Genomic DNA, 57,671 nt, shown 5'->3' on the forward strand with positions numbered 1-57,671 from the left:
CTTATTTCTCTCTAAGTCTTTTTCAGTAATTAATGGTAGTCTTGTTAAATCTGAATTATGCCGTAAATCCGCCAACTTTACAACTCTAGCGAGTTCATTTTTCTTTACTAGATTGAGATAAGATTGATAATCTTGTCCTTTTTTCTTTGTGAGTATATCGACGGCTTCTATAATATTTTTTGAAAAACCTTCCTTTTTTAGGTCTAGTAGGGTTAGTGAAGTATCTTCAATTACATCATGTAGATAGGCGACAGCTTTCTCTTCATCAGTTGCGACAAAACTAGCTACTGTTTCAGGGTGTTTAATGTAGTCAATTCCTGCTCTATCAATTTGTCCAAAGTGTGCTTTTTTAGCTACTTCATGTGCTTTTATTGCTTGTGATGTATCCATGATTTAATTATAAACTTTCCATTTATAAAACTCAATTACTTTATAGTAATTCATCTAGTTTATCAGCTAAATCCTTTTGCTTACTTGGGTACAAGTGAGAGTAGGTATCAATCGTGGTTGTTATAGAAGCATGTCCTAGTCGCTCTTTTACAACTAGATAATCTTCCCCTTGGTTAATCAGCAGGGAAGCGTGTGAGTGCCTAAAATCGTGTATGCGTATCTTTTTTAGTGTGCTGTCACGTTCAAGTATTTTCTTATATTGTTTTTCAACTGCATTTTTTGTAATTGTGATAGGACTATTTTGAAACACTTGTAATGTTAGGCTATTATTGGTAAATTGCTCTAATAGATGTTTTTGTTGCTTTTCCCAATCTTGTAATTCTTGGCTTAATTTTTTATTGATGACAATTCTTCTTGTTCCTGCTTTAGTTTTTGTTGTGCTGATATGAGTTACTCCTTTATTAACATAGACAGATTTCGTGATATGAATTGTATTACTTGAAAAGTCGATGTCTTGCCATGTTAGGGCAAGAGCTTCCCCAAGTCTTAATCCTGTAAAGAATAGAACAGTAAAGAGTAGTTTGATATTATATTCTTCGGGTTCAAATAGTGTCAAAAACTTCTGAAATTCTTTGACTGTCCAAAATTGCATTTTTGTTTTTTCAATTGGCAACTTTTTTATCAATTTTGCTGGATTGGAGGAGTAATAGCCTTTTCGCAAACCAACATCAAAAATTTTTTTGAGTAAAATCATGATTTTGTTGATAGTATTTGTGCTTAACGGTTTATCAGAATTTTTAGCTACTTTTTGCCTAAGATGTTCTCTAAATTGGTAGATGTCTTCATAGGTTAGTTTTCCGACATTATCTACCATAGAAAAATAATCTTTGATGTGTTTGTTGTAATTATTATCTTGTGTATTGATATAGCTTGCTTTTCGATGATTTATACTATCTTCTTCCTTTAGTAGTTCATATAGTATGGGGATAGTTATTTTAGCCCCATAGAAGCGTTCTTTTAACTCTACACTTCGTAAGTAGTGTTCTGCCTCAATAGCTTTTTTTTTCGTCTTATAGCCCTTTCTGACAATTCTACGTTGCTTTAGTGTTATTGGGTCAAAACCGTTGCTAATATCAACTATCCAATTACCGTCTTTACCTTTTCTAATTGCCATATTTTACTCCTTGAGGGTACTGTTTTGAACATCAAAACCGAGTAATTCGCTTACAATAGTAGCAGGTATAGTACCAATTCGTTTATTCTGATAGACTGTAAAGCCTCGTGTTATCAGTAGCTCTTTCCCTTGGCGGATAATACGTTTAGATGTTCCCTCAGAGAAACCAAGGGCAACTAGGTCATTCTTAGTAACAGTTGCTATCATGTAACTTACTCCTTTATTCATCTAGTTTTATTTTCTTATACTTTACATGATTATCGAAATACTGACCGTCTTTATAGACTTTACTAATGTATTCCGTTTCATATAGTACGACTGAACTATCATAATTAAAATCTTCATAAGTATAAAATCTATCTTCATCAGGCTTTTTTAAGTTGCGTGATGAAAAATAGGCTTGCTTTCCGAAGTTTTCCAACAATTCTTGTCCAATCCCTTTTTCAAAATACTTTGTGACATATCGACCGCGATTTTCTTTGCTGTCTACATCAACTTTATTTATCCGTACTGCTCCATGTCCCCAAAGTTCCAAGAGTTGACGGTGTGGTACATAAGGAACGCTGAAAAGCAGAATATGAGCATGCCATGCTCCACGTTTTTGCTTTTCTAATACTGTTAAATATTTTAATTTACTTTTCTTGGTATTAAAGATGTGGTAGTTAAAGCGTTTTATAAAAGTTTTTAGTAAGTCTTTGAAGTGGTTTCTGTCGCTAATATTTTCTTTAGTGGTCAGGGTTAGAAATGAAGTATTGTCATTATAATTACAATCAACTAATCTTAATAAGTTCCACTTTGCTTCTAAGCGAGTTTTTTTCATACGCTCCAGACGTTGTTCTTGTTCTTCAGGTGTAAGTTCATCAAATGTTCTACGTTGTGATTTTTCCTTGCTTTTAGTATCAGTATCTAAAATGGATTTTCCTTTTGAAAATATTGGCTTTTCATATTCCCAAATTTCAATATAGGAAGCGGTGCGAATAATTTTTTTATTATAATTACTCATAAAAAAAAGCACCTTTGTTATAGCTTTCGCCAAAAGATTGTCTATATAATAAATAAACTAGGAGGAGCAAAGCTCCTCCCTACTTCTATCATGTGACTAAGCACCGCTCCGCTAAAGACGCTTCCAGCTTGCCGACTTAGTCGGCAGTTTTGCTTAGTCACATGATTAGAAGTAGATTTATTTTGTAACAGGCAGTATATTTGTAGCACTAAAATATAAATTCTCTTTATATTGGCCACAAGAAAAATTTTCTAATAGAACTTCTCTAGTTTTGTTAGAAAGCATTTCTTGATAAGAAATTGTTGGATTTAAATTAGATATTTTAACTGAGATTAATTCCAAATAAAAGGGAGAATCAGGGTCTTGTAAACTGATATTTACTCTATACCCAGTTAGTTTTTGCTCTTTGTCTTTAACTTCTGTCATTGACTTTACTGCAATAAAGTGTGAGCCAAATAGGTCTACAGATTGTGAAAGAACATCATTTAATTTCATAGTATTTTCCTTTCTATTGACCTCCTGCAAAAGCAGTCGGTTTGCTCTTTTTCTCTGTTGGAAAGAATACCTATTCCAACAGAGAGAAAGACCGCTATTAGTGGACTGGTAGTATGTTTCTAACTACCTGCAAAAATTCTCGTTTTGTTTTAACATCAACGAATGGAACTATTGTCAGTACAGGTTCCACAGAATTCAGCCCGTCAGCATAAAATAATGCTTCCCCTTTTCTATCTGAAACTGTAGGAACGTTTTCTAATTCGCACATGCTAAAGGCCATCTTCAATCTATCAGCACCTGGACCTCCAAGGTATAAAACTGCCGATATTTGATTTCTCAATTCTACTGGAATATTCTCAGCATTAGGGTCTTGTGTGGATAATACTAAGTGACAACCAGCCTGCCTTCCTTTACGGGCAATCAATCCTAAATTTTGTAGAATCTCATTCCAAAGTTCTTTCCCCTGTTTGCTAGAACCACAGCTATCGCGGATGGAAGCAAGTTCATCTACAAATAGAAAATTTGGTGTCATCCCTAAATCATAAGCATCAGCATTTAATGAACTATTCTGTTTGATAATTTCAAAACGTTCATTCATAATCTCAACAAATTCTCTTGATAATTTTGCTAACATTTGAGGTGAAGAGCCGACTGCTATTTGCTCCCCTAAGTCTTCTTGGAGAAGTTTTCCAATTGCAAATAAATCCGCTGCCTTACCGTCCGCTATTCCTAGGTAAGTATTATCATTAGTGCCACAACCTTTAGCTAGTGCATTAAATAAGTACCATTGTAAGGCTATTGTTTTGCCTGTTCCAGTTCGTCCATATATACCTATGTTGGTGTTTGATTTCAAGCTGAATTGCTGGGTGTTAGATAATTTAATTATCGGATTAGGAATATCTTCAAAAAATTCTCTGTTTAATGTATTACTATTGAAGACGTATTGCTCAATTTGAACTACGTGACCTAACACATATATTGTTTTGTCTATTTCTTCTTTTTTAGACAGCAATTCCAAGCCCAACGTAGGGCATAGATATTCCTCTAAATTTTTCAAGGTTTTCAGATAACGATTCCCAAATAGTGGGACACAGACAATAACTTTATTATCCTCAACGTCAAAATATAGAACTGCTGTATCTACTACTTCATTATCTATTTCATCATACAAATTTAAACTAATTAGCATATAAAACAATGCTTCTCTGATATTGAGTTTATCTCTTAAATTTGCCATAAAATTAGAACGAAAGAACCTCTCTACTAAAAAAAGAAGACTTATAAAAAACATGGAAAAGACTAGACGTGCAATAAATGGGATTGCAGCAAGCCATGAAGATACCAATAGTAAAAAAAGAAAAACTTGGATAGACAGTCTAGCAATAGTAATATTTCGAGGACGAATAAAGTAAGGGTATTTACTCTTCACACGGATTGTTTGATTTAACATTCTCATTTTTTATATTCTCCTCAGCAGAACCAGTAGGGGAAGCAATCAGGTCTATACAGATTATTAAAAAAATAACAACTATAATCTCCATCAATATTGTAGCAGCTTCAAAGATAGGTGAAAAGGCATTTGTTAAAAGCAACACATAACAGAGTGTGCCAGCAAATCCAATAAAGAACAAATAAAAAAGATATTTATAGAGACTCTTCATGATGTCACTCCTTTCTATTTCAATCAAAAGATAAAGGGGAGAGGTTAGCTCCCCGATTTAGATTACTTATAACTGTTAAAGCGATAAGGTAATTTACCATTGTACTTCTTGAAATCATCTAGCATAGAAGACCCCATATAGTATCTTTTTTGCGCTTCAAAATAAAATACAACGAGCTTTTGTGTATACTCATCTTGAATACGTGTGTTTATACCCAATTCATTTAATAAACAAGCATAAGCTTCACTGTATAAATCAGATTTTGTTTTATCTGATAGATGAAGTCGGGCTTTATCTGCAACATACTTACGTTTTTCTGGTGTGTCAAAAACTTGATTCATGTTTTCAACTGCAACTAGAATTTGACTTGGATAGTTTCCAAACATATTTTATTTCCTTTTCTTTCTGTACTCAGGTGGTATTTATCCACGGTTAGGGACGACTTGTTATTTCATAGGCGATGCTCTTGCTTCCATATCTTCTCCTTTTTGAGTGGTTTTTTTATCCCGTAACTAATTAAATTTTAAACAGAGTTTCTACGCTCTGTTTAATAATCACTATTCTACTTGTTCATAAGGAATAAGTAGTGAAATTTTATGCATAATCTAACACAAAAAGCTCGATGGATTCGTTTGGCTTGAAAGACCTCTAAAAAGTAATTTTGCAATTCAGAAATCAAATCAAGCACATCTTTTTCTAACATAAAGGATGTTTGATAATTCCAGTCGTTACTCTCTTTAGGAGATGATAAAACTAAATTTCTTTTCTTTAAAGCTTGCCAGTCAATTTCATGCATTTTTGGAACAGTTTTCCTAATTGCCTGACTAACAATACTAGAATAACTGGCTTCAAGACCAATTTCTTCAAAAATTTGTTGCTGTAATTCATCTAGTATTAATTTTGATTCAGTTGCTAAACGCATACGAATATTTTCCTTGTCCATAACTTATCCTTTGAAAATAAAGTGGTTTTTTTATCCCGTAAATATATAATAACAAACTTTCTTGAACCTGTCAATACTTTTCTAAAAATAATTTAATTTGAACTGTTAAACTCTTATCATGTATGCTATAATTAGCTTCTTGGTAAAACTTTACTTGAAGAGGGAAATAAAATGGGATATTGGGATGATATAATTCAATACGCTAAAGAATGGCAACCTGTCAATTATTCAGTTACTGAAGATGAAGACTTTGAAACAGTAAAACAAAGAGTAATTAAAGTTTTTCAACATTATCTAGAATTACTTGATGATGGTACTGAGGAAAGTCATGATAAAGTTTATAAGTCTTTTACTTTTAGTAAGTTGTTTGGGGAAGAACTCGGTACTGACGAGGATATCGATAAGTTAAGTAAAGAAATAATGGATAAATTGAGGAAAAGTAAATCCTAAAAAGTTACTAAAAATAAAAAACTATCGTTTTTGCGATAGAAGTAACTTCTTAAAAAAGCTATTTGAAAGTCTTCACATACTTATAAAACGGTAAGAGCCGAACTCAAAATCCAGTGTCCGCAAGGACGTGCCGGTTCGACCCCGGCCGCCGGTATAGTATAGAGTTAGGAACGTTGTTATTCTTCGTTCCTTTTTTATATTAGTTTTGGTATAATTATAGTTATTCAAATTTTATTTAGATTAAGAAAGTGTAGGATAGTATGTCTCGTTCTATCGATTTATTAAAACATCGGTATTTGAAAAATATTAAAGAAAATTCTGAATTGTTTGTCGGAATTGAGTTGGAGTATCCTGTTGCAAGTTTAGAAGGGGATGCTACAGATGTTGAAGTTATCAAGTACTTATTCCGATATTTAGTTTCTTCTTTTGATTTTACTGTCGAAAAGGTAGATGATTTTGGCAATCCGATTCAGTTAGTAGATCCGATAAGTCAGGATGCTATTTTGTTTGAAGTTTCCTATACTACAATTGAGTTTGCATTTGGTAAGGCAGAAACAATTCAAGAGGTCGAAAATCGTTTCAATAATTATATGAATGTAATTCAGAGAAAGTTAGCTGAATCAAATCATGCTATTGTTGGCTGTGGAATTCATCCCAACTGGGATAAAAATGAGAATTGTCCAGTGGCTTATCCACGCTATCAGATGTTGATGGATTATTTGAATTTGAGTAGGAATGTGATTGAATCAGACTTACATCATTTCCCTGAATATGGTGCTTTTATCTGTGGGAGCCAGGTTCAGCTGGATATTTCAAAATACAACTACTTACGTGTGATGAATGCTTTTACTCAAATTGAAGCGGCTAAGGCGTATTTATTTGCAAATTCTGAGTTTTCGGGTGCGGATTGGGATACGAAAATTTCAAGGGATATTTTTTGGGAAGAATCCATGCATGGTATCTATCCAGAGAATGTTGGGGTCAATGCTAGACTTTTTAAAGATGAGGATGATTTTTTTGACTATCTAGATCATTCTGCGATTTTTACTGCGGAACGTGATGGACAAACCTATTATTTTTATCCGATTCAGACTAGGGACTATTTGGCTACATCTGAAATCCAAGCATATTCTCTTAATGGGGATGAGATTCTTATTTACCCTCAAGAGAAGGATTTTGAAACTCATCGTAGTTACCAGTACCAAGACTTAACGACTCGAGGAACAGTTGAGTTTCGTAGTGTGTGTACACAGCCACTTGATAGAACTTTCGCTTCTGCTGCCTTTCACTTGGGATTGTTGGTTAATTTAGATAAGTTAGCAGCTTACTTAGAAACAGCACTTTTCTTTAAAGAATTTGGGAGAAATTACAAATTTTTAAGACGACAATTTTCTAAGAAAAAGCTTACAGATCAGGAAGAAACTGCGATTATTGAATTTTCCAAAGACTTACTCCTGCTAGCTGAGGAAGGGCTAGTGATGAGAAATAAGCAAGAAATGATCTATTTAGAGCCTTTGAAGAAAGAATTGGGACTATAATTTCTTTTATAAAGGGAGAATTTTCTGAAAAATCATGATATAATGGAAAAGACTATAGATAAAGGATAGAGAGTAATGACATTAGTTTATCAATCAACGCGTGATGCGAAAAATACAGTAACTGCTAGCCAAGCAATTTTGCAAGGTTTGGCGACGGATGGTGGTTTGTTTACACCGCTTACTTATCCAAAGGTAGATTTGGACTTTGACAAATTGAAAGATGCTTCTTATCAGGAAGTTGCTAAGTTAGTTTTGTCAGCATTTTTAGATGACTTTACAGCTGAAGAGTTGGACTACTGTATCAACAATGCCTACGATAGCAAGTTTGATACTCTAGCTATTGCGCCTTTAGTGAAATTAGACGGGCAATATAACTTGGAACTTTTCCATGGTTCAACAATTGCCTTCAAGGATATGGCCTTGTCTATTTTGCCATACTTTATGACGACTGCTGCTAAGAAACATGGTTTGGAGAACAAAATCGTCATTTTAACAGCGACATCTGGTGATACTGGGAAAGCTGCTATGGCAGGGTTTGCGGATGTTCCTGGCACTGAGATTATCGTCTTTTATCCAAAGGATGGTGTCAGCAAGGTGCAAGAGTTGCAAATGACCACTCAGACTGGCGACAATACTCATGTTATCGCTATTGATGGTAACTTTGATGATGCCCAAACTAATGTGAAGCATATGTTTAACGATGTGGCTCTTCGTGAGAAGTTGGCAGCCAACAAGTTGCAATTTTCATCGGCTAACTCTATGAATATTGGCCGTTTGGTGCCACAAATTGTCTACTATGTTTATGCCTACGCTCAGCTTGTTAAAACTGGTGAGATTGTGGCTGGTGATAAGATCAACTTTACCGTACCAACAGGAAACTTCGGAAATATCTTGGCTGCCTTTTATGCCAAACAAATCGGCTTACCAGTTGGTAAATTGATCTGTGCTTCAAATGATAACAATGTTTTGACAGACTTCTTCAAGACACGTGTTTACGACAAGAAACGTGAGTTTAAGGTAACAACTAGTCCATCTATGGATATTTTGGTATCTTCAAACTTGGAGCGTTTGATTTTCCATCTTTTGGGTAATGATGCGGTTAAGACAGCTGAACTCATGAATGCTTTGAATACACAAGGTCAATATGAGTTGACTAATTTTGATGCAGAGATTCTTGATCTCTTTGCGGCTGAATATGCAACTGAGGAAGAAACAGCGGCAGAAATCAAGCGTGTTTATGAGTCAGATTCTTATATCGAGGATCCACATACGGCGGTTGCCTCGGCAGTTTATAAGAGATACCAAGCGGCTACTGGCGATGTGACTAAGACAGTGATTGCTTCAACAGCGAGTCCATACAAGTTCCCAGTGGTTGCAGTAGAAGCTGTAACTGGAAAATCAGGGCTTGGCGACTTTGAAGCCTTGGCTCAATTACATGATATTTCAGGAGTGGCAGTGCCGCCAGCAGTTGATGGCCTTGAAACAGCTCCAGTTCGTCATAAGACAACTGTGGCGGCTGCTAACATGCAAGCAGCGGTTGAGGCTTATCTAGGACTTTAAGACAGAGGGAGTAAACTCGGTTGGGAAACCAACTGAGTTTCTTTTCATCAGGAGGAAGGATTGTTTAAGAAAAATAAAGACATTCTTAATATTGCCTTGCCAGCTATGGGCGAAAACTTTTTGCAGATGCTCATGGGGATGGTAGATAGTTACTTGGTAGCCCACTTGGGCTTGATAGCTATTTCGGGTGTATCAGTAGCTGGCAATATTATCACGATTTACCAGGCGATTTTCATCGCTCTGGGAGCTGCTATTTCCAGTGTTATTTCAAAAAGTTTGGGGCAGAAGGATCAGTCTAAGCTAGCCTATCATGTGACTGAGGCCTTGAAGATTACCTTACTATTAAGTTTTCTGTTGGGAGCTTTGTCCATCTTCACTGGGAAAGAGATGATAGGACTTTTGGGGACGGAGAGAGATGTAGCTGAGAGTGGTGGACTCTACCTATCCTTGGTAGGCGGATCGATTGTTCTTTTGGGCTTGATGACCAGTATGGGTGCCTTGATTCGTGCAATGCATAATCCACGTTTGCCCCTCTATGTGAGTCTTTTATCCAATGCCTTGAATATTCTTTTTTCAAGTCTAGCTATTTTTGTTCTGGGTATGGGGATAGCGGGTGTTGCTTGGGGGACTATTCTGTCTCGTTTGGTAGGTCTTGTGATTTTATGGTCACAATTAAAGTTGCCTTTTGAGAAACCGACTTTTGGTTTAGATAAGGAACTATTGACCTTAGCTTTGCCAGCAGCTGGAGAGCGACTGATGATGCGGGCTGGTGATGTCGTTATCATTGCCTTGGTCGTTTCTTTTGGAACAGAGGCAGTGGCTGGAAATGCAATCGGAGAAGTTTTGACCCAGTTTAACTACATGCCTGCCTTTGGCGTCGCTACGGCAACCGTCATGCTGGTGGCTCGAGCAGTTGGAGAGGATAATTGGGAAAGAGTAGCTAGTTTGAGCAAGCAAACTTTTTGGCTTTCTCTGCTTCTCATGTTGCCCTTGACGCTTAGTGTCTATGCCTTGGGTATACCACTGACTCATCTCTATACGAATGATTCTCTAGCGGTGGAGGCTAGTGTTCTAGTGACACTTTTTTCACTACTTGGTACTCCTATGACGATAGGAACAGTCATCTATACAGCAGTCTGGCAGGGTTTGGGCAATGCTCGGCTTCCCTTTTATGCGACAAGTATAGGAATGTGGTGTATCCGCATTGGAACAGGATATCTGATGGGGATTGTGCTTGGTTGGGGCTTGCCCGGTATTTGGGCCGGAACCCTTTTGGATAATGGTTTTCGTTGGTTATTTCTACGTTACCGTTACCAGCGTTATATGAGCTTGAAAGGATAGGAAATGCAAAAACCAGCTTTTATTTGGGATTTAGACGGGACTTTATTGGACTCTTACGAAGCAATTTTGTCAGGGATTGAGGAGACTTTTGGTCAGTTTGCTATTCCTTATGATAAGGAGAAGGTGAGAGAGTTTATTCTCAAGTATTCTGTTCAGGATTTGCTTGTGCAGGTGGCAGAAGAGAGAAAACTGGATTTGAAAGTGCTAAATCAGGTGCGTGCACAGAGTCTGGCTGAGAAGAATGCTCAGGTAGTTTTGATGCCAGGTGCGCGTGAGGTGTTGAATTGGGCAGATCAAGTAGGAATTCAACAGTTTGTCTACACTCATAAGGGAGACAATGCTCTTACCATTCTCAGAGACTTGGGTTTGGAATCTTATTTTACAGAGATTTTAACCAGTCAGAGTGGCTTTGCGCGGAAGCCAAGTTCAGAAGCGGCTACCTATCTGATAGGCAAGTATCAGTTGGATTCTGAGAAGACCTATTATATAGGTGATCGGACTCTAGATGTGGAATTTGCCCAGAATAGTAGGATTCAAAGTATCAACTTTTTAGAGTCGACCTATGAAGGCAATCACAGGATTCAAGCGTTAGCAGATATTTCCCGTATTTTTGAGGCTGAGCAATAAAAAGATTGTGTCAGTTTTGTGACAGAGACCTAACAAACTGTTTCAAGTAACAGAGTTTGTTACAAGGAATAGACAGTTCTGTTAAATAGGCCCGAGAGGGCTTTTTTTCTGCATTTTTTGTGTTATGATAGATAGGTACTTATTTGAAAGGAATTTGAAAGAATGAAGAAAAGAATATTATTAGCCTCAACGGTAGCCTTGTCATTTGCCCCAGTATTGGCAACTCAAGCAGAAGAAGTTCTTTGGACTGCCCGTAGTGTTGAGCAAATCCAAAACGATTTGACTAGACCGGACAACAAAACAAGTTATACAGTTCAGTATGGTGATACTTTGAGCACCATTGCAGAAGCCTTGGGTGTGGATGTCACAGTTCTTGCGAATTTGAATAAAATCACGAATATGGACTTGATTTTCCCAGAAACTGTTTTGACAACGACTGTCAATGAAGCAGAAGAAGTAACAGAAGTTGAAATCCAAACTCCTCAAGCAGACTCTAGTGAAGAAGTGACAACTGCGACAGCAGATTTGACAACTAATCAAGTGACCGTTGATGATCAAACTATTCAGGTTGCAGACCTTTCTCAACCGATTGCAGAAGCGCCAAAAGCGGTAGAAACTACAAGTACAAAAGAAGTAGCAACAAATTCAGAAGTTGCAGAGACAGTTGCTATTGTAGAAGAAGTAGCACCAACTACAAATACTTCAACGTCAGAGGAGCAAACAGCCGAGACAAGCAATGCAGTTGCAGAGGCAGCTCCTCAGGCAACAATTCCAGCTGAGAAAGAGGAAACACAAGCCAGCCCTCAAGCTGTTTCAACAGTGGAAGAAACTACAACTCCAGCAGAAGAAACAGCAATCGAAACAACTGCAACAAGTGCAGAAGAAGCAAAAGAAGTAGCCTCATCAAATGAAGCTACAACAGCAGTTTCTACTTATCGACCAGAAGAGAAGAAAACAGTTTCAACAACTTACGCAGCTCCAGCAGCGCCCGATTATGCTGGACTTGCGGTAGCAAAATCTGAAAATACAGCTCTTCAACCACAAACAGCTGCCTTTAAAGAAGAAATTGCCAACTTGTTTGGTATCACATCTTTTAGTGGTTACCGTCCAGGAGACAGTGGAGATCACGGAAAAGGTTTGGCTATCGACTTTATGGTACAAGAAAGCTCAGAACTAGGGGATAAGATTGCGGAGTACGCTATTCAAAACATGGCCAGCCGTGGAATTAGTTACATTATTTGGAAACAACGTTTCTATGCTCCATTCGATAGCAAATATGGACCAGCTAACACTTGGAACCCAATGCCAGACCGTGGTAGCGTGACAGAAAACCACTATGACCACGTTCACGTTTCAATGAATGGATAAATCAGACTTTGTAATATCATTTTGACGAATGAGATTTAGCTTTCATGATAGGAAGCGAGTCTCGTTCGTTTTTTCTTTGTCATACTCTTCGAAAATCTCTTCAAACTACGTCAGTTTTATCTGCAACCTCAAAGCTGTGCTTTGAGCAACCTACGGCTAGCTTCCTAGTTTGCTCTTTGATTTTTATTGAGTATCAATATGGATGGAAAATGGAAGTTACCATTTTGTAATGATTGAAGCAACATTCTTGCAATCTATTTTACTTTGTATTATACTTGATTAATCAACTATTGATGAATCAATAGAAAAGAGAAAGAAATGATAGAGATTCAAGATTTACTGTATCAACTCCGCTTGTCTGAGCAAGCGAGTACGCAATTATTTGAAAAAAGACTTGGGATTAGTTTGACACGGTATCAGATTTTACTGTTTTTACTGGAGCATTCCCCTTGTAACCAAATGGCAGTTCAGGAGCGTTTGAAGATTGATCAGGCTGCCTTGACACGACATTTCAAGATTTTGGAAACGGAAGGTTTAGTGGAGCGTCATCGCAATCCTGAAAATCAGCGAGAAGTGTTGGTAGAGGCTACGAAGTATGCCAAGGAGCAGTTAGTGGTGAATCCCCCTTTGAAACATATCAAGGTTAAGGAAGAGATGGAAAGTATCTTAACAGAGTCTGAGAGAACAGAGCTCAACCGTTTATTAAATAAATTGGTTTTGGGTATTGAGAATATAGAAATTTAAGGAGAAATAGATGTCAATTATGACAATCATTTTAGCAACAATCGTTGCTTTGGAGCATTTTTACATTTTTTATTTGGAAAGTATTGCAACGCAATCAGATGCGACTAGTCGTGTCTTTAACATGGACAAGGAAGAACTAGCTCGTCCGTCTGTAAGTTCATTGTTTAAAAATCAAGGTATTTATAATGCTTTGCTAGGAGTCTTTCTCTTGTATGGAATTTATTTCTCACAGAATTTAGAAATTGTGACTATTTTTGTCTTATTTGTGATTGGGGCTGCGGCTTATGGCTCTCTTACAGCAGATAAGAAAATTATTTTGAAGCAAGGTGGACCAGCTATTTTGGCCTTGATTAGTATTTTTCTCTTTAAATAAGTTCAAAGGTCAATCTTAGTCTCTCTAGTCCTTTTCGCTCCAGAATAAGGGAAATATGTTATACTTGTTTTTAAGAAAAAAGTCTCATTGAATTGGTTTTGAGGAGTTAGAAATGAAAGTATTAGTGACAGGTTTTGAGCCCTTTGGAGGGGAAAAGGTCAATCCAGCTTTGGAGGCCATTAAAGGTTTACCAGCTGAAATCCATGGTGCTGAGATCCGTTGGTTAGAAGTGCCAACAGTCTTTCACAAATCGGCCCAAGTATTGGAGGAAGAGATGAGTCGTTATCAACCTGATTTTGTCCTTTGTATCGGCCAAGCAGGTGGAAGGTCTAGCTTGACACCTGAGCGAGTAGCTATTAATCAAGATGATGCACGCATTCCTGATAATGAGGGTAATCAACCGATTGACCTTCCCATTCGCCCAGACGGTTCTCCGGCCTACTTTAGTAGTCTGCCGATTAAAGCAATGGTTCAAGCTATAAAAAAAGAGGGATTGCCGGCCTCTGTTTCCAATACGGCAGGGACTTTTGTCTGCAATCATTTGATGTATCAGGTCCTCTATTTGGTAGAAAAGAAATTTCCATATGTTAAGGCAGGTTTTATGCATATTCCTTATATGATGGAACAGGTGGTGAATAGACCGACTACTCCAGCTATGAGTTTAGTGGATATTAGGCGAGGGATAGAAGCGGCCATCTGCGCCATTATAGAACATGGAGATCAAGACCTCAAGTTAGTAGGTGGAGAAACTCATTGATAGAAAAAAGCTTGATGGAAAACCTTCAAGCTTTTGGACGTTTGCGAGCCAGTACTGCTCGGTAAAAAATCATTTTATTGATTTGAATGTAGGGTAGGAGTGAGAAACTAGCAATCCCAAAGGTAATCCAATTGAGGAAGTACCAAGGAAGGAGTTGTAAGTCTAGGACGAAACGATGGAACTTGTAACCTTTCATCAGGAAACGGCTGGTTTTAAGGATTTGCCCTGGTTTAGCTTGTCCTAAGTCTAGGGTGTCACAGAGGAGAAATTCTACCTGAGAATAGGCATAATATTGTGGGATATAGAGACTATTTCCGACAATCATCAAGAGGATACTTGCTAGAAAATAAAGACCAAAGGTCATGAGGAAACGCTCGGTTTCAATTGACGTGAGATCCAGATTGGGAAATTCAGGATGAAGGACAATGAATTTCTTTGCTAGAAAGCTACTGTAAAAAAGAAAGTAAATTCCAAGCAAGCTAGGAATGCTCCATAAAAAGAGAGAGAAACGTTTGAGAAGGAGGGTCAAAAAGGTTTGTGAAAAGTGCTCTTCGTCAAATAGAGCCAGACTATTTTTGACGGATAGTTCTGTATCTGGATTCTTGATGAGTTTCAGAGTTGTATAAACTGAACTGGTTAGAAGTATTGTTCCGATAAAGGAGACTAATAGAGGAAAAAGGTAGGCTTGGAATACATGATCAAGAACGCTTAAAAAGGAATGCTCTAAAATAGACTCGTTGATACGTTCTAAGGGATTGAGGAAGCCAGACAAGATGACTAGCATGCTAGGCAAGAGATAGACGAGAAAGAGGCGGGGATTTTCAGCCTGAAATTGTCTGGCTTGCAGACGAACGGTTTTTAAATCAATTTTTGGGTATTTCATTCTCTCATTATACCATAGTTCGTGACAGTTCCTACTTTTTTTGATAAAATCATACAGTATGCCCTTGGGCACAAAGTATGAACTGGGACTGTCTTTCCCAGCTTCGGAGGTAAAAAATGTCAGATTCACCAATCAAATATCGTTTGATTAAGAAAGAAAAACACACGGGAGCTCGTCTGGGAGAAATCATCACACCCCATGGTACCTTCCCAACACCTATGTTTATGCCAGTTGGGACACAAGCCACTGTCAAAACTCAGTCGCCTGAAGAATTGAAGGAGATGGGGTCGGGAATTATCCTATCAAACACTTATCATCTCTGGCTTCGTCCTGGAGATGAACTCATTGCACGCGCTGGTGGTCTCCACAAGTTCATGAATTGGGACCAGCCTATCTTGACAGATAGTGGTGGTTTTCAGGTTTATTCCTTAGCAGATAGCCGTAATATCACAGAAGAAGGAGTAACCTTTAAAAACCATCTCAATGGTTCTAAGATGTTCCTATCGCCAGAAAAAGCCATCTCTATTCAGAACAATCTGGGCTCAGACATCATGATGTCTTTTGATGAATGCCCTCAGTTTTACCAACCTTACGACTACGTTAAGAAATCAATCGAGCGTACCAGCCGTTGGGCTGAGCGTGGTTTGAAGGCTCATCGTCGTCCGCATGACCAAGGATTATTTGGGATTGTGCAGGGGGCAGGATTTGAAGACTTGCGTCGCCAATCGGCTCATGACCTTGTCAGCATGGACTTCCCAGGCTATTCTATCGGTGGTTTGGCAGTGGGAGAAACCCACGAGGAGATGAATGCCGTCTTGGACTTCACAACCCAACTGCTTCCTGAAAATAAACCTCGCTATTTGATGGGTGTGGGAGCACCAGATAGTTTGATTGATGGGGTGATTCGTGGTGTAGATATGTTTGACTGTGTCTTGCCAACTCGTATCGCTCGTAACGGGACTTGTATGACTAGTCAAGGTCGTTTGGTTGTCAAAAATGCTCAGTTTGCTGAGGACTTTACGCCACTGGATCCTGAGTGTGATTGCTACACATGTAAGAACTATACACGCGCTTATCTTCGTCACCTGCTCAAGGCTGATGAAACCTTCGGTATCCGCTTGACTAGCTACCATAACCTTTACTTCTTGCTCAACCTGATGAAGCAAGTGCGACAAGCCATCATGGATGACAATCTCTTGGAATTCCGTGAGTATTTTGTTGAAAAATATGGCTATAATAAGTCAGGGCGTAATTTCTAAAACGGAATAGATATAAGCTAAAAATCCTAAGTTTTCTCTTGGGATTTTTCTTCTTTTTTTGATAGAATAAAGTGTACAATGAAAGGGAGAATAAACTCGTATGCGCATTAAATGGTTTTCCTTGATTAGGATTACAGGTTTACTTTTGGTACTCTTGTATCACTTCTTTCAGACCATCTTTCCTGGAGGATTTTTCGGGGTAGATGTCTTTTTCACATTTTCAGGTTTCCTGATTACGGCTTTACTTATCGAAGAATTTTCTAAAAACCATGAGATTGACTTGATTGGATTTTTTAGGAGACGTTTTTATCGGATTGTGCCACCTGTGGTTTTGATGGTCTTGGTGACCATGCCCTTTACTTTCTTGGTTCGCCAAGACTATGTGGCTGGAATTGGTGGTCAGATTGCGGGTGTCTTAGGCTTCATGACCAACTTCTATGAACTCCTAACAGGTGGGAGTTATGAATCTCAGTTCATTCCTCATTTGTTTGTTCATAATTGGAGCTTGGCTGTTGAGGTTCACTACTATATTCTTTGGGGATTGGCAGTTTGGTTTTTATCCAAACAGGCTAAATCAAATGGTCAGTTGAAGGGAATGGTCTTTCTCTTATCTGCTGTTGCCTTCTTGATCAGCTTCTTCTCCATGTTTATTGGTAGTTTTCTAGTGACCTCTTATTCCTCTGTTTACTTCTCCAGTTTAACTCATGTCTATCCATTCTTTTTGGGAAGTGTGCTAGCAACTATTGTAGGCGTTCGTCAGACGACTTCCCTAGTCAAGCAGTTGGATAAAATCTGGGATTTACGAAAGACCCTTTTAGTTTTTGGAGGAGGTTTGGGCTTCTTACTCATTTTGACCTTCTTTGTCAAATTTACCTATCTCTTTGCCTATCTTATTGGCTTCTTGCTTGCCAGCCTTGCAGCCCTTGCTATGATTCTGGCGGCGCGTGTCTTACATGAAAAGACCCCTAACATGCAGGAGCCAAAGTTTATCAGCTTTTTAGCAGATACTAGTTATGCGGTTTATCTTTTCCATTGGCCTTTCTATATTATTTTCTCACAGTTGACCTCAAATCTTTTTGCTGTGTTGCTGACTTTGATTTTTTCTTATGGCTTTGCTAGCCTATCATTCTATGTATTGGAACCTTGGATTGCAGGAAAGAACACACCTGTTTTACAAACTCTTCGTCCCCTGCCTTATATTCACGCAATTCTTGCAACAAGTACAGGAATCTTGGCCTTCATTGTCTTCTTAGTAACTCTGTTGGCACCACAAGTGGGAGCGTTTGAGACAGACTTAACTGTCAATGGTTTGAAGCAGGCTGCAACAAATATTAGCCAAACAAAAGTGATGGCAGAACGAGCAGAAGCTGATAGTTTGGGGATTGCTGATGGTACTATGTTAATTGGTGACTCGGTGGCTTTAAGGGCAAATACAGCCCTGCAGACAGCCCTTCCTGGAGCACAGATTAACGCGCAAGTCAGCAGAACAACCAAGAATGCCAATGAAATCATGCTAAATAATAGCCAGAATAAATTTTTACCTAAGATGGTGGTCATTGCGACTGGGGTAAATAATCCTGAAAATTACAAGGAAGACTGGGATAGTATCGTAAAAAATCTTCCTAAGGGCCACCATATGATTTTAGTGACTCCTTATGAGGGAGATAAGACAAAAGAGACCTATGCCATCGTTGAGAAGGCTGCTGCCTATATGAGAGAATTGGCAGAGAAGACTCCTTACATCACGATAGCAGATTGGAATCAAGTTGCGAAAGAACATCCAGAAATTTGGGCAGGAACAGACCAAGTCCATTTCGGAAGTGACACTAGCACTATTGAAGCAGGAGCTAAATTGTATGCAGATACCATTGCTACAGCCTTGCAAACAGCTCAAGACAAGCCAGTCAAATCTAAATAACTTGTATTTAAAAAGAGAAGAGTTGGAGACATCCAGCTCTTTTAAAATATCTCTAGAAAATAGGTCTATACCATTTACAAATGAATCAGAAAAGTTTATAATGTAATTGACATAATAAATATCAAAAGTAATCTTTTAAGGAGGTCATTATTATGCCTAATTACGTTAAAGCAGATCAGTTTTTCTATCCATTTGGCATTCGTCGCGGTGGGTACTTAGAACTTGTTGATGGCAAATTTGGGAAACATGTGGATCAAATTCCTGAAGGAGCAGAGGTTCTTGACTATACTGGTTATAGCATTGCACCAGGTCTTGTGGATACTCATATTCATGGATATGCAGGTGTAGATGTGATGGACAACAACATTGAAGGTACATTGCATACTATGAGTGAAGGACTTCTTAGTACCGGTGTTACCAGTTTCTTGCCCACAACTTTAACAGCCACTTATGAGCAATTGCTTGCAGTCACTGAAAATCTTGGAAACCATTATAAAGAAGCAACAGGTGCTAAGATTCGTGGGATTTATTATGAAGGTCCATATTTCACAGAAACTTTTAAGGGGGCACAAAATCCAACTTATATGAGAGACCCGGGTGTTGAGGAGTTTCATTCTTGGCAGGATGCTGCAAAAGGGATGCTAAATAAAATCGCTATTGCACCAGAACGTGATGGGGTGGAAGATTTTGTACGTACTATTACAGGTGAAGGTGTGACAGTTGCACTTGGACACTCAGATGCGACATTTGAACAAGCTAAGAAGGCAGTTGATGCTGGAGCTAGTGTATGGGTACATGCCTATAATGGGATGCGTGGTTTAACACACCGCGAACTAGGTATGGTAGGAGCTATGTATGAGCTCCCACATACTTACGCAGAATTGATTTGTGATGGTTATCACGTAGATCCAAAAGCTTGTGAGATTTTACTTAAGCAAAAGGGGACAGAAAACATCGCTCTTATTACGGACTGTATGACAGCTGGTGGGCTTGAAGACGGTGACTATATGTTGGGAGAATTCCCTGTTGTAGTAGCAAATGGAACTGCACGTCTCAAATCTACTGGTAATTTGGCAGGTTCTATCCTCAAACTTAAAGATGGTATGAGAAATGTAGTCGAGTGGGGTATTGCGAATCCGCATGAAGCAGTCATGATGGCCAGCCTCAACCCAGCTAAATCCGTTCACATTGATGATGTCTGTGGTCAAATCCGTGAAGGTTATGACGCGGACTTTATCGTATTAGATAAAGATTTGGAATTGGTAGCAACCTATCTAGATGGTGTGAAACGTTATCAAGCATAAGATAGAAAGCAGAAGTTAGAGACTAGCTTCTGCTTTTTTATCTATATTGCTTTACCGGTAAATAAAAAAGTTAAAAAAATCACAAAAAAGCTTGAGCAAACAAATGAAAAAGCTTACAATTATATTATAAATAGTACAAATAAAAAAACGGAGGAGTGCTTTATGAAAGCCTATACTTATGTTAAACCAGGACTTGCTTCTTTTGTTGATGTAGACAAACCAGTTATTCGCAAGCCAACAGACGCTATTGTGCGTATCGTAAAAACCACTATTTGTGGAACAGACCTCCATATCATTAAAGGAGATGTTCCTGCTTGTCAAAGTGGTACCATTCTTGGCCACGAAGGAATTGGGATTGTTGAAGAAGTTGGAGAAGGAGTTTCTAACTTCAAAAAAGGCGACAAGGTCTTGATTTCTTGTGTCTGTGCCTGTGGTAAATGCTACTACTGTAAAAAAGGAATTTATGCCCATTGTGAAGACGAAGGGGGCTGGATTTTCGGTCACTTGATTGACGGTATGCAGGCTGAGTATCTACGTGTCCCTCATGCAGATAACACTCTTTACCACACTCCAGAAGACTTGTCAGATGAGGCTTTGGTTATGCTATCAGACATTTTGCCTACTGGGTATGAAATTGGTGTCTTGAAAGGAAAAGTAGAACCTGGTTGTAGCGTAGCCATTATCGGTTCAGGTCCAGTTGGATTGGCTGCTCTATTGACAGCTCAATTCTATTCACCAGCTAAATTGATTATGGTAGACCTAGACGATAACCGCTTGGAAACTGCTGTATCATTTGGTGCGACTCACAAGATTAATTCTTCAGACCCTGAAAAAGCCATTAAAGAAATTTATGATTTGACAGATGGTCGTGGTGTAGATGTTGCTATCGAAGCTGTTGGTATTCCTGCAACATTTGATTTCTGTCAAAAGATTATCGGTGTAGACGGAACGGTTGCCAACTGTGGTGTGCATGGTAAACCAGTTGAATTCGATTTAGACAAACTTTGGATTCGCAACATCAATGTAACAACTGGTTTGGTATCTACAAATACAACTCCACAATTGTTGAAAGCACTTGAAAGTCATAAGATTGAACCAGAAAAATTGGTAACTCATTATTTCAAACTCAGTGAAATTGAAAAAGCCTACGAAGTCTTCGGTAAGGCAGCAGACCACCATGCCATTAAGGTCATTATCGAAAACGATATCTCAGAAGCTTAAGTCGTAAAAATATTTTTGAACATGAGCAAATAGAAATTCAGTCATCCATCAGATGGCTGGATTTTTTATCAAAAAATTAAGAAATGAGCATATTTCTTTCCTTGTTTAGCGGAATTGGTTATAATATACGGTACAAAGGAATGAATGAATATGTATCGTGTTATAGAAATGTACGGAGATTTTGAACCCTGGTGGTTTATAGAAGGTTGGGAAGAAGACATTGTAGCAAGTAGAAAATTTGACCAGTATTATGATGCTCTCAAATACTATAAAACTTGCTGGTTTAGATTGGAGCAAGAATCCCCTCTTTATAAAAGTAGAAGCGATTTGATGACCATTTTCTGGGACCCAGAAGACCAACGCTGGTGTGATGAATGTGATGAATATTTACAACAATACCATTCTTTGGCTCTTTTACAGGATGAGCAGGTTATTCCAGATGAAAAACTACGTCCAGGCTATGAAAAACAAACTGGTCAGGAAAGGCATCGTTCTTGCCGTATGAAATTAAAATAGAGAAAAAGTAACTTTTTGGGAGTTGCTTTTTTTTATTTTTCCAAATCTTTGCGAATAGTATAGGTGAGGAGGTAAGTATGGTTCAAGAAATTGCACAAGAAATCATTCGTTCGGCTCGGAAAAAAGGGGCACAAGACATTTATTTTGTCCCCAAGTTAGACGCATATGAGCTTCATATGAGGATAGGAGACGAGCGCTGTAAAATCGGTTGTTATGATTTTGAAAAATTTGCGGCCGTCATCAGTCACTTCAAGTTTGTGGCGGGTATGAATGTGGGAGAAAAGCGACGTAGTCAACTTGGTTCCTGTGATTATGAATATGACCAGAAGATGGCGTCTCTACGTCTATCTACTGTAGGCGATTATAGAGGGCAGGAGAGTTTAGTCATTCGCTTGTTGCACGATGAGGAGCAGGATTTGCATTTTTGGTTTCAGGATATTGGAGAACTGTGTAAGCAGTATAGGCAACGTGGTCTCTATCTCTTTGCTGGTCCAGTCGGCAGTGGCAAGACGACCTTGATGCACGAATTAGCCAAGTCCCTCTTTAAAGGACAGCAAGTCATGTCCATCGAAGATCCTGTCGAAATCAAGCAGGAGGACATGCTCCAGTTGCAGCTAAATGAAGCGATTGGGCTTACCTATGAAAATCTGATTAAGCTTTCCTTACGTCATCGTCCTGATCTCTTGATTATCGGAGAAATTCGAGACAGCGAGACGGCGCGTGCAGTGGTCAGAGCTAGTTTGACAGGGGCGACAGTCTTTTCAACCATTCATGCCAAGAGTATTCGAGGTGTTTATGAGCGCTTGCTGGAGTTGGGTGTGAGTGAGGAGGAATTGGCAGTCGTTCTGCAAGGTGTCTGCTACCAGAGATTGATCGGGGGAGGAGGAATTGTTGATTTTGCAAACAAAGACTATCAAGAACACCAGCCAACTAGCTGGAATGAACAGATTGACCAGCTTCTTAAAGATGGACATATCACAAGTCTTCAGGCTGAAACGGAAAAAATTAGCTACAGCTAAGCAAAAAAATATCATCACCTTGTTTAACAATCTCTTTTCCAGCGGTTTTCATCTGGTGGAGACCATCTCCTTTTTAGATAGGAGTGCTTTGTTGGACAAGCAGTGTGTGACCCAGATGCGCACGGGCTTGTCTCAGGGGAAATCATTCTCAGAAATGATGGCTAGTTTGGGCTTTTCAAGTGCCATTGTCACTCAGTTATCCCTAGCGGAAGTCCATGGAAATCTCCACCTGAGTTTGAGAAAGATAGAAGAGTATCTAGACAATCTGGCCAAGGTCAAGAAAAAACTAATTGAAGTAGCGACCTATCCCTTGATTTTGCTGGGTTTTCTTCTCTTAATCATGCTGGGACTACGGAACTATCTACTACCACAACTGGATAGTAGTAATATTGCCACTCAGATTATCGGTAATCTGCCACAAATCTTTCTAGGAATGGTAGGATTTGTTTCAGTAGGTGTCCTTTTAGCACTCACTTTTTATAAAAGAAGTTCTAAGATGCGCGTCTTTTCTATCCTAGCACGCATTCCTTTTCTTGGAATCTTTGTGCAGACTTATCTGACGGCCTATTACGCGCGTGAATGGGGCAATATGATTTCTCAGGGAATGGAGCTGACGCAGATTTTTCAGATCATGCAGGAACAAGGTTCCCAGCTCTTTAAAGAAATCGGTCAAGATCTGTCTCAGTCCCTACAAAATGGTCGTGAATTTTCTCAGACGATAGGAAACTATCCTTTCTTTAGGAAGGAATTGAGTCTCATCATCGAGTATGGAGAAGTCAAGTCCAAGCTGGGTGGTGAGTTGGAAATCTATGCTGAAAAAACTTGGGAAGCCTTTTTTACCCGAGTTAACCGCACCATGAATTTGGTGCAGCCACTGGTTTTTATCTTTGTGGCTCTGATTATCGTTTTACTTTATGCGGCAATGCTCATGCCCATGTATCAAAATATGGAGGTAAATTTTTAACATGAAAAAAATGATAACATACTTGAAAACAGCTAAGGTTAAAGCTTTCACTCTGGTAGAGATGTTGGTGGTCTTGCTCATCATCAGCGTGCTTCTATTACTCTTTGTACCAAATTTGACCAAGCAAAAAGAGGCTGTCAATGATAAAGGAAAAGCTGCTGTTGTTAAGGTAGTGGAAAGCCAGGCAGAGCTTTATAGCTTAGAAAAAAATGAAGATGCTAGCCTAAGCAAATTACAAGCAAATGATCGAATCACAGAAGAGCAAGCTAAAGCTTATAAAGAATATCATGCAAAACAAAATAAGACTCAAACCGTTGCAGATTAAGGCCTTTACCATGCTGGAAAGCCTCTTGGTTTTGGGACTTGTGAGTATCCTTGCCTTGGGCTTGTCAGGCTCTGTCCAGTCTACTTTTGCGGCGGTAGAGGAGCAGATTTTCTTTATGGAGTTTGAAGAACTCTATCGGGAAACCCAAAAACGCAGTGTAGCTAGTCAGCAAAAGACTAGTCTGAACTTAGATGGGCAGACGATTAGCAATGGCAGTCAAAAGTTGACAGTCCCTAAAGGGATTCAGTCACCATCGGGACAAAGTATTACATTTGACCGAGCTGGGGGCAATTCGTCCCTGGCTAAGGTTGAATTTCAGACCAGTAAAGGAGCGATTCGTTATCAATTATATCTAGGAAATGGAAAAATTAAACGCATTAAGGAAACAAAAAATTAGGGCAGTAATTTTACTGGAAGCAGTAGTCGCTCTAGCTATCTTTGCCAGCATTGCGACCCTCCTTTTGGGACAAATTCAAAAAAATAGACAAGAAGAAGCAAAAATCTTGCAAAAGGAAGAAGTCTTGAGGGTAGCTAAGATGGCCTTGCAGACAGGTCAAAATCAGGTAAACATAAATGGAGTTGAGATTCAGGTGTTTTCTAGTGAAAAGGGATTGGAGGTTTATCATGGTTCAGAACAGTTGTTGGCTATCAAAGAGCCATAAGGTCAAGGCTTTTACCTTGTTAGAATCCTTGATTGCCCTCATTGTCATCAGTGGAAGCTTACTTCTCTTTCAAGCCATGAGTCAGCTCCTCATTTCAGATGTTCGCTATCAGCAGCAAAGCGAGCAAAAAGAGTGGCTCTTGTTTGTGGACCAGTTGGAGGTAGAATTAGACCGTTCGCAGTTCGAAAAAGTAGAAGGCAATCGCCTCTATATGAAGCAGGATGGCAAGGAAATTGCGATAGGCAAGTCTAAATCAGATGATTTTCGGAAAACCGATGCCAGTGGACGGGGTTATCAGCCGATGGTTTATGGCCTCAAATCCGCACAGATTACAGAGGACAATCAAGTGGTTCGCTTTCGTTTCCAGTTCAAAAAAGGCTTAGAAAGGGAGTTCATCTATCGTGTGGAAAAAGAAAAAAGTTAAGGCAGGTGTTCTCCTCTATGCAGTCACCATGGCAGCCATCTTTAGTCTTTTGTTACAATTTTACTTGAACCGACAAGTCGTCCACCATCGAGACTATGCTTTAAATAAAGAAAAGTTAATTGCTTTTGCCATGGCCAAGCGAACCAAAGATAAGGTTGAGCAAGAAAGTGGAGAACAGGTTTATAACCTAGGTCAGGTGAGCTATCAAAATAAGAAAACAAGCTTGGTGACGACGGTTCGTACGCCTAAGAGTCAATATGAGTTCCTATTTCCCTCAGTCAAAATCAAAGAAGAGAAAAAGGATAAAAAGGAGGAGGTAGCGACCGATTCAAGCGAAAAAGTAGAGAAGAAAAAATCAGAAGAGGAGCTTGAAAAGAAAGAGAATTCCTAGCCCACGTCTTTTCTATAAGGGTGTTCACATACTTTGCCATTTAATTGGTGTTGTTGGCAATATTGGCTAGAAGATGTTGAGGATGGGAAAAACTCAATTTCAGGAGAAAATGAAGTGAAATAAAACGCATAATATCAGGTCTTGAATATCTGATACTATGCGTTTTTCTGATTTTAAAGACTTTTTGCTCAGCCTGATATTAATGATGTAGATATGTTCCTCAGAAACACATTTTATAAAAAACTCAGTCATAGTTTTGGTATGACTTTGTGTCAACTTCTCTTTGAAAAGTGCAATTTGTCATAATGAGATCTCTTTTAAATTTGAAAGAGTAGAGGTAGGATTCTTCCTAATATAAAAATTGACGAAGCAGTACCTTAAAAGGCCTGCTTCGTCAATTTTTCAGTAAGTGTCCGTACACTTGCCGTGTTTGCTACTAAACAGTAGATAGCGATAAGCCTTTATTGTTTTATATGTTCTAGGTAATGTTTCTTATAACTTGAATGCAAATGATGTTTATTTAATAGTTCTAAGATTTTAAGGGATTTTTCCATCTTTTTCTTACCTGTACTTAGTCCAAGTTTATGCTCATAGTATCCATTAGCATAGATAAAAACAGTCTCCTCGTAAAAGTTTAACTCATCTCGGAGTAGATTTTCAATTTTTTTGATAAGGAATTGGCAATTACTAAAAATCTCATTATCTATACTGCTTATTAAGCAATTTATTGAGAGCTGAGTCACTAAAATTTTATTAGTTTTATTAGTTACTGAAAAGTGGTAATTTTTGAGCATTTCTTTGGTTAACAAGAAGACAGTGTTATAATTGAGGGTTCTAACACAATTTCCAAGTAGCACTATTTCATAAAAACCCCAAATTTCAACTGAGAATAGATAATCAGTTAATTCAAGTAATTCCTCTTCACTTGGTGAAATGTCAGGAGTAAGTGTATATAATAGAGATTTCAGCATCGTATTTTCTAGAGAGTTAGTGGTGTATTTTGAGTTTGCATTAAGTAAGATTTTTAACGATTCCACGTCATTTCGAGAATAGAGTTTTCTTATGTTATTAATTAGTGTTGGGAAATGAGGCAACGTATTATTGTTATGTATTGAAATAAACTCATCAATAGTAACATTTAATTTATTAAGAAGATTAATCAGTCTTATACATGAAATTTCAGACTCTCCTCGTTCAAATCTTGAAATTTGAGATTTCGATAAACAACCATCTTCTAATTGAGTGATGGAGATATTTTTACTTTTTCTAATTTTTCGTAAGGTTTGTCCAAAATTTGATTTCATGTCGATATTCCAACTTTCACAACCAATATTTATTTAAAATACATCTATTATATAATAAAATTATTAAAAGACAAACTATAAGAAACAAATTTAAAAAATTTTTAAATTGAAATTTGGCATTTCTCTCAAATATGCAAATAAGCTAGGATACTAAATTTATAGCAGACTTAGTGAAAAGCAGAAATTAGCAATGATACTAGTTTCTGCTTTTCTCCATAATAATTAATTTCCCCTTTTTTCCTTCTAAATCTTTTTTCACAACAAAAAAACCTGAATTTCTATATGCTTTTTGAGCCAATATATTTTTTTCATTTACAGCCAATACAATATGGTTAATTTCTAATTTTAAAGTTGAGTCTATGAATTCAAATATTTTATTCAGAGCATTAGAACCATATCCTTGATTTCTGAAATTATCATCAATAGAAAATCCTCTAATAAGCGCATAATCATTTTGATAATAGCCATACTCTTTAGGACCAGTGTTTAGGTGTAGGCAAAAAAATCCAATTACTTTATGTTCTTTATTAAGTATTACTATTGGGTATCTATACTTATCTTTTTTAGACTTTTCAATAATATTTTTTGGGGTATCAGTATGTGTAATATCATTTAAAGAATAAGAACTTAAAGAATGGTAATGGTCAACTTCACTATACAAAGATAATTTCATGATAATTAATTCCTTTCTCTTTATGTAAGATACATAACTAAATAGGACTCTAGGTATGTAGATTTTTTTATGAAATGTCCTATAAAAATCAGATATATTTAGAGTTATTACTTTAGTCCTTTATTTTCATTATTAAGGTAGATAACGCTGACTGCCCCTTAAGATATGCTTCCTCAGTATTTTTACCAAAAGACATTATATAACCTAAATCACCTTTAAAATTAGTAGGTTCTTTTAAGTAATCACCAATTTTAGCACTAAAATAGAATTCTTCAATATTAGGGTAACTATGTACCAGTGAATCATCTTTATATAATAATTCTCCCTCTTTTTGGGAGTAAATAACAGTAGTAGAATAGGCTTTTTGAGGTAAGAAGTGTTTCATTTCCACATTTTTTTCAGAGCAAAAAATCTTAATGATGTAGTCATAGATATCTATTCCAAAAGATTTTGAAATCATTGGACCGAGCATTCCACCACCTAATCTACCATTTATTTCAATTAGTTTTGGTCCATTCTCAGTTAGAATATATTCAATATGAAGTGCGCCATTTCTATAACCAAGTAAAGAGATAATTATATCACTATATTGTTCCAATTTTTGTTTTTCTTGTAAATCTAATATATAAGGGAAAGAATAGGAAACCTCAACAAAATGTGGTATATGCCCAAGAATTCTATTTGTAAATCCTAAACTTAACATCCTACCATCTTGTACTAGTAATTCATGGCTAATTAAATTACCTGTTTCATACTTTTCAATAAGTACTTCTCCATATTTTGCTAGCATCTTTTTTGTCTCTTTATATAAGTCATCCTTATGTAAAGAGACTTTTACATCAATACTTCCTGTTCCATTTACTGACTTTGTAACTGCTGGAAAAGTATTCCACTCTTCAAGCTCTTTAACATCGTATATCACCTTATTCTCTACAGAAAATTTATAACCCTTAAAAAGTTCTCGTACCTTCCCTTTATCTCTTATCATTTCTAAAGATTCAGAATTAGATGAGGTAAGATTAAAATATTCTGCTGCCTTTGATGCTATTTCAATATAAGAATCAGATAGAGATATTATCCCGAAAAGGTTTTCCGTTAAGTTTTTTATATTGTTAATGGTAGATATTACCTGCTCTAATGAGGTTGTATCTGTAATGATGATTTCAAAATTAGAGAACTGTTCTAATTCGAGATTAACATACCTGTCTAAATTTGAACAAAGGAAAATAATTTTATAACCATGTTGTATTCCTGATTTAATTATTTTATTCCCTGCTCCACTTGTAGTCGTTTCAATTATTACTAATGTTTTCATATCACTCAACCTCAAAAATATAATGCTTTTTTAAACCTATCTCATCTAGTAACTTACTGCACAATCTTAGATTGTCGTCTAAATCCTTTTGCTCAGGAGAAAAAATTAAACCAGCCAACGTACCGCTATGTGCTATTTGCAGCCCCAACGCTGCTGATTTGTTTTTTATTTCTAACAACTCTTTAAATTTTGGCTTTTTTAGATACTTTTGATTAATTTTTGCACTTATCGTTGCAGCTTCACCCAATAAATCTACAGATTCGGTTAGAAGAGATTCCTCAAAATACCGTAATGCTTGATTGAGCATCTTTTTCTCCTCCAAAGAATAATCTGGAACTTCCAAATCTGAAGTAATCACTTTGCTATTCACATCTGTATCAACACCAACAATGATCATTTTAGGAAGTTTATGTGTATATTCTTTTTTTACTATAGCTTCTCTCTGCTGAAATAAAATACATTTATCTATGTACATTGTGGAGTCAGAAGCCTTCTCAATTTTCTGTGCTATTTTAGCCATTTTATCTTCAGTGATATTTAAAGCAAAGGCCTTAGATATTACTGAAATAATACAACAGATATCTACCGTGGAAGAACCATATCCTTTAGTTTCCCTTATGTTACTGGTTAATTCTATTATACCGCCTTTATTGTAAAGTTTGTACTTATCTTTCAAATAATCTATGGTTTCTTGAGAAAATTTCTTACTTTTAGGAAGTACATATATTTCTCTCATACCTTCAATAATCTGAAACTTTGCTTCTGAGTACATTAAGTTAAAAGGTAAAGTTACCAGTGCAGATACTTCATGATCACATGAATCAGTAAATATTCCCTGAATAATTTCTCCATGATGTGCATAGAATTTAGATATATACTTCACGTTCTTCAATAGCTTCATTTATACCTCTCTAATACTATCTTCTACTCTACGTAATATTTTCATTGCATTCTCTAAACTCTTAGCCTCAGTTTCTCCTTTACAAATGACGTATCCAAATCTATCATCAGATTTCTCTAATTTTGACACTTCAGTGTTCCTAGGTAATTCATAAGCTATAAGATCAGTGATCGAGATGATTTCGTTAATTTTTTCAATTACAATATTTCTTTCCTTGTCCGAAAATAAAAATAAAATAGTTGCATATTTAGCAATTCGATTATACTTTGTTATATCAAAAGAAAATAGTGAACTAATAACCAAATTTTGTATAGAGATCCCTTGAGTCATCAATAACAATTCCCAAATTCTATCACCTCCATATCTCGTGTGAGCTTCAATAAACTTTATATCACTATTCTCAATAACTTTTATCTCTGTGTGTGTAGGACCAATTTTATTATTGATCCCTTTATAAAATTTATCTGTATAGTGTCTAATTTTATCCTCAATAGGAAAAGATAAATTAGTTGGTTGAGTATGACCTAATTCAATGAAATATGGCTCAGAGGATGTTATTTTTTTTGTTATTGCCAATATTTCATGGTCACCTTTTTCATTCATCCATCCCTCAATACTGTATTCGTCTCCCTCAATAAATTCCTCAATTATTAATTCATCAGAGGAATGTTTACTCCATACAAAAGCCTTTTCTAAATCGTCGGATGAATTAATTTTATATACCCCAATGCTTCCATATCCACTTTTAGGTTTTAAAATAAAGGGATACTTATTGTCATTACAAAATTCTGCTATATCTTCAATTGTATTTACTTTTTTATATTTTATATTAGGAATATCAAGCTGATCCAATTTTTGTCTCATCAGATATTTATCATTACAAATTTGAACTGATTCTACACTATTACCTAAAATATTCAAGTCTCTTGAAATTTTCGCTGCAAATTCTAAATAAAATTCTAAGAATGAGATGACTGCGTCAAACTGATTAATTTCATGAATTTTTTTTAATTCTAGTAATATCTCTTGCTCGCTTTGTTCTATATCATCAACTAAAATCATATTACTACACGTAGATTTTTGAAAACTAGTGACTCTTGAAAAGGTCTGAACCATAGTAACTTTTATTGGCAAGTGACTAATATACTTTAGACTAGTGTCTCTACCACTTATAATAAGTAAATGCTTATATCTCATTTATAACCTCACAATAAATCAAAAAAACTTAATATATTATAAACTCCAAGCTTTGAATTGTTTTTTCCGCTTGATAAGTAACAATCATAAAGACCACCAGGATTAACAATATTGAATTCTAGCAGATATGGGAACGAAATGTCTATCCCCACAAATCTAATTCCTTTTTCCAACAATGCCTCTCCAATTAGTTCACACATCTCGGTTTCTTCATTATTTAATTCTGCTGAAGTTAGTTTCCCACCTTGACTAATATTTGAACGATTCTCTCCATTTTGAATCTCTCTTCCATGTACTGCAGTTATCTTTCCAGCACATAAAATAACTCTCTTTTCGCCTTTTTTAACCTCTCTAATGTATTTTTGAAGCACGGTATATTTTTCAGTAATCCCCAAAATACTATCTCCAGAAATAACAGCTCCCATTTCCGAATTCCCAGTTGCCGACTGTAACAAGGCTCTAGTGTTTGATTCGTTTCTATCAATAACAAATACATCTGAGCCACAGCCAGAATTTGTTGGTTTGAGAACCCACTTATCATCAGAAAGAGTAACTAATCTGTTAATAAAACTAAAATCATTTGAAGTATAGCTCTCAATTAAATATTCTTTTATATCGTCTACAAATCCTAAACTATTCTTATTATTTAAGAAGTAGATTCCTTCAATACTATTTACAAAATTTACTTTTTGGCTGGCTAGCCATAGTAATTGATAAACATCCTTTTCTAAATTAGGATGTGGCTGATTCATTACCCAGACTAAATTAAAATCAATTAAATACATGTCTTTAAGGTCTCCGACTAGATTTGAATCAATTTCTAATTTTTCTTTATATTCAATTCCTTTGACAGCTACACTGTAGTTTTGAGAGTAGACTGAATTTATTAATCCAAAACTCACTTCATGTCCTAATTCAAGAAATGCATTACCAATTAGAATATTGTTTTCATCTAAACATGTCAAACTATTTCTCAAAATAATTACTTTCATCTTTGTCCTCTTTCGTTAAGTACTTGTATGTCCAACTCCCTATATTTTCCATGGGGTTATAAACTTCTTTTGGTATTAAATCATTTGAGTCAATAATATTATATTTATTATTCATTATCCACTCATCATTATAAACTGTATCAAAATATCTATATCCTTCATCAGGAAATATACATAATACATTACAATTCTTATTTTTTTGAGTGAGCCACTGTCCAAAGGAATACGCTGCTCCACTTGTTGGACCCATAAAAAGACCGTGCTTTCTATATAACTCTCGCGTATAATAATATGCCTGCTGAGGTGGTACCCAAGTTACTAAATCAAAATTATTAATATTATGATTAGCAGGTAAAATACTATTTCCTAATCCTCTTAGTTCTCTTTTTCCGTTTCTTTGTCCAAATAATATACTATTTGGAGTATCAACACCAACAAACTTCAAATGAGGGAAATAATTCTTTAAATAGATGGCTAAACCATTCATTGAACCACCAGAACCTACTGGACCAATAATATAATCTAATTTAGAAAAATTATTAGAAATATATTCAGCCAACTTGAAATAACTCCTCCGATTATTTAGATTGTCATACTGATTTGGCCAGAAATAATTCCCTTTATCTAAGAATTCTTTAATTTTCTTTAATCGAAGGGGCTGATATCCACCATATTTTTCAGGATTATCCACTGAAATTATATGAATTTCTGCTCCTAATAGTTCTATCCTACGTTTAAACTCAGGAGTAATTGCAGGATCACTAACTAATTTCAATGGTATTTTCATTTCAGCACAAATCATTGCTAAAGCTAGACCAAAAGTGCCAGAAGTAGTTTCAATAACTGTCATTCCTTCACGGAGTTCACCTGATTTAAGGGAAGATTCAATAATGTAACGAGCAGGCATTAGCTTCATTAAGAAAAAACTAGCAGAATATAAATTGTCTCTTAATAAATCAAATTTGGGTAATTCCCAATTTTTAAATGGTATCAATTTACTCTCCTTTTTTAATTGTCAATTTATAAATTAGAGCGAATAAAAACGCAGTAATAGCTGAAGAAATATATCCAAGATAAATAGAGATGTCTTGAAAATATGTAATAATAGGTATAAAAAATAGTGAGGTTAGAGAAAAAGAAAAATTACGTAATGCAGCGATCTTTCCTTTATTATCGGACTCAGTATTTTTTTGTATTAGAGTTAAGAATGTAGTGTAGGAAGAAGCATTACTAAAGCCTAAAATAAGACATGTGAATAAAAAGAATATTTTATTGTGAAACTCTGCTTGGGAAAGAAACATGAGTCCTGTAATAATCATACCTAATATATTTATATGTCTTAATTGGATTTTTCGGGATATTTTTGATATGAAAAGGCCAGATAATATTGCGCCAAGAGCATATGCTACATCGATATAAGAAAGCATTTTATTGTCATTATTAAAAAACATGTAAGTTGCAGGTACAATAGAAAGTGTGAAAAAATTTGAAAAATTATAGTCCCCTCCATTTAATATAATCAATGACACCAACTTTTTATTGACTGATACAGTTCCTATAAATTTTTTCCATGATTTAAAATTTTCCTTTATTGAAAAAATATGCAATATATTTTTTGATAAGCTACTAATTATATCAAGGAATAACAACGATGTTGCACTAGCGATATAACATATACTAACTAAAATTAAATAGTATTCAGCTTTAGCTAAACTTAATAATAGTCCTATTACAAAAGCTCCTAGAATTTGTCCTGCTTGTAACAAGCTAGCATTATAGCCATTGAGTTTCATCAACTCACTATGGTTAGGAGCTACTTCTGTTACTACTACAAACGAACCAGTTCTTTCAAATGGTTTTCCGAAATTAATAATAATAACTAGAATACCTAATAATACTATCGGTGAAAACTCTGTAAATATGATTAATAATGAAGTCAAAAGAGTAGAAAATCCCTTTATAAAACCAAATAGATTCATAATCCATTTTGGATTAAGTTTATCTATAGCAGTCCCCGCAAATACCTGCAACAATATACCAATAAGAGCCTCAATAATAAAAGTTAATCCAAATGCAGCACTTGAACCAGTTCTATCATATAAAAGTTTACCAACGATAATATTAAACATACCATTCCCAAAACTTATGAATGAAGTAGAACAAAGTATTATCAAAAAATTTTTCTTATAATTACTCCACGATAGGCTCAACCCATTTCTCCTTTTTCTAAATATAATTCTAAGTTTATTGAATTAATCTCATATAACTTATTTAGCAGTTGTATGAGATATCGAATAATGAACACGTCCATGCCTATATAGATAAGAATTATCCACCAACAATAATGATGATATCCATAGCCAATAATAAAATGGGTACAAATCTTAAAAATTTTTTCATCTCAAACTTCCTTTCAGTTTTTATTTATTGTACAATAAATAAAAATTCTTTAAAATTTTGTTGGGAAAACGGGAAAAGATATAAATGGAAACTTAGTATAACACTTGGAAAACTCTGTAAAAATAGTAAGTCAATTCATGTTCCGTTTTTTCTCTAGGGAAGTTGGGCGGATATATTTCTAGTACCATTTGCCGGAATAAGCATCCTTACCAAGGGTCTATAGAAAAACTTTTGTTATCAGATTTAGATGCCCAACTTATCATTTATACTCTTTCATATAGGACTTTCTATAAGGATGGAAAAAAGAAGGGAAATTTGATAAGATAGGAATATGGATTTTGAAAAAATTGAACAAGCTTATACCTATTTACTAGAGAATGTCCAAATTATCCAAAGTGATTTGGCGACCAACTTTTATGACGCCTTGGTGGAGCAAAATAGCATCTATTTGGATGGTGAGACTGAGCTAAACCAGGTCAAAGACAACAATCAAGCCCTTAAACGCTTAGCGCTTCGCAAAGAAGAATGGCTCAAGACCTACCAGTTTCTCTTGATGAAGGCTGGGCAAACAGAACCCTTGCAGGCCAATCACCAGTTTACACCAGATGTCATTGCTTTGCTTTTGGTGTTTATTGTGGAAGAGTTGTTTAAAGAGGAGGAAATTACTATCCTCGAAATGGGGTCTGGGATGGGAATTCTGGGCGCTACTTTCTTAACCTCTCTTGCTAAGAAAGTGGATTACTTGGGAATGGAAGTGGATGATTTGCTGATTGATTTGGCAGCTAGCATGGCAGATGTAATTGGTTTGCAGGCTGGTTTTGTCCAAGGAGATGCCGTTCGTCCACAAATGCTCAAAGAAAGTGATGTGGTCATCAGCGACTTGCCTGTCGGCTATTATCCTGATGATGCCGTTGCAGCGCGCCATCAAGTTGCTTCTAGCCAAGAACATACTTACGCCCATCACTTGCTTATGGAACAAGGACTTAAGTACCTCAAGTCAGATGGATATGCTATTTTTCTAGCTCCGAGTGATTTGTTGACCAGCCCTCAAAGTGATTTGTTGAAAGGGTGGTTGAAAGAAGAAGCAAGTCTGGTTGCTATGATTAGTTTGCCTGAAAATCTCTTTGCTAATGCCAAACAATCTAAGACTATTTTTATCCTACAGAAGAAAAGTGAAATAGCAGTGGAGCCTTTTATTTATCCACTTGCTAGCTTGCAAGATGCAAGTGTTTTAATGAAATTTAAAGAAAATTTTCAAAAATGGACTCAAGGTACTGAAATATAAAATAGATTTTGTTATAATAGATGAAAACGCTTAAAAAGAGGTATCATGTTATGACAAAAACAATTGCAATCAATGCAGGAAGTTCAAGTTTGAAATGGCAATTATACTTAATGCCAGAAGAAAAAGTATTAGCCAAAGGTTTGATTGAACGTATCGGTTTGAAAGATTCAATTTCAACTGTAAAATTTGATGGTCGTTCTGAACAACAAATTTTGGATATCGAAAATCATACACAAGCTGTTAAAATCTTATTGGATGACTTGATTCGTTTCGATATTATCAAGACTTATGACGAGATTACAGGTGTTGGACACCGTGTTGTTGCCGGTGGAGAATATTTCAAAGAATCAACAGTTGTTGAGGGGGATGTTTTAGAAAAAGTTGAAGAGTTGAGCTTGTTGGCTCCTCTCCACAATCCAGCCAATGCGGCAGGTGTTCGTGCCTTTAAGGAATTGTTGCCAGACATTACCAGTGTAGTTGTTTTTGATACTTCCTTCCACACAAGTATGCCAGAGAAAGCTTATCGCTACCCTCTACCAACAAAATATTACACAGAAAACAAGGTGCGTAAATATGGTGCCCACGGTACAAGTCACCAGTTTGTAGCAGGAGAAGCAGCAAAACTCTTGGGACGTCCATTAGAAGACTTGAAGTTGATTACCTGTCATATTGGTAACGGAGGCTCAATTACAGCTGTGAAAGCTGGTAAGTCTGTCGACACTTCTATGGGCTTCACTCCTCTGGGTGGTATTATGATGGGAACTCGTACAGGGGACATTGATCCAGCTATCATTCCTTACTTAATGCAATATACAGATGATTTTAACACACCAGAAGATATTAGTCGTGTTCTGAATCGTGAATCAGGTCTTTTGGGAGTTTCTGCTAATTCTAGCGATATGCGCGATATAGAAGCAGCTGTAGCAGAAGGGAATCACGACGCTAGCTTGGCTTATGAAATGTATGTTGACCGTATCCAAAAACATATCGGTCAGTACCTTGCAGTGCTAAATGGAGCAGATGCCATTGTTTTCACAGCAGGTGTCGGTGAAAATGCAGCGAATTTCCGTCGTGATGTAATCTCAGGAATTTCGTGGTTTGGTTGTGATGTTGATGATGAAAAGAATGTCTTTGGTGTGACAGGAGACATCTCAACAGATGCAGCGAAAATCCGTGTTTTGGTTATTCCAACTGATGAAGAATTGGTCATTGCCCGTGACGTTGAACGCTTGAAAAAATAAGTAAAACTAGAAAAAATATTTAGGACAAGGAGTTGGGAAAGAGATTTTCCGGCTCCTTTTTCTGATGAAATTGTCCAAAACCTTGCTATGATTGGCTTTTTTGAAAAATATGGTATAATAGTAGTAATTTAATAGATGGAGTTGAGTTTTGAAGAAAAACTTTCGTGTAAAAAGAGAGAAAGATTTTAAGGCGATTTTCAAGGAGGGGACAAGTTTTGCCAATCGCAAATTTGTTGTCTACCAGTTGGAAAACCAGAAAAACCATTTTCGAGTAGGTCTATCAGTTAGCAAAAAACTGGGTAATGCCGTCACTAGAAATCAAATCAAGCGACGGATCCGACATATTATCCAGAATGCCAAAGGGAGTCTAGTAGAAGATGTAGACTTTGTTGTCATTGCTCGAAAAGGAGTCGAAACCTTGGGATACGCAGAGATGGAGAAAAATCTACTCCACGTATTAAAATTATCAAAGATTTACCAGGAAGGAAATGGGAGTGAAAAAGAAACTACAGTTGACTAGTTTGCTAGGACTGTCTCTATTGATCATGACAGCCTGTGCAACAAACGGGACAACTAGCGATATTACAGCCGATTCGGCTGATTTTTGGAGTAAATTTGTTTACTTCTTTGCGGAAATCATTCGCTTTTTATCGTTTGATATCAGTATCGGAGTGGGGATTATTCTCTTTACGGTCTTGATTCGTACAGTTCTCTTGCCAGTCTTTCAAGTGCAAATGGTGGCTTCTAGGAAAATGCAGGAAGCTCAACCACGCATTAAGGCGCTTCGAGAACAATATCCAGGTCGAGATATGGAAAGCAGAACCAAGCTAGAGCAAGAAATGCGTAAAGTCTTTAAAGAAATGGGTGTCAGACAGTCAGATTCTCTTTGGCCGATTTTGATTCAGATGCCGGTTATTTTAGCCTTGTTCCAAGCTCTCTCAAGAGTTGACTTTTTGAAGACAGGTCATTTCTTATGGATTAACCTTGGTGGTGTAGATACAACCCTTGTTCTCCCGATTTTAGCAGCAGTATTTACCTTTTTAAGTACTTGGCTGTCCAACAAAGCCTTGTCTGAGCGTAATGGGGCTACAACTGCGATGATGTATGGGATTCCAGTCTTAATTTTTATCTTTGCAGTTTATGCGCCAGGTGGAGTCGCTCTCTACTGGGCAGTGTCCAATGCTTACCAAGTCTTGCAAACCTATTTCTTGAACAATCCATTCAAGATTATCGCAGAGCGCGAGGCTCTAGTACAGGCACAGAAAGATTTGGAAAATAGAAAAAGAAAAGCCAAGAAAAAGGCTCAGAAAACGAAATAATAAGGAGGAATCTGGTAATGGTAGTATTTACAGGTTCAACTGTTGAAGAAGCAATCCAAAAAGGATTGAAGGAATTAGATATTCCAAGGAAGAAGGCACATATTAAAGTCATTTCTCGTGAGAAAAAAGGATTTCTTGGTTTATTTGGTAAAAAACCAGCCCAAGTAGATATTGAAGCGATTAGTGAAACGACTGTTGTCAAAGCAAATCAACAAGCTGTAAAGGGAGTTCCAAAACAAATCAATGATTTGAATGAGCCTGTTAAAACAGTCAGTGAAGCAACTGTTGATTTGGGTCATGTTGTAGAAGCAATTAAAAAGATTGAAGAGGAAGGTCAAGGTATTTCTGATGAAGTCAAGGCTGAAATCTTAAAACATGAAAGACATGCCAGCACTATCTTAGAAGAAACTGGCCACATTGAGATTTTAAATGAACTTCAAATCGAGGAAGCGATGAGGGAAGAAGCGGGCGCTGATGACCTTGAAACTGAGCAAGACCAAACTGAAAATCAAGACTTGACAGAGATGGGCTTGAAAGTTGAACCGAGCTTTGATATTGCTCAGGTGGCTACGGATGTGACTGCCTATGTTCAAGCGATTGTGGATGACATGGATGTTGAAGCCACACTTTCAAATGATTATAACCGTCGTAGCATCAATTTGCAAATTGATACTAACGAACCAGGTCGTATTATCGGCTACCATGGTAAAGTCTTGAAGGCCTTGCAACTGTTGGCTCAAAATTATCTTTACAACCGCTATTCCAGAACCTTCTACGTTACAATCAATGTCAATGATTATGTCGAACACCGTGCAGAAGTTTTGCAGACCTATGCGCAAAAATTGGCGACTCGTGTTTTAGAAGAAGGACGCAGTCATCAGACAGATCCAATGTCGAATAGCGAACGCAAGATTATCCATCGTATTATTTCACGTATGGATGGCGTGACTAGTTACTCTGAGGGTGATGAGCCAAATCGTTATGTTGTCGTAGATACAGAATAAGTAAAATCAGGGTTCTCCTGATTTTTTGCTAGCTAGAGGAGATTAAACTAATGTTGAATAAGATAAGAGACTATCTAGACTTTGCAGGTTTGCAGTACCGTAATCCTGATAAAGCGGGAGCAGAGCGAGAGAAGATGCTGGCATTTCGCCACAAAGGTCAAGAGGCCAGAAAGGCTTTTACAGAACTGACTAAAGCATTTCAAACCAGTCATCCAGAATGGCAACTCCAACAGACTAGCCAGTGGATGAATCAGGCGCAACTTTTGCGACCACATTTCTGGGTCTATCTACAGAGAGACGGACAAGTGACAGAGCCTATGCTAGCCTTACGTTTGTACGGGCATCCTTCTGATTTTGGTATTTCCTTAGAAGTCAGTTTTATCGAGCGTAAGAAGAATGAGGAGACTCTAGGCAAGCAGGCTAAAGTTTTAGAAATTCCAACCGTTAAAGGGATTTATTATCTAGCCTACTCAGATGGTCAAAGTCAAAGATGGGAGGCGAACGAAGAAAATCGCCAGGTCTTAGTCGAAAAGGTAGGCGGTCAAGAAATCCGAAAAGTGTTAGTTAAAGCAGATGTTTCTTTTGTAGAAACTCAATCATTAGAAGTGATTTTAGAAAAATTAGATGAAGCTTATGAGCGCTTACTTCCCTACTATCAGGCGACTAGAGGATAGCAAATAGAATACTGATTTACGTCGAATTGTTTAATTGCTATTCTATGTATTTTTTCATATAATAGTAAAATAGAATGTGTGATTCAATAATCACCTCAAATAGAAAGGAAATTCTATGTCAAATCTATCTGTTAATGCAATTCGTTTCCTAGGTATTGACGCTATCAACAAAGCCAACTCAGGTCACCCAGGTGTGGTTATGGGAGCGGCTCCGATGGCTTACAGCCTCTTTACAAAACAACTTCGTATCAATCCAGCTCAACCAAACTGGATTAACCGCGACCGCTTTATTCTTTCAGCAGGTCATGGTTCAATGCTCCTTTATGCCCTTCTTCACCTTTCTGGCTTTGAAGATGTTAGTATGGATGAGATCAAGAGCTTCCGTCAATGGGGTTCAAAAACACCAGGTCACCCAGAATTTGGTCATACAGCAGGAATTGATGCTACAACAGGTCCTTTAGGTCAAGGGATTTCAACTGCCACTGGTTTTGCCCAGGCAGAACGTTTCTTGGCAGCCAAATATAACCGCGAAGGCTACAATATCTTTGACCACTATACTTACGTTATCTGTGGAGACGGAGACTTGATGGAAGGTGTTTCAAGCGAGGCGGCTTCATACGCAGGTTTGCAAAAACTAGATAAGTTGGTTGTTCTTTATGATTCAAATGACATCAACTTGGATGGTGAGACAAAGGATTCCTTTACAGAAAGTGTTCGTGACCGTTACAATGCCTATGGTTGGCATACAGTCTTGGTTGAAGATGGAACAGACTTGGAAGCTATCCATGCTGCTATCGAAACAGCTAAAGCTTCAGGCAAACCATCTTTGATTGAAGTGAAGACTGTCATTGGATACGGTTCTCCAAACAAACAAGGAACTAATGCTGTACACGGTGCTCCTCTTGGAGCAGATGAAACTGCAGCAACTCGTCAAGCCCTTGGTTGGGACTACGAACCATTTGAAATCCCAGAACAAGTATATGCTGATTTTAAAGAACATGTTGCAGACCGTGGTGCATCAGCTTATCAAACTTGGACAAAGCTAGTTGCTGATTATAAAGAAGCTCACCCAGAATTGGCTGCAGAAGTAGAAGCCATCATTGACGGACGTGATCCAGTTGAAGTGACTCCAGCAGACTTCCCAGCTTTAGAAAATGGCTTCTCTCAAGCAACTCGTAATTCAAGCCAAGATGCCTTGAATGTTGTGGCGGCTAAGTTGCCAACCTTCTTAGGAGGTTCAGCTGACCTTGCTCACTCGAATATGACTTATATCAAGACTGACGGACTTCAAGACGATGCTCATCGCTTGAATCGTAACATTCAGTTTGGTGTTCGTGAATTTGCCATGGGAACAATCTTGAACGGGATGGCCCTTCACGGTGGACTTCGTGTATACGGTGGAACTTTCTTCGTCTTCTCTGACTATGTGAAGGCAGCTGTTCGCTTGTCAGCCTTACAAGGACTTCCTGTGACTTATGTCTTTACCCACGATTCAATCGCAGTTGGTGAAGACGGTCCAACGCACGAACCAGTTGAGCATTTAGCAGGTCTTCGTGCTATGCCAAATCTAAATGTTTTCCGTCCAGCAGATGCGCGTGAAACGCAAGCAGCTTGGTACCTTGCAGTGACAAGTGAGAAAACACCAACTGCCCTTGTCTTGACCCGTCAAAATTTGACTGTTGAAGAGGGAACAGACTTCGACAAGGTTGCAAAAGGTGCCTATGTTGTCTATGAAAATGCAGCAGACTTTGATACAATCTTGATTGCGACAGGTTCAGAGGTTAATCTTGCTGTCTCAGCTGCCAAAGAATTGGCTAGTCAAGGAGCAAAAGTCCGTGTAGTCAGCATGCCATCTACAGATGTCTTTGATAAACAAGATGCAGCATACAAGGAAGAAATTCTTCCAAATGCAGTTCGCCGTCGTGTTGCAGTCGAAATGGGTGCAACTCAAAACTGGTACAAATATGTTGGACTAGATGGTGCTGTTCTTGGTATTGATACCTTCGGAGCCTCTGCCCCAGCACCAAAAGTATTGGCAGAATATGGCTTTACTGTCGAAAATCTAGTAAAAGTCGTTCAAAACTTGAAATAATTCTAAAAATCAGGGCGCAAGCTCTGGTTTTTTCTTACTAGAAAAGTAAGGTACAATCTTGTAAAAGTAGCTGAAATTTGATATAGTAGTCCTATGTAAAAGACAAAGGAGAAGACAATGAATCCAAATTATACATTTTTAATCATGCTAGCCCTTATGGTGGGTTTGATGTTCTTTACGCAACGCTCTCAAAAGAAACAAGCACAAAAACGTATGGAAAGCTTGAATAAACTACAAAAAGGCTATGAAGTTATTACAATCGGTGGACTTTATGGAACAGTCGATGAAGTGGATACGGAGAAGGGAACAATAGTTCTTGACGTAGATGGAGTTTACTTGACTTTTGAACTAGCTGCTATTAAGACAGTATTACCGCTGAAAGAAACAGCTTCACTAGAAGGCGCAATTGAAAAATAAGACGGGATCACGAACTCCCGTTTTTCTATAAAAGAAAGGAAATGGGATGAAAAAATTAGTCTTTGTCTGTCTGGGGAATATTTGCCGCAGTCCTATGGCTGAGTTTGTGATGAAATCAATGACAGATAACTACGAAATCCAAAGTCGAGCAACGTCCTCTTGGGAACATGGCAATCCGATTCATAAGGGAACTCAAGGGATTTTTCAAGAGTATGAGATTCCTTATGACAAAGCCAAAACATCGCTTCAGATTAGTAAGGAAGATTTTGAATCCTTTGATTATATTATCGGAATGGACGCTTCAAATGTTTCTGACCTACGTCAGATGTGTCCAGTAGACTGTCAAGATAAGATTTACTCATTTGCATCTGAAAGTGTTCCAGACCCTTGGTATACAGGAGATTTTGAGGAAACCTATCGACGTGTTCAAGAGGGTTGTCAAGTTTGGCTAGAACGTTTAGAAAAGGAGAGTGAAGATGGAAAATCTTAAGAATTTTTACAACAAGTATCGTGTCTATCTGACTCGTCCACGTTTAGAGCTTTTAGCAGTAGTTGCCATTGTTTTTTGTGCTCTACTCGTCTTTTTTCTAAATATTCCCGGAAAAGGTGTTCTAAAGCTTGATAATGGAACGATTGTTTACGACGGCAGTCTTGTCCGTGGTAAAATGAATGGCCAAGGTACCATTACCTTCCAAAATGGAGACCAATATACAGGTGGCTTCAACAATGGAGCCTTCAACGGAAAAGGTACCTTTCAATCTAAAGAAGGCTGGACCTACGAAGGGGATTTTGTAAATGGTCAAGCTGAAGGAAAAGGGAAACTAACAACAGAACAAGAAGTCGTTTATGAAGGGACTTTTAAACAAGGCGTTTTTCAACAAAAATAAAGCCTCCTTATCAAAGGAGGTATTGTTAGAATGTTAAAGTAAGCGCTTACCTGCAAATCCCTATCTTTCCAAGTCCCTCTTCCAAGTAAGTTTGTGAAATAAAAAAACATTTGAAATAAATTTCACAAACTTTAAAGAAAAAGCTTGCTAAGAAAAGAAAATGACAAACATTTCACAAGGTGCTAAAAATTCTTTGTGAAATGTTTATGAAACTGTTTACAAAGTTGAAATAATACGTTATAATAAACTTGTGAAAAAATTAACAAAGGATTAAATCCTTGAAAGCTATGGAGGAAAATATGGCTGATAAAAAAACTGTGACACCAGAGGAAAAGAAACTCGCTGCTGAAAAGCATGTCGATGGATTGGTGCAAAAAGCTCTAGTTGCTCTTGAAGAAATGCGTAAGTTGGATCAAGAGCAGGTTGACTACATCGTTGCTAAAGCGTCAGTGGCAGCTTTGGATGCCCACGGGGAATTGGCTTTACATGCCTTTGAAGAAACAGGACGTGGTGTATTTGAAGATAAAGCAACTAAGAACTTGTTTGCTTGTGAACACGTAGTAAACAACATGCGCCATACTAAGACAGTTGGCGTTATTGAAGAAGACGATGTAACAGGATTGACTCTTATCGCTGAACCAGTTGGTGTTGTCTGTGGTATCACTCCTACAACAAACCCAACATCAACAGCAATATTCAAATCATTGATTTCATTGAAGACACGTAACCCAATCGTCTTTGCCTTCCACCCATCAGCACAAGAATCATCAGCTCATGCAGCTCGCATCGTCCGCGATGCAGCTATCGCAGCTGGTGCTCCTGAAAACTGTGTACAGTGGATCACTGAACCATCTATGGAAGCAACTAGTGCCCTTATGAACCACGAAGGTGTTGCGACAATCCTTGCAACAGGTGGTAATGCTATGGTTAAAGCCGCATACTCATGTGGGAAACCAGCTCTTGGGGTAGGTGCCGGAAACGTTCCAGCTTATGTTGAAAAATCAGCAAATATCCGTCAAGCAGCACACGATATCGTTATGTCTAAATCATTTGATAACGGTATGGTCTGTGCTTCAGAGCAAGCGGTTATCATTGATAAAGAAATTTACGATGAATTTGTAGCAGAGTTCAAATCTTACCACACTTACTTTGTAAACAAGAAAGAAAAAGCTCTTCTTGAAGAATTCTGCTTTGGCGTGAAAGCAAACAGCAAAAACTGTGCTGGTGCAAAATTGAACGCTGACATCGTTGGTAAACCAGCAACTTGGATTGCAGAACAAGCAGGATTTACAGTTCCAGAAGGAACAAACATTCTTGCTGCTGAATGTAAAGAAGTTGGTGAAAACGAGCCATTGACTCGTGAGAAATTGTCACCAGTTATCGCAGTTTTGAAATCTGAAAGCCGTGAAGATGGTATTACTAAGGCTCGTCAAATGGTTGAATTTAACGGTCTTGGACACTCAGCAGCTATCCACACAGCTGACGAAGAATTGACTAAAGAATTTGGTAAAGCTGTTAAAGCTATTCGTGTTATCTGTAACTCACCTTCTACTTTCGGTGGTATCGGGGACGTTTACAATGCCTTCTTGCCATCATTGACACTTGGATGTGGTTCTTACGGACGCAACTCAGTTGGGGATAACGTTAGTGCCATTAACCTCTTGAATATCAAAAAAGTCGGAAGACGGAGAAATAACATGCAATGGATGAAACTTCCTTCAAAAACATACTTTGAACGTGATTCAATTCAATACCTTCAAAAATGTCGTGACGTTGAACGTGTCATGATCGTTACTGACCATGCCATGGTAGAGCTTGGTTTCCTTGATCGTATCATCGAGCAACTTGACCTTCGTCGCAATAAGGTTGTTTACCAAATCTTTGCTGATGTAGAACCAGATCCAGATATCACAACTGTAAACCGTGGTACTGAGATTATGCGTGCCTTCAAACCAGATACAATCATCGCTCTCGGTGGTGGATCTCCAATGGATGCTGCTAAAGTAATGTGGCTCTTCTACGAACAACCAGAAGTGGACTTCCGTGACCTTGTTCAAAAATTCATGGATATCCGTAAACGTGCCTTCAAGTTCCCATTGCTTGGTAAGAAGACTAAATTCATCGCGATTCCAACTACATCTGGTACAGGATCTGAAGTAACACCATTTGCCGTTATCTCTGATAAAGCAAACAATCGCAAATACCCAATCGCTGACTACTCATTGACACCAACTGTGGCAATCGTAGACCCTGCCTTGGTATTGACAGTTCCAGGATTTGTTGCTGCGGACACTGGTATGGACGTATTGACCCACGCGACTGAAGCCTACGTATCACAAATGGCTAGCGACTACACTGACGGTCTTGCACTTCAAGCCATCAAGCTTGTATTCGAAAATCTTGAAAGCTCAGTTAAAAATGCAGACTTCCACTCACGTGAGAAAATGCATAACGCTTCAACAATCGCTGGTATGGCCTTTGCTAATGCCTTCCTAGGTATTTCTCACTCAATGGCCCATAAGATTGGTGCGCAATTCCACACAATCCACGGTCGTACGAATGCTATCTTGCTTCCATATGTCATTCGCTACAACGGTACACGTCCAGCTAAGACAGCAACATGGCCTAAGTACAACTACTACCGTGCAGATGAAAAATACCAAGATATCGCACGCATGCTTGGACTTCCAGCTTCTACTCCAGAAGAAGGTGTGGAATCTTACGCAAAAGCTGTCTACGAACTTGGTGAGCGTGTAGGTATCCAAATGAACTTCAAAGCACAAGGAATTGATGAAAAAGAATGGAAAGAACATTCACGTGAATTGGCCTTCCTTGCTTATGAAGATCAATGTTCACCAGCTAACCCACGTCTTCCAATGGTTGACCACATGCAAGAAATCATCGAAGATTCTTACTATGGTTACAAAGAAAGACCAGGACGCCGTAAATAATTGTTATCAGCCTAGAGGCAGGAATTTCCTGTCTCTTTTTTTGTAATTCTATTTGAAAAATGGTATAATCATCGCATATATTTATTTGAAAATCAAATCTTTTATAATCATGCGAGGGGCAAATGAACAAGATAAATGAGTTAGGGGATAAAGTGCGACTTTTAAGAGAGGAGAAAGGCCTTAGTCGTCCAGTTTTTTGCGGGGATGAATCCGAATTATCAGTCCGTCAGTTGGTGAGAATCGAAAAAGGAGAATTTCGCCCGACGATAAAAACACTAGAATATATTGCGGATAGATTAGAAATTCCGTCCTACGTCTTGATGCCAGATTATAAGGAATTACCCAAGCGTTACCAAGAATTAAAGTACTTTCTTTTACATCATCCTGACTATGGAGACAAGGAGTTGCAGGAACAAAAGGAAGAATATTTCGATGAGATTTTTGAGAATTTTTATGATGATTTGCCACGTGATGAGAAAGTGCTAGTGGATTGTCTTCAAGCTATAGATGCAGTGAGAATGACTAGTAATTCCTTATATGGAAGCAGTGTGATTGAGGACAGTCTTCAAGACTTACTATCCAGAGATGTATATAGGGCTGAGGAATTGTTGAAGTTGAGACTGTATTTTCTTTGTCAGTTAATGGATGGTTTAAACGAGGGTGAGATAAAAAGTCTGAGCATGAAACTATTCTTTATTTTCATGACAAATTAAGTTCTCAGGTTGATAAGATAGAATTCGATTGTTTGGACTTACTTAGAGACTCCTTGTTAGCTTCTTTAACTTGTATAGAGATTATGGGGCTGTTTCGTTATTTTAAGAGAGCAGTTGAGACCTTAAATAAAATAGGGCAGAAAACACGAGATTTCCAAAAGCAACCGATTGTCTTGATGGTAGAATGGAAATATTATATTCAGATGGATTATGATACAGCTAAACAAAAGTATGAAGAAGCAAAAATGATGGCGAGGATGTTTGGTAATGAGCAGTTAATTGTTAGTTTAGATAAGGAATGGAGCGAAGACTTAGAAAGGTATTGTTAAATGCTTTATAGGAGTGACATTTCTGTCATTGAGGGAATGCCGCTTTTTTGTTACAATGAATTTTATACTCAATGAAAATCAAAGAGCAAACTAGGAAACTAGCCGCAGGCTGTACTTGAGTACGGCAAGGCGACGTTGACGTGGTTTGAAGAGATTTTCGAAGAGTATTACTTGATATACATCCAGAAGCAAACTAGGCAATAGAGAGAAAATTCTAAGTAGTAGGCCCATAGGGGCAATCAACTTGAAGGATTTTCTATCAGTACGATGTATGACGATAACAGTTTTAAACAAGGGGGAAAGAATGTCCATTTTATCCATTAAAAATATTTCAAAGTTTTACACTTTGGACGGTAAACATCAAGAGCAGGCTCTAAGAAATATTAACCTGCAGATTGCAAAAGGTAAAATTACAGCGATTTACGGTCCGTCAGGATGTGGCAAAACCAGTCTACTAAACATCATCAGCGGTTTAGACAGACAATATGAAGGAGTTTTAGAATTTAAAGGGGAATCCCTCCGTGACTTATCAGAGATTGAACTAACTCAATTTCGTAAAGATAAGATTGGATTTGTGTTTCAAAACTTTAACCTTATTCCTCATCAGTCTGTCTTGGACAATGTCAAGCTACCTCTCTATGTCAAAGATTTATCTGACAGGGAGATGACAATGATTGCAAAGGAGCAATTAAGTAACTTGGGCATGGAGCCTTTTATGGCTAAAAATGTTAAACAGCTTTCTGGCGGGCAAAAGCAACGCGTAGCAATCGCGCGTGCACTGGTAAATCAGCCAGATATGATTGTAGCAGATGAACCAACGGGTTCGCTGGATTCTCAATCCCAAGAAATGGTATTGGAAGTATTTAAAAATTTAGCCCAAACAGGGAAAACAGTATTGATCGTAACCCATAATCCAGAGGTTGCTGAATATGCAGACGTGATTATCAAAATGAAGGATGGTGAAGTCGTTGAAGAAGTCAAAAAATAAAGGATTATCATTGAAAAATAAATTCAAACTTTCTTTAAATAACTTTCTGGAAAGAAAGTGGCGTAACCTATTGATTGCGCTAGCAACTTCAATCGGTTTTGTAGGAGTCTTAATTTCTTTCGGCTTGGGAAATGCTTTGATTTCGATGATTGATGAAAATACGAATGGAGGTCAAATCCCTTCTCAAGTTCAGATTGCTTTAAACACAAAAAATGTTGGACGAGGCTTTTTGAACCAAGATGATAAGAACTATATCACGGATACAGTTGGCAAAGAAACTATTAAATATTTGGAGAGTCCTTTTGGTATGATCATGTCAAATATGACTATAGATGGTCAAGAAATGGATCTGAGTCAAACGATGCCTTCTTATGCTCAAGTGGTGAGTCTCTATGAGGATACAAGTATCTCTGTTAGTAGTAATGAGGCGGACAAAGTATTAGCCGGTTCCCTCTATACTGATTCAAATGAACAGGGATTGACGATTCCAAGCAGTTTACTAAAAAATTGGAATGAACAGACAGGAAAAAATCTGACAGCTAGTGATATTATTGGCAAATCAGTCTCGGCCAGCATTGTAGAAAATGATGCTGAAGCTAGCAAGACTGCTCAATTTCAAACAAAGATTGTACGTGTAATCAATGATGAAGATGACTTGGAGGACAGCAACAGTTTCATGCCGTCTCATCAAATGGAAACGATTTTGAAAGAGGCTGGATTTACAAAAGCTGTATCTTATTTTATCTTGGAACTCAAAGATCCATCACAAACAAAAGCGATAACAGAAGAATTGCAGAAAAACAAGAAGTATACTGTTCTTTCTCAACAGAAGGTTCTTGATATTGTGATTACTTTTATTCGTGTCATTCAGGGATTGTTGATTGTACTTTCATCACAAGCTATTGTGGTAGCAGCGGTCATGATTGGTATCATTATTTACATCAATATTATGCAACGTTCTAAGGAAATAGGCGTCATGAAGGCAGTTGGTTATCAGAATCGTGATGTCAAAGGAATTTTTATTTACGAGGCTATTTGGATTGTAGGCATTGCCTTGCTGCTGGCATTTTCGGTTGCACAAGGGGTGGGAAGTTTGGCGAATGCGATTGTAAATCACTTTTACCCATCCATCACGAAGGTTTTTGAATTAAATCCTCTATCTATTTTAGGAACTCTAGCTTTCGCTCTCTTGCTTGGTTATGTCTCAGCCTACTTCCCAGCACGTAAAATTAGTAAAATGGACCCTGTAGAATCGCTACGATATGAATAGTAAGGGATTTCCTTGATTTACAGTCTTAAAAAGAAACTAACATAGAAAAACAATGCCCGTACTTGCAATTAAACTTAAATAGTTATATAATAGGTTTGTTGAAAGGTGATTTGTAGTGATTCAAGTTACTCTTTTCACAATAAAAATTTCATGATTTTCATAAGGAGGAAATCACTAATGGTAGTTAAAGTTGGTATTAACGGTTTCGGACGTATCGGTCGTCTTGCTTTCCGTCGTATCCAAAACGTAGAAGGTGTTGAAGTTACTCGTATCAACGACCTTACAGATCCAGTTATGCTTGCACACTTGTTGAAATACGACACAACTCAAGGTCGTTTCGACGGTACTGTTGAAGTTAGAGAAGGTGGATTTGAAGTTAACGGTAAATTCATCAAAGTTTCTGCTGAACGTGATCCAGAACAAATCGACTGGGCTAACGACGGTGTAGAAATCGTTCTTGAAGCTACTGGTTTCTTTGCTAAGAAAGCAGCTGCTGAAAAACACTTGCACGCTGGTGGAGCTAAAAAAGTTGTTATCACTGCTCCTGGTGGAAACGACGTTAAAACAGTTGTATTCAACACTAACCACGACGTTCTTGACGGTACTGAAACAGTTATCTCAGGTGCTTCATGTACTACAAACTGCTTGGCTCCAATGGCTAAAGCTCTTCAAGACAACTTTGGTGTTGTTGAAGGATTGATGACTACTATCCACGCTTACACTGGTGACCAAATGATCCTTGACGGACCACACCGTGGTGGTGACCTTCGCCGTGCTCGCGCTGGTGCTGCAAACATCGTTCCTAACTCAACTGGTGCTGCAAAAGCTATCGGTCTTGTAATCCCAGAATTGAACGGTAAACTTGACGGATCTGCACAACGCGTTCCAACTCCAACTGGATCAGTTACTGAATTGGTAGCTGTTCTTGAAAAGAACGTTACTGTTGATGAAGTGAACGCAGCTATGAAAGCAGCTTCAAACGAATCATACGGTTACACAGAAGATCCAATCGTATCTTCAGATATCGTAGGTATGTCTTACGGTTCATTGTTTGACGCAACACAAACTAAAGTTCTTGACGTTGACGGTAAACAATTGGTTAAAGTTGTATCATGGTACGACAACGAAATGTCATACACTGCACAACTTGTTCGTACTCTTGAATACTTCGCAAAAATCGCTAAATAATTCATGAGTCGATAAAAAGCAAGACCTCTTGGTCTTGCTTTTCTTATATGGAAAAATGGATGACACAATCATCCATTCTTTTTTAATTCTTTTTCAAAAGTATCTGATAGGGTAGTGAAGCTTAATTTCTCTAGAGTAAGCGGATGGGTAAAGGACAGTCGAAAGGCGTGGAGCATAAGCCGACTTGTTTTTGATTTACTATTATAGAGAGGGTCGCCTAAAATAGGGAAGTTATGATGCGAAAGGTGGACACGAATCTGATGGGTTCGCCCTGTCTTTAGTTTGCAACGGACAAGGGTAGTCTGATTTGGGAATTGCTTTAATCTGCTTACATGAGTTTCGGCATATTGCCCATTTTTTGTATCAACTACTCGTTTTCTGCGATCATGGCGATCACGTCCGATTTTGTCTCTGAAAACAAGCTCTTTGCTGTTGATATTTCCGTCAACAAGCGCCCAATATTCCCTAGAAATCTCTTTTTTCTCCAATAAGCGGTTGAGAATAGGTAGGATAAAAGGATTTTTGGCAAAGAGAACCAAACCACTGGTTTCCATGTCCAGACGATGAACGACATAGCAGGTTTGGCCAACATAGGCACTGACATGGTTAAGAAGGGCGATTTCATTTGGCTGGTTAGCGTGTGTTTTCATCCCCTCAGATTTGTTTACAATAATCAAGTGTTGATCTTGATAAACTTCTTGAATGAGGTTTGGGTTGCCCCAAGGTATTTCTTTTTCGGGATAATCTTCCTCGTCAAAAGTCAATTGGCAAACATCTCCAGGATTTACGATTTCGTTCCAGTGGACTTCTTCTTGGTTTATCAAAATATGTTTCTTGATTCTCAAAAAATGACGGATTTTTCTAGGGATGAGGAGATGTTCCTCAAGTAATTGCTTTATCGTCATTTGAGGTAGAGAGTCTGGTAATGTAAATGTGAATTTCATACAGATATTGTAACAAAAAAAGCCCTATTTGGATAGAAAATAGCTAAATTCTTGTCTTCCTATGATGAAGATGATAAAATAAACGCATGAAATTAGATAAATTATTTGAGAAATTTCTTTCTCTTTTTAAAAAAGAAACAAGTGGATCAGAGGATTCTGGGTCTACTAGCTTGCGTCGTTCTCGCAGTGATCGAAAAAAATTAGCCCAAGTGGGTCCGATTCGAAAATTCTGGCGTCGCTATCATCTAACAAAGATTGTCCTTATACTAGGTTTGAGTGCAGGCTTGCTAGTTGGAACCTATTTGTTTGCTGTAGCTAAGTCAACCAATGTTAACGATTTGCAAAACGCCTTGAAAACTCGGACTATCATTTTTGACCGTGAAGAAAAAGAGGCTGGTGCCTTATCTGGTCAAAAAGGAACCTATGTTGAATTGACTGATATCAGTAAAAACTTGCAGAATGCCGTTATTGCGACAGAAGACCGCTCTTTCTATAAAAATGACGGGATTAACTATGGTCGTTTCTTCTTGGCGATTGTCACTGCTGGTCGTTCAGGTGGTGGTTCTACTATTACCCAACAGCTAGCTAAAAATGCCTATCTGTCGCAGGATCAAACTGTTGAGAGAAAAGCGAAAGAATTTTTCCTTGCCTTAGAATTAACAAAAAAATATAGTAAGGATCAAATTTTGACCATGTACCTTAACAACGCTTATTTTGGAAATGGTGTGTGGGGTGTAGAAGATGCGAGTAAGAAATACTTTGGAGTTTCTGCATCAGAAGTGAGTCTGGATCAAGCTGCGACTCTGGCAGGGATGCTCAAAGGACCGGAACTGTATAATCCCTTGAATTCTGTAGAGGATTCTACCAATCGGCGCGATACTGTTTTGCAGAATATGGTTGCAGCGGGTTACATTGATAAAAACCAAGAAACCGAAGCTGCGGAAGTTGATATGAATTCGCAATTGCACGATAAGTATGAAGGGAAAATCTCAGATTATCGCTATCCTTCTTACTTTGATGCGGTGGTTAATGAAGCCGTTTCTAAGTATAATCTAACAGAGGAAGAAATCGTAAATAATGGCTACCGCATTTACACAGAGCTGGACCAAAATTACCAAGCAAATATGCAGGTTGTTTATGAAAACACATCGCTATTTCCGAGGGCAGAGGATGGAACATTTGCTCAATCAGGAAGTGTAGCTCTCGAACCGAAAACAGGTGGAGTTCGTGGAGTTGTCGGTCAAGTTGCTGATAATGATAAAACTGGATTCCGGAATTTCAACTATGCAACTCAATCAAAACGTAGTCCTGGTTCTGCAATTAAGCCTTTAGTTGTTTATACGCCAGCAGTTGAAGCAGGCTGGGCTTTGAATAAGCTCTTGGATAACCATACCATGCAGTATGACAGCTATAAGCTTGATAACTATGCAGGAATCAAAACGAGTCGAGAAGTTCCTATGTATCAAGCCTTGGCAGAGTCGCTTAATCTGCCTGCTGTTGCCACTGTTAATGATTTGGGCGTTGATAAGGCTTTTGAGGCGGGCGAAAAATTCGGACTCAACATGGAAAAAGTTGATCGTGTTCTTGGTGTCGCCTTGGGAAGCGGTGTTGAAACCAATCCTCTGCAAATGGCTCAAGCATATGCTGCCTTTGCAAATGAAGGTTTAATGCCGGAAGCTCATTTTATTAGTAGAATTGAAAATGCTAGTGGTCAGGTCATTGCGAGCCATAAAAATTCACAAAAACGGGTGATTGATAAGTCTGTAGCTGACAAGATGACCAGTATGATGTTGGGAACATTTACAAACGGAACAGGTATTAGTTCATCGCCTGCAGACTATGTCATGGCAGGAAAAACTGGAACAACTGAAGCAGTTTTCAATCCAGAATATTCAAGTGACCAGTGGGTAATTGGTTATACACCGGATGTAGTGATTAGTCACTGGCTTGGTTTCCCGACGACTGATGAAAATCATTATCTAGCTGGCTCTACTTCAAATGGTGCAGCTCATGTCTTTAGAAACATTGCCAATACCATTTTACCTTATACGCCAGGAAGTACCTTTACAGTTGAAAATGCATATAAGAAAAATGGAATTGCACCAGCTAACACAAAAAGACAAGTGCAAACCAATGATAATAGCCAGACAGATGATAATTTGTCTGATATTCGAGGACGTGCGCAAAGTCTAGTAGATGAGGCTAGTAGGGCTATCTCGGATGCTAAGATTAAGGAAAAGGCTCAAACAATATGGGATTCGGTAGTCAATCTATTTCGCTAAGATGCTTGTCAAAGCCTATCTTTCTTGTTATAATAGATAAGATGGAGGCGTTATGGCACTAAAAAAAGCAAGCCTAGCTTGTGCGGTTTGTGGTTCGAGAAACTATTCAATCAAGATTAGTGGAAACCCCAAGCCTACACGACTAGAAGTAAATAAATTTTGTAAGCATTGTGGTAAGTACACTACACACAGAGAAACGAGATAGGAGAGAGCGATGCGTTTTATTGGAGATATTTTTAGACTTCTTAAAGACACAACATGGCCAACTCGCAAGGAAAGCTGGAGAGATTTTCGTTCTATCATGGAATACACAGCTTTCTTTGTAGTAATTATTTACATTTTTGACCAGTTGATTGTTTCAGGTTTGATTCGATTTATTAACATTTTTTAGAAGGTTAGTGGAGTTAATTACACTAGAAATCTTCTATTTATGAAAGGAAATATAATGGATAGTTTTGATAAAGGGTGGTTTGTTTTACAAACTTATTCTGGTTATGAAAATAAGGTAAAAGAAAATCTATTACAACGTGCACAAACCTACAATATGTTGGATAATATTCTACGCGTTGAAATTCCAACGCAAACAGTGCAAGTTGAAAAAAATGGAAAGAGAAAAGAAGTAGAAGAAAATCGATTTCCAGGTTATGTTCTTGTAGAAATGGTCATGACAGATGAAGCTTGGTTTGTTGTTCGAAACACACCAAACGTTACAGGATTCGTCGGATCACACGGGAACAGATCAAAACCAACTCCATTATTGGAACAAGAAATTCGTGACATTTTGGTATCTATGGGACAAACTGTTCAAGAATTTGATTTCGATGTTGAGGTTGGTCAAACTGTACGTATTATTGATGGTGCTTTTGCAGATTACACTGGTAAGATTACAGAAATTGATAATAACAAAGTGAAAATGATTATCTCTATGTTTGGTAATGACACAGTTGCAGAAGTAAACCTAAACCAAATCGCAGAATTATAACCCTGAGAGAGGCTTGTCCTCTCTTTTTTGTGCAGTTTAGACGGTGTAGGGAACAGAATAGGGAGAAATAACCAAATTAGCTTTTTGATTTGTTAAACTGTATTTAGAAAGGGGAAAAGAATGATTAAAGAATTGTATGAAGAAGTCCAGGGGAGTGTATATAAGTGTAGAAATGAATATTACCTTCATTTGTGGGAGTTATCGGATTGGGACCAAGAGGGAATGATTTGCTTACATGAATTGATCAGTAGAGAAGAAGGACTGGTAGAAGATATCCCTCGTTTAAGGAAATATTTCAAAACCAAGTTTCGAAATCGAATTTTAGACTATATCCGTAAGCAAGAAAGCCACAAACGAAGATATAATAAAGAACTTTATGAAGAAGTGGGTGATATAAGTCATCGTATAAGTGAGGGCGGTCTGTGGCTAGATGATTATTATCTCTTTCATGAAACACTAAGAGATTATAGAAACAAACAAAGTAAAGAGAAACAAGAAGAACTAGAACGCGTCTTAAGAGATGAACGCTTCCGAGGGCGTCAAAGAGTGCTAAAGGACTTACGCATTGTGTTTAAAGAGTTTGACATCCGTACTCATTAGGAATTCATGCAAAAAAATAAAAAAAGTTTAAAAAAGGTGTTGACAAAGTTTGAAAAGTGGGTATAATAGTAAGAGTTGAAAATAACAGCTCTGGTCCGTTGGTCAAGGGGTTAAGACACCGCCTTTTCACGGCGGTAACACGGGTTCGAATCCCGTACGGACTATGGTATGTTGCGGTTGAAACACTTGATGAAAAAAAGTTTAAAAAAGTTTCAAAAAAGTGTTGACAAGCGAAAGTGACTGTGATATACTAATATAGTTGTCGCTTGAGAGAAGCGAGTGACAAAGACCTTTGAAAACTGAACAAGACGAACCAATGTGCAGGGCACTACAACTAAGGTTGTAGTACTGAACAATGAAAAAACAATAAATCTGTCAGTGACAGAAATGAGTGAGAACTCAAACTTTTAATGAGAGTTTGATCCTGGCTCAGGACGAACGCTGGCGGCGTGCCTAATACATGCAAGTAGAACGCTGAAGGAGGAGCTTGCTTCTCTGGATGAGTTGCGAACGGGTGAGTAACGCGTAGGTAACCTGCCTGGTAGCGGGGGATAACTATTGGAAACGATAGCTAATACCGCATAAGAGTAGATGTTGCATGACATTTGCTTAAAAGGTGCAAATGCATCACTACCAGATGGACCTGCGTTGTATTAGCTAGTTGGTGGGGTAACGGCTCACCAAGGCGACGATACATAGCCGACCTGAGAGGGTGATCGGCCACACTGGGACTGAGACACGGCCCAGACTCCTACGGGAGGCAGCAGTAGGGAATCTTCGGCAATGGACGGAAGTCTGACCGAGCAACGCCGCGTGAGTGAAGAAGGTTTTCGGATCGTAAAGCTCTGTTGTAAGAGAAGAACGAGTGTGAGAGTGGAAAGTTCACACTGTGACGGTATCTTACCAGAAAGGGACGGCTAACTACGTGCCAGCAGCCGCGGTAATACGTAGGTCCCGAGCGTTGTCCGGATTTATTGGGCGTAAAGCGAGCGCAGGCGGTTAGATAAGTCTGAAGTTAAAGGCTGTGGCTTAACCATAGTACGCTTTGGAAACTGTTTAACTTGAGTGCAAGAGGGGAGAGTGGAATTCCATGTGTAGCGGTGAAATGCGTAGATATATGGAGGAACACCGGTGGCGAAAGCGGCTCTCTGGCTTGTAACTGACGCTGAGGCTCGAAAGCGTGGGGAGCAAACAGGATTAGATACCCTGGTAGTCCACGCCGTAAACGATGAGTGCTAGGTGTTAGACCCTTTCCGGGGTTTAGTGCCGTAGCTAACGCATTAAGCACTCCGCCTGGGGAGTACGACCGCAAGGTTGAAACTCAAAGGAATTGACGGGGGCCCGCACAAGCGGTGGAGCATGTGGTTTAATTCGAAGCAACGCGAAGAACCTTACCAGGTCTTGACATCCCTCTGACCGCTCTAGAGATAGAGCTTTCCTTCGGGACAGAGGTGACAGGTGGTGCATGGTTGTCGTCAGCTCGTGTCGTGAGATGTTGGGTTAAGTCCCGCAACGAGCGCAACCCCTATTGTTAGTTGCCATCATTCAGTTGGGCACTCTAGCGAGACTGCCGGTAATAAACCGGAGGAAGGTGGGGATGACGTCAAATCATCATGCCCCTTATGACCTGGGCTACACACGTGCTACAATGGCTGGTACAACGAGTCGCAAGCCGGTGACGGCAAGCTAATCTCTTAAAGCCAGTCTCAGTTCGGATTGTAGGCTGCAACTCGCCTACATGAAGTCGGAATCGCTAGTAATCGCGGATCAGCACGCCGCGGTGAATACGTTCCCGGGCCTTGTACACACCGCCCGTCACACCACGAGAGTTTGTAACACCCGAAGTCGGTGAGGTAACCGTAAGGAGCCAGCCGCCTAAGGTGGGATAGATGATTGGGGTGAAGTCGTAACAAGGTAGCCGTATCGGAAGGTGCGGCTGGATCACCTCCTTTCTAAGGATAAGGAACTGCGCATTGGTCTTGTTTAGTCTTGAGAGGTCTTGTGGGGCCTTAGCTCAGCTGGGAGAGCGCCTGCTTTGCACGCAGGAGGTCAGCGGTTCGATCCCGCTAGGCTCCATTGGTGAGAGATCACCAAGTAATGCACATTGAAAATTGAATATCTATATCAAATAGTAACAAGAAAATAAACCGAAAACGCTGTAGTATTAATAAGAGTTTATGACTGAAAGGTCAGAAAATAAGGTTAAGTTAATAAGGGCGCACGGTGGATGCCTTGGCACTAGGAGCCGAAGAAGGACGTGACAAACGACGATATGCCTTGGGTAGCTGTAAGTAAGCGATGATCCAGGGATTTCCGAATGGGGGAACCCAACAGGTACTACCTGTTACCCGCATCTGTTAAGGATGTGAGGAGGAAGACGCAGTGAACTGAAACATCTAAGTAGCTGCAGGAA

Annotated in this window: 60 protein-coding genes, 2 tRNA genes, 2 rRNA genes and 1 pseudogene (2 of these 65 only partly in view); 45 read left to right on the forward strand and 20 right to left on the reverse strand. The window is 38.1% G+C overall.

Going from position 1 to position 57,671, the window contains the following annotated elements; genetic code table 11:
- The 9 genes from SP4011_RS01135 to SP4011_RS01175 all read right to left on the reverse strand — a co-directional run.
- Positions 1-390, reverse strand: partial view of an HD domain-containing protein gene (locus tag SP4011_RS01135; protein ID WP_000381519.1) — the 5' portion only. 48 nt of this gene lie to the left of the window's left edge; 390 of the gene's 438 nt are visible here — the first part of the coding sequence; it begins with the start codon at positions 388-390; the stop codon falls past the left edge of the window.
- A 40-nt stretch (positions 391-430) separates the two neighbouring features.
- A complete protein-coding gene (locus SP4011_RS01140) occupies positions 431-1,564 on the reverse strand; it encodes a tyrosine-type recombinase/integrase (protein ID WP_262081427.1) in 1,134 nt (377 codons plus the stop codon).
- Between the two features lie 3 nt (positions 1,565-1,567).
- Entirely contained in the window at positions 1,568-1,771 is a 204-nt protein-coding gene (locus SP4011_RS01145) for a DUF3173 domain-containing protein (RefSeq protein WP_000562210.1), read from the reverse strand.
- A gap of 13 nt (positions 1,772-1,784) precedes the next feature.
- Positions 1,785-2,567, reverse strand: coding sequence for a rolling circle replication-associated protein (locus SP4011_RS01150; protein ID WP_262081426.1), 783 nt, complete (start codon positions 2,565-2,567; stop codon positions 1,785-1,787).
- A gap of 177 nt (positions 2,568-2,744) precedes the next feature.
- Entirely contained in the window at positions 2,745-3,062 is a 318-nt protein-coding gene (locus SP4011_RS01155) for a hypothetical protein (protein ID WP_049520630.1), read from the reverse strand.
- A 97-nt stretch (positions 3,063-3,159) separates the two neighbouring features.
- A complete protein-coding gene (locus SP4011_RS01160) occupies positions 3,160-4,518 on the reverse strand; it encodes an FtsK/SpoIIIE domain-containing protein (protein WP_265473318.1) in 1,359 nt (452 codons plus the stop codon).
- Positions 4,481-4,723, reverse strand: a complete 243-nt coding sequence (locus SP4011_RS01165) for a hypothetical protein (protein ID WP_016399036.1) — start codon at positions 4,721-4,723, stop codon at positions 4,481-4,483. The genes SP4011_RS01160 and SP4011_RS01165 overlap by 38 nt, the downstream gene beginning before the upstream one ends.
- Positions 4,724-4,785: 62 nt before the next feature.
- Positions 4,786-5,109: a hypothetical protein gene (locus tag SP4011_RS01170; protein ID WP_119943708.1), complete on the reverse strand. Its 324-nt coding sequence runs from the start codon at positions 5,107-5,109 to the stop codon at positions 4,786-4,788.
- A 176-nt stretch (positions 5,110-5,285) separates the two neighbouring features.
- Positions 5,286-5,666 carry a hypothetical protein gene (locus tag SP4011_RS01175; protein WP_249339438.1) on the reverse strand — a complete coding sequence of 127 codons (381 nt, stop codon included), beginning with the start codon at positions 5,664-5,666 and terminating at the stop codon, positions 5,286-5,288.
- 171 nt (positions 5,667-5,837) lie between these two features.
- On the opposite strand from SP4011_RS01175, the gene SP4011_RS01180 reads away from it, so the two are divergent.
- The 9 genes from SP4011_RS01180 to pcp all read left to right on the forward strand — a co-directional run bounded on the left by SP4011_RS01180 (position 5,838) and on the right by pcp (position 14,424).
- Positions 5,838-6,116 (forward strand): hypothetical protein, encoded by a 279-nt coding sequence (locus SP4011_RS01180; protein ID WP_000542617.1) that lies wholly within the window; start codon positions 5,838-5,840, stop codon positions 6,114-6,116.
- Positions 6,117-6,376: 260 nt separating this feature from the next.
- Positions 6,377-7,654, forward strand: a complete 1,278-nt coding sequence (locus tag SP4011_RS01185) for a gamma-glutamylcysteine synthetase (protein WP_338619523.1) — start codon at positions 6,377-6,379, stop codon at positions 7,652-7,654.
- 75 nt (positions 7,655-7,729) lie between these two features.
- Positions 7,730-9,214 carry a threonine synthase gene (thrC, locus tag SP4011_RS01190; RefSeq protein ID WP_338619525.1) on the forward strand — a complete coding sequence of 495 codons (1,485 nt, stop codon included), beginning with the start codon at positions 7,730-7,732 and terminating at the stop codon, positions 9,212-9,214.
- A gap of 60 nt (positions 9,215-9,274) precedes the next feature.
- Positions 9,275-10,555, forward strand: coding sequence for an MATE family efflux transporter (locus SP4011_RS01195; RefSeq protein WP_000473987.1), 1,281 nt, complete (start codon positions 9,275-9,277; stop codon positions 10,553-10,555).
- A 3-nt stretch (positions 10,556-10,558) separates the two neighbouring features.
- Positions 10,559-11,182 carry an HAD family hydrolase gene (locus SP4011_RS01200; RefSeq protein ID WP_001171567.1) on the forward strand — a complete coding sequence of 208 codons (624 nt, stop codon included), beginning with the start codon at positions 10,559-10,561 and terminating at the stop codon, positions 11,180-11,182.
- 162 nt (positions 11,183-11,344) lie between these two features.
- On the forward strand, positions 11,345-12,550 hold the full coding sequence (locus tag SP4011_RS01205; protein ID WP_338619527.1) for a LysM peptidoglycan-binding domain-containing protein: 1,206 nt from the start codon (positions 11,345-11,347) through the stop codon (positions 12,548-12,550).
- A gap of 318 nt (positions 12,551-12,868) precedes the next feature.
- Positions 12,869-13,294: a MarR family transcriptional regulator gene (locus SP4011_RS01210; RefSeq protein WP_173307513.1), complete on the forward strand. Its 426-nt coding sequence runs from the start codon at positions 12,869-12,871 to the stop codon at positions 13,292-13,294.
- A gap of 10 nt (positions 13,295-13,304) precedes the next feature.
- Entirely contained in the window at positions 13,305-13,667 is a 363-nt protein-coding gene (locus SP4011_RS01215) for a DUF1304 domain-containing protein (RefSeq protein ID WP_050283542.1), read from the forward strand.
- Between the two features lie 112 nt (positions 13,668-13,779).
- A complete protein-coding gene (pcp, locus tag SP4011_RS01220) occupies positions 13,780-14,424 on the forward strand; it encodes a pyroglutamyl-peptidase I (RefSeq protein WP_338619530.1) in 645 nt (214 codons plus the stop codon).
- Between the two features lie 25 nt (positions 14,425-14,449).
- Here pcp and SP4011_RS01225 read toward each other — a convergent pair whose 3' ends face one another.
- Entirely contained in the window at positions 14,450-15,307 is an 858-nt protein-coding gene (locus SP4011_RS01225) for a DUF975 family protein (RefSeq protein ID WP_338619531.1), read from the reverse strand.
- Between the two features lie 116 nt (positions 15,308-15,423).
- Here SP4011_RS01225 and tgt point away from each other — a divergent pair, with 116 nt between their 5' ends.
- The 12 genes from tgt (at position 15,424) to comGG (ending at position 25,310) form a co-directional block, all read left to right on the forward strand.
- Entirely contained in the window at positions 15,424-16,566 is a 1,143-nt protein-coding gene (gene tgt / locus SP4011_RS01230; protein WP_001285237.1) for a tRNA guanosine(34) transglycosylase Tgt, read from the forward strand.
- Between the two features lie 100 nt (positions 16,567-16,666).
- Positions 16,667-18,484, forward strand: coding sequence for an acyltransferase family protein (locus SP4011_RS01235; RefSeq protein WP_338619532.1), 1,818 nt, complete (start codon positions 16,667-16,669; stop codon positions 18,482-18,484).
- Between the two features lie 152 nt (positions 18,485-18,636).
- Positions 18,637-19,788: an N-acetylglucosamine-6-phosphate deacetylase gene (gene nagA / locus SP4011_RS01240; RefSeq protein ID WP_001134549.1), complete on the forward strand. Its 1,152-nt coding sequence runs from the start codon at positions 18,637-18,639 to the stop codon at positions 19,786-19,788.
- A gap of 162 nt (positions 19,789-19,950) precedes the next feature.
- Positions 19,951-21,009 carry a zinc-dependent alcohol dehydrogenase family protein gene (locus tag SP4011_RS01245; protein WP_084886478.1) on the forward strand — a complete coding sequence of 353 codons (1,059 nt, stop codon included), beginning with the start codon at positions 19,951-19,953 and terminating at the stop codon, positions 21,007-21,009.
- A 150-nt stretch (positions 21,010-21,159) separates the two neighbouring features.
- Positions 21,160-21,525, forward strand: coding sequence for a DUF1033 family protein (locus SP4011_RS01250; RefSeq protein ID WP_338619535.1), 366 nt, complete (start codon positions 21,160-21,162; stop codon positions 21,523-21,525).
- 77 nt (positions 21,526-21,602) lie between these two features.
- On the forward strand, positions 21,603-22,544 hold the full coding sequence (comGA, locus tag SP4011_RS01255; RefSeq protein WP_338619537.1) for a competence type IV pilus ATPase ComGA: 942 nt from the start codon (positions 21,603-21,605) through the stop codon (positions 22,542-22,544).
- Complete coding sequence (gene comGB / locus SP4011_RS01260) at positions 22,492-23,508, forward strand: competence type IV pilus assembly protein ComGB (protein WP_338620380.1); 1,017 nt, start codon at positions 22,492-22,494, stop codon at positions 23,506-23,508. The genes comGA and comGB overlap by 53 nt, the downstream gene beginning before the upstream one ends.
- A 1-nt stretch (position 23,509) precedes the next feature.
- Positions 23,510-23,833: a competence type IV pilus major pilin ComGC gene (gene comGC / locus SP4011_RS01265; RefSeq protein WP_338619538.1), complete on the forward strand. Its 324-nt coding sequence runs from the start codon at positions 23,510-23,512 to the stop codon at positions 23,831-23,833.
- Entirely contained in the window at positions 23,796-24,230 is a 435-nt protein-coding gene (gene comGD / locus SP4011_RS01270) for a competence type IV pilus minor pilin ComGD (RefSeq protein WP_044012294.1), read from the forward strand. Before comGC ends, comGD begins: the two co-directional genes overlap by 38 nt.
- On the forward strand, positions 24,193-24,495 hold the full coding sequence (comGE, locus tag SP4011_RS01275) for a competence type IV pilus minor pilin ComGE (RefSeq protein WP_000413380.1): 303 nt from the start codon (positions 24,193-24,195) through the stop codon (positions 24,493-24,495). The genes comGD and comGE overlap by 38 nt, the downstream gene beginning before the upstream one ends.
- Positions 24,458-24,919 (forward strand): competence type IV pilus minor pilin ComGF, encoded by a 462-nt coding sequence (gene comGF / locus SP4011_RS01280; RefSeq protein ID WP_000250511.1) that lies wholly within the window; start codon positions 24,458-24,460, stop codon positions 24,917-24,919. The genes comGE and comGF overlap by 38 nt, the downstream gene beginning before the upstream one ends.
- Entirely contained in the window at positions 24,897-25,310 is a 414-nt protein-coding gene (comGG, locus tag SP4011_RS01285; protein WP_000265635.1) for a competence type IV pilus minor pilin ComGG, read from the forward strand. Before comGF ends, comGG begins: the two co-directional genes overlap by 23 nt.
- A 461-nt stretch (positions 25,311-25,771) precedes the next feature.
- Here the strand turns inward: comGG and SP4011_RS01290 are convergent, their stop codons facing one another.
- The 9 genes from SP4011_RS01290 to SP4011_RS11420 all read right to left on the reverse strand — a co-directional run bounded on the left by SP4011_RS01290 (position 25,772) and on the right by SP4011_RS11420 (position 34,092).
- Positions 25,772-26,614 carry a helix-turn-helix domain-containing protein gene (locus SP4011_RS01290; protein ID WP_000840058.1) on the reverse strand — a complete coding sequence of 281 codons (843 nt, stop codon included), beginning with the start codon at positions 26,612-26,614 and terminating at the stop codon, positions 25,772-25,774.
- A gap of 196 nt (positions 26,615-26,810) precedes the next feature.
- Positions 26,811-27,287 carry a GNAT family N-acetyltransferase gene (locus tag SP4011_RS01295; RefSeq protein ID WP_000777684.1) on the reverse strand — a complete coding sequence of 159 codons (477 nt, stop codon included), beginning with the start codon at positions 27,285-27,287 and terminating at the stop codon, positions 26,811-26,813.
- A gap of 112 nt (positions 27,288-27,399) precedes the next feature.
- The gene (locus tag SP4011_RS01300) at positions 27,400-28,602 is read right to left on the reverse strand and encodes an ATP-grasp domain-containing protein (RefSeq protein ID WP_000855226.1); all 1,203 of its coding nucleotides are present in this window, start codon (positions 28,600-28,602) and stop codon (positions 27,400-27,402) included.
- A gap of 1 nt (position 28,603) precedes the next feature.
- Positions 28,604-29,503, reverse strand: a complete 900-nt coding sequence (locus SP4011_RS01305) for a hypothetical protein (RefSeq protein ID WP_000771264.1) — start codon at positions 29,501-29,503, stop codon at positions 28,604-28,606.
- Positions 29,504-30,565, reverse strand: coding sequence for an ATP-grasp domain-containing protein (locus SP4011_RS01310; RefSeq protein ID WP_000604329.1), 1,062 nt, complete (start codon positions 30,563-30,565; stop codon positions 29,504-29,506).
- A 143-nt stretch (positions 30,566-30,708) separates the two neighbouring features.
- Entirely contained in the window at positions 30,709-31,692 is a 984-nt protein-coding gene (locus SP4011_RS01315; RefSeq protein WP_000864435.1) for a hypothetical protein, read from the reverse strand.
- Positions 31,667-32,686, reverse strand: a complete 1,020-nt coding sequence (locus SP4011_RS01320; protein WP_000612003.1) for a pyridoxal-phosphate dependent enzyme — start codon at positions 32,684-32,686, stop codon at positions 31,667-31,669. The genes SP4011_RS01315 and SP4011_RS01320 overlap by 26 nt, the downstream gene beginning before the upstream one ends.
- A gap of 1 nt (position 32,687) precedes the next feature.
- Positions 32,688-33,902: an MFS transporter gene (locus SP4011_RS01325; protein WP_000059523.1), complete on the reverse strand. Its 1,215-nt coding sequence runs from the start codon at positions 33,900-33,902 to the stop codon at positions 32,688-32,690.
- 118 nt (positions 33,903-34,020) lie between these two features.
- A complete protein-coding gene (locus SP4011_RS11420) occupies positions 34,021-34,092 on the reverse strand; it encodes an SHP2/SHP3 family peptide pheromone (protein WP_148255730.1) in 72 nt (23 codons plus the stop codon).
- A gap of 331 nt (positions 34,093-34,423) precedes the next feature.
- Between SP4011_RS11420 and SP4011_RS01330 the strand changes: the two genes are divergently transcribed.
- The 15 genes and pseudogenes from SP4011_RS01330 to gap all read left to right on the forward strand — a co-directional run bounded on the left by SP4011_RS01330 (position 34,424) and on the right by gap (position 50,450).
- Positions 34,424-35,377, forward strand: coding sequence for a class I SAM-dependent methyltransferase (locus tag SP4011_RS01330; RefSeq protein WP_000345093.1), 954 nt, complete (start codon positions 34,424-34,426; stop codon positions 35,375-35,377).
- Positions 35,378-35,427: 50 nt separating this feature from the next.
- Entirely contained in the window at positions 35,428-36,618 is a 1,191-nt protein-coding gene (locus SP4011_RS01335; RefSeq protein ID WP_000167777.1) for an acetate kinase, read from the forward strand.
- A gap of 148 nt (positions 36,619-36,766) precedes the next feature.
- Positions 36,767-37,138, forward strand: a complete 372-nt coding sequence (gene rnpA / locus SP4011_RS01340; RefSeq protein ID WP_000739245.1) for a ribonuclease P protein component — start codon at positions 36,767-36,769, stop codon at positions 37,136-37,138.
- On the forward strand, positions 37,113-37,937 hold the full coding sequence (locus SP4011_RS01345) for a membrane protein insertase YidC (RefSeq protein WP_338619540.1): 825 nt from the start codon (positions 37,113-37,115) through the stop codon (positions 37,935-37,937). The genes rnpA and SP4011_RS01345 overlap by 26 nt, the downstream gene beginning before the upstream one ends.
- A 17-nt stretch (positions 37,938-37,954) precedes the next feature.
- Entirely contained in the window at positions 37,955-38,941 is a 987-nt protein-coding gene (gene jag / locus SP4011_RS01350; RefSeq protein WP_338619541.1) for an RNA-binding cell elongation regulator Jag/EloR, read from the forward strand.
- Between the two features lie 50 nt (positions 38,942-38,991).
- The gene (locus SP4011_RS01355) at positions 38,992-39,615 is read left to right on the forward strand and encodes an HI_0552 family protein (protein WP_338619543.1); all 624 of its coding nucleotides are present in this window, start codon (positions 38,992-38,994) and stop codon (positions 39,613-39,615) included.
- A gap of 115 nt (positions 39,616-39,730) precedes the next feature.
- Positions 39,731-41,707, forward strand: coding sequence for a transketolase (tkt, locus tag SP4011_RS01360; RefSeq protein WP_338619544.1), 1,977 nt, complete (start codon positions 39,731-39,733; stop codon positions 41,705-41,707).
- A gap of 117 nt (positions 41,708-41,824) precedes the next feature.
- Positions 41,825-42,124: a preprotein translocase subunit YajC gene (yajC, locus tag SP4011_RS01365; protein WP_001069287.1), complete on the forward strand. Its 300-nt coding sequence runs from the start codon at positions 41,825-41,827 to the stop codon at positions 42,122-42,124.
- Positions 42,125-42,170: 46 nt separating this feature from the next.
- Positions 42,171-42,614, forward strand: a complete 444-nt coding sequence (locus tag SP4011_RS01370) for a low molecular weight protein-tyrosine-phosphatase (RefSeq protein WP_000737437.1) — start codon at positions 42,171-42,173, stop codon at positions 42,612-42,614.
- The gene (locus tag SP4011_RS01375) at positions 42,601-43,011 is read left to right on the forward strand and encodes an MORN repeat-containing protein (RefSeq protein WP_000429321.1); all 411 of its coding nucleotides are present in this window, start codon (positions 42,601-42,603) and stop codon (positions 43,009-43,011) included. The genes SP4011_RS01370 and SP4011_RS01375 overlap by 14 nt, the downstream gene beginning before the upstream one ends.
- Positions 43,012-43,310: 299 nt before the next feature.
- Positions 43,311-45,962: a bifunctional acetaldehyde-CoA/alcohol dehydrogenase gene (gene adhE / locus SP4011_RS01380; protein WP_261013489.1), complete on the forward strand. Its 2,652-nt coding sequence runs from the start codon at positions 43,311-43,313 to the stop codon at positions 45,960-45,962.
- 122 nt (positions 45,963-46,084) lie between these two features.
- Positions 46,085-47,004, forward strand: a pseudogene (locus SP4011_RS01385) (XRE family transcriptional regulator).
- 304 nt (positions 47,005-47,308) lie between these two features.
- Entirely contained in the window at positions 47,309-47,992 is a 684-nt protein-coding gene (locus tag SP4011_RS01390) for an ABC transporter ATP-binding protein (protein WP_218493775.1), read from the forward strand.
- Positions 47,961-49,262, forward strand: coding sequence for an ABC transporter permease (locus SP4011_RS01395; RefSeq protein ID WP_338619546.1), 1,302 nt, complete (start codon positions 47,961-47,963; stop codon positions 49,260-49,262). Before SP4011_RS01390 ends, SP4011_RS01395 begins: the two co-directional genes overlap by 32 nt.
- A 177-nt stretch (positions 49,263-49,439) precedes the next feature.
- Positions 49,440-50,450 (forward strand): type I glyceraldehyde-3-phosphate dehydrogenase, encoded by a 1,011-nt coding sequence (gene gap / locus SP4011_RS01400; RefSeq protein ID WP_000260687.1) that lies wholly within the window; start codon positions 49,440-49,442, stop codon positions 50,448-50,450.
- A gap of 68 nt (positions 50,451-50,518) precedes the next feature.
- Here the strand turns inward: gap and SP4011_RS01405 are convergent, their stop codons facing one another.
- The gene (locus SP4011_RS01405) at positions 50,519-51,394 is read right to left on the reverse strand and encodes an RluA family pseudouridine synthase (RefSeq protein WP_338619547.1); all 876 of its coding nucleotides are present in this window, start codon (positions 51,392-51,394) and stop codon (positions 50,519-50,521) included.
- Positions 51,395-51,480: 86 nt separating this feature from the next.
- On the opposite strand from SP4011_RS01405, the gene pbp2a reads away from it, so the two are divergent.
- The 9 genes from pbp2a to SP4011_RS01450 form a co-directional block, all read left to right on the forward strand.
- Positions 51,481-53,676 carry a penicillin-binding protein PBP2A gene (pbp2a, locus tag SP4011_RS01410; protein ID WP_338619548.1) on the forward strand — a complete coding sequence of 732 codons (2,196 nt, stop codon included), beginning with the start codon at positions 51,481-51,483 and terminating at the stop codon, positions 53,674-53,676.
- Positions 53,677-53,728: 52 nt separating this feature from the next.
- Positions 53,729-53,881 (forward strand): 50S ribosomal protein L33, encoded by a 153-nt coding sequence (rpmG, locus tag SP4011_RS01415; protein ID WP_001809375.1) that lies wholly within the window; start codon positions 53,729-53,731, stop codon positions 53,879-53,881.
- 9 nt (positions 53,882-53,890) lie between these two features.
- The gene (gene secE / locus SP4011_RS01420) at positions 53,891-54,067 is read left to right on the forward strand and encodes a preprotein translocase subunit SecE (RefSeq protein ID WP_001210991.1); all 177 of its coding nucleotides are present in this window, start codon (positions 53,891-53,893) and stop codon (positions 54,065-54,067) included.
- Between the two features lie 54 nt (positions 54,068-54,121).
- Complete coding sequence (gene nusG / locus SP4011_RS01425) at positions 54,122-54,658, forward strand: transcription termination/antitermination protein NusG (RefSeq protein ID WP_000376739.1); 537 nt, start codon at positions 54,122-54,124, stop codon at positions 54,656-54,658.
- A gap of 120 nt (positions 54,659-54,778) precedes the next feature.
- Positions 54,779-55,258 (forward strand): sigma-70 family RNA polymerase sigma factor, encoded by a 480-nt coding sequence (locus SP4011_RS01430; protein ID WP_338619553.1) that lies wholly within the window; start codon positions 54,779-54,781, stop codon positions 55,256-55,258.
- Positions 55,259-55,350: 92 nt separating this feature from the next.
- A tRNA-Glu gene (locus SP4011_RS01435) sits at positions 55,351-55,422 on the forward strand.
- A 242-nt stretch (positions 55,423-55,664) separates the two neighbouring features.
- Positions 55,665-57,210 (forward strand): 16S ribosomal RNA (locus tag SP4011_RS01440).
- A gap of 51 nt (positions 57,211-57,261) precedes the next feature.
- Positions 57,262-57,334, forward strand: a tRNA-Ala gene (locus SP4011_RS01445).
- Between the two features lie 124 nt (positions 57,335-57,458).
- A 23S ribosomal RNA gene (locus SP4011_RS01450) occupies positions 57,459-57,671 on the forward strand; it runs 2,688 nt beyond the window's last position.
- The 16S and 23S rRNA genes sit together here with 2 tRNA genes alongside, the layout of an rRNA operon.

The organism is Streptococcus parapneumoniae (assembly GCF_037076355.1).
Lineage (GTDB): Bacteria > Bacillota > Bacilli > Lactobacillales > Streptococcaceae > Streptococcus > Streptococcus parapneumoniae.

What these genes read in the sequence shown, in the direction of transcription:
- SP4011_RS01140 (WP_262081427.1), bottom strand. Translation starts at nt 1,564, where the DNA reads ATGGCAATTAGAAAAGGTAAAGACGGTAATTGGATAGTTGATATTAGC.
- SP4011_RS01145 (WP_000562210.1), bottom strand. Translation starts at nt 1,771, where the DNA reads ATGATAGCAACTGTTACTAAGAATGACCTAGTTGCCCTTGGTTTCTCT.
- SP4011_RS01150 (WP_262081426.1), bottom strand. Translation starts at nt 2,567, where the DNA reads ATGAGTAATTATAATAAAAAAATTATTCGCACCGCTTCCTATATTGAA.
- SP4011_RS01155 (WP_049520630.1), bottom strand. Translation starts at nt 3,062, where the DNA reads ATGAAATTAAATGATGTTCTTTCACAATCTGTAGACCTATTTGGCTCA.
- SP4011_RS01160 (WP_265473318.1), bottom strand. Translation starts at nt 4,518, where the DNA reads ATGAGAATGTTAAATCAAACAATCCGTGTGAAGAGTAAATACCCTTAC.
- SP4011_RS01165 (WP_016399036.1), bottom strand. Translation starts at nt 4,723, where the DNA reads ATGAAGAGTCTCTATAAATATCTTTTTTATTTGTTCTTTATTGGATTT.
- SP4011_RS01170 (WP_119943708.1), bottom strand. Translation starts at nt 5,109, where the DNA reads ATGTTTGGAAACTATCCAAGTCAAATTCTAGTTGCAGTTGAAAACATG.
- SP4011_RS01175 (WP_249339438.1), bottom strand. Translation starts at nt 5,666, where the DNA reads ATGGACAAGGAAAATATTCGTATGCGTTTAGCAACTGAATCAAAATTA.
- SP4011_RS01180 (WP_000542617.1), top strand. Translation starts at nt 5,838, where the DNA reads ATGGGATATTGGGATGATATAATTCAATACGCTAAAGAATGGCAACCT.
- SP4011_RS01185 (WP_338619523.1), top strand. Translation starts at nt 6,377, where the DNA reads ATGTCTCGTTCTATCGATTTATTAAAACATCGGTATTTGAAAAATATT.
- thrC (WP_338619525.1), top strand. Translation starts at nt 7,730, where the DNA reads ATGACATTAGTTTATCAATCAACGCGTGATGCGAAAAATACAGTAACT.
- SP4011_RS01200 (WP_001171567.1), top strand. Translation starts at nt 10,559, where the DNA reads ATGCAAAAACCAGCTTTTATTTGGGATTTAGACGGGACTTTATTGGAC.
- SP4011_RS01205 (WP_338619527.1), top strand. Translation starts at nt 11,345, where the DNA reads ATGAAGAAAAGAATATTATTAGCCTCAACGGTAGCCTTGTCATTTGCC.
- SP4011_RS01210 (WP_173307513.1), top strand. Translation starts at nt 12,869, where the DNA reads ATGATAGAGATTCAAGATTTACTGTATCAACTCCGCTTGTCTGAGCAA.
- SP4011_RS01215 (WP_050283542.1), top strand. Translation starts at nt 13,305, where the DNA reads ATGTCAATTATGACAATCATTTTAGCAACAATCGTTGCTTTGGAGCAT.
- pcp (WP_338619530.1), top strand. Translation starts at nt 13,780, where the DNA reads ATGAAAGTATTAGTGACAGGTTTTGAGCCCTTTGGAGGGGAAAAGGTC.
- SP4011_RS01225 (WP_338619531.1), bottom strand. Translation starts at nt 15,307, where the DNA reads ATGAAATACCCAAAAATTGATTTAAAAACCGTTCGTCTGCAAGCCAGA.
- tgt (WP_001285237.1), top strand. Translation starts at nt 15,424, where the DNA reads ATGTCAGATTCACCAATCAAATATCGTTTGATTAAGAAAGAAAAACAC.
- SP4011_RS01235 (WP_338619532.1), top strand. Translation starts at nt 16,667, where the DNA reads ATGCGCATTAAATGGTTTTCCTTGATTAGGATTACAGGTTTACTTTTG.
- nagA (WP_001134549.1), top strand. Translation starts at nt 18,637, where the DNA reads ATGCCTAATTACGTTAAAGCAGATCAGTTTTTCTATCCATTTGGCATT.
- SP4011_RS01245 (WP_084886478.1), top strand. Translation starts at nt 19,951, where the DNA reads ATGAAAGCCTATACTTATGTTAAACCAGGACTTGCTTCTTTTGTTGAT.
- SP4011_RS01250 (WP_338619535.1), top strand. Translation starts at nt 21,160, where the DNA reads ATGTATCGTGTTATAGAAATGTACGGAGATTTTGAACCCTGGTGGTTT.
- comGA (WP_338619537.1), top strand. Translation starts at nt 21,603, where the DNA reads ATGGTTCAAGAAATTGCACAAGAAATCATTCGTTCGGCTCGGAAAAAA.
- comGB (WP_338620380.1), top strand. Translation starts at nt 22,492, where the DNA reads ATGGACATATCACAAGTCTTCAGGCTGAAACGGAAAAAATTAGCTACA.
- comGC (WP_338619538.1), top strand. Translation starts at nt 23,510, where the DNA reads ATGAAAAAAATGATAACATACTTGAAAACAGCTAAGGTTAAAGCTTTC.
- comGD (WP_044012294.1), top strand. Translation starts at nt 23,796, where the DNA reads ATGCAAAACAAAATAAGACTCAAACCGTTGCAGATTAAGGCCTTTACC.
- comGE (WP_000413380.1), top strand. Translation starts at nt 24,193, where the DNA reads ATGGAAAAATTAAACGCATTAAGGAAACAAAAAATTAGGGCAGTAATT.
- comGF (WP_000250511.1), top strand. Translation starts at nt 24,458, where the DNA reads ATGGTTCAGAACAGTTGTTGGCTATCAAAGAGCCATAAGGTCAAGGCT.
- SP4011_RS01290 (WP_000840058.1), bottom strand. Translation starts at nt 26,614, where the DNA reads ATGAAATCAAATTTTGGACAAACCTTACGAAAAATTAGAAAAAGTAAA.
- SP4011_RS01295 (WP_000777684.1), bottom strand. Translation starts at nt 27,287, where the DNA reads ATGAAATTATCTTTGTATAGTGAAGTTGACCATTACCATTCTTTAAGT.
- SP4011_RS01300 (WP_000855226.1), bottom strand. Translation starts at nt 28,602, where the DNA reads ATGAAAACATTAGTAATAATTGAAACGACTACAAGTGGAGCAGGGAAT.
- SP4011_RS01305 (WP_000771264.1), bottom strand. Translation starts at nt 29,503, where the DNA reads ATGAAGCTATTGAAGAACGTGAAGTATATATCTAAATTCTATGCACAT.
- SP4011_RS01310 (WP_000604329.1), bottom strand. Translation starts at nt 30,565, where the DNA reads ATGATTTTAGTTGATGATATAGAACAAAGCGAGCAAGAGATATTACTA.
- SP4011_RS01315 (WP_000864435.1), bottom strand. Translation starts at nt 31,692, where the DNA reads ATGAAAGTAATTATTTTGAGAAATAGTTTGACATGTTTAGATGAAAAC.
- SP4011_RS01330 (WP_000345093.1), top strand. Translation starts at nt 34,424, where the DNA reads ATGGATTTTGAAAAAATTGAACAAGCTTATACCTATTTACTAGAGAAT.
- SP4011_RS01335 (WP_000167777.1), top strand. Translation starts at nt 35,428, where the DNA reads ATGACAAAAACAATTGCAATCAATGCAGGAAGTTCAAGTTTGAAATGG.
- jag (WP_338619541.1), top strand. Translation starts at nt 37,955, where the DNA reads ATGGTAGTATTTACAGGTTCAACTGTTGAAGAAGCAATCCAAAAAGGA.
- SP4011_RS01355 (WP_338619543.1), top strand. Translation starts at nt 38,992, where the DNA reads ATGTTGAATAAGATAAGAGACTATCTAGACTTTGCAGGTTTGCAGTAC.
- tkt (WP_338619544.1), top strand. Translation starts at nt 39,731, where the DNA reads ATGTCAAATCTATCTGTTAATGCAATTCGTTTCCTAGGTATTGACGCT.
- yajC (WP_001069287.1), top strand. Translation starts at nt 41,825, where the DNA reads ATGAATCCAAATTATACATTTTTAATCATGCTAGCCCTTATGGTGGGT.
- SP4011_RS01370 (WP_000737437.1), top strand. Translation starts at nt 42,171, where the DNA reads ATGAAAAAATTAGTCTTTGTCTGTCTGGGGAATATTTGCCGCAGTCCT.
- SP4011_RS01375 (WP_000429321.1), top strand. Translation starts at nt 42,601, where the DNA reads ATGGAAAATCTTAAGAATTTTTACAACAAGTATCGTGTCTATCTGACT.
- adhE (WP_261013489.1), top strand. Translation starts at nt 43,311, where the DNA reads ATGGCTGATAAAAAAACTGTGACACCAGAGGAAAAGAAACTCGCTGCT.
- SP4011_RS01390 (WP_218493775.1), top strand. Translation starts at nt 47,309, where the DNA reads ATGTCCATTTTATCCATTAAAAATATTTCAAAGTTTTACACTTTGGAC.
- SP4011_RS01395 (WP_338619546.1), top strand. Translation starts at nt 47,961, where the DNA reads ATGGTGAAGTCGTTGAAGAAGTCAAAAAATAAAGGATTATCATTGAAA.
- gap (WP_000260687.1), top strand. Translation starts at nt 49,440, where the DNA reads ATGGTAGTTAAAGTTGGTATTAACGGTTTCGGACGTATCGGTCGTCTT.
- SP4011_RS01405 (WP_338619547.1), bottom strand. Translation starts at nt 51,394, where the DNA reads ATGAAATTCACATTTACATTACCAGACTCTCTACCTCAAATGACGATA.
- pbp2a (WP_338619548.1), top strand. Translation starts at nt 51,481, where the DNA reads ATGAAATTAGATAAATTATTTGAGAAATTTCTTTCTCTTTTTAAAAAA.
- rpmG (WP_001809375.1), top strand. Translation starts at nt 53,729, where the DNA reads ATGGCACTAAAAAAAGCAAGCCTAGCTTGTGCGGTTTGTGGTTCGAGA.
- secE (WP_001210991.1), top strand. Translation starts at nt 53,891, where the DNA reads ATGCGTTTTATTGGAGATATTTTTAGACTTCTTAAAGACACAACATGG.
- nusG (WP_000376739.1), top strand. Translation starts at nt 54,122, where the DNA reads ATGGATAGTTTTGATAAAGGGTGGTTTGTTTTACAAACTTATTCTGGT.
- SP4011_RS01430 (WP_338619553.1), top strand. Translation starts at nt 54,779, where the DNA reads ATGATTAAAGAATTGTATGAAGAAGTCCAGGGGAGTGTATATAAGTGT.